Raw genomic sequence first — 57,671 nt, 5'->3', positions numbered from 1 at the left:
GGATAACTTTGGCTTCTTGGCTATAGTCCTCATTGCTACTTAACGCATCACCACCTTGAGCGATATCAGCTGCCAAAAATTGCTGTAGACGTTCAATACCATCGCGACGACTGGCGGTATTGTCCTCCAACCAATCCATCAATCCCGATGCGTCCTCTAAACCGGGCGTATCATATAACGCCACCAGTACTTCGCCGGTCTGACTATCGGTCAGTTGGGCGCGTTCGACATGGCGTGTCGTCGCGGCTTCGTTTTTGACTTCACCAAAATACACGTCACGTAATAAGGTACGCAAAATAGAGGTCTTACCCGTATTGGTATGACCGACCACCGCCAGTTTTAATGGCTCACCGCTGGCTATCGTAGTTTTCTTACTCTCGCGAGTTGTCGAATCTTCAGCCTCATCCATAGTATTAGAATTGGTATCGATGGAAGTGGCGACGCCGGTTATATTGTTAGCACTGGATTTATTAATGTTAATAGGCTGGGTAAGTGCTGTCTTTGAATTTTCTACGTTGATAGGCTCATCTTTTAAGGCCTTGTCGGCGAAGAGACCAACAGGCTCATTCTTCGTTTTATTATTATCCATCATCTGATCCCGTATTATATTTATTAGAGTCTGGTGAAAATTTGAAAAAGTTATTATCATTTTTTATTAAGCAGTATAAGTACTTACCAAGCCAATCTTTCGTGCTGATAGAGCCGTTTGCCATTGTTGATATCGCACATTGTGTTGCAAGTCGTCAGTAGTGTCAGCGTCATCATTAAGTAGCTGCACAATCAGTCCGTCTTTAGCATGAGCCGAAATTTTATCAAGCTTGCGTAGCGTGCCACGGTCAGGCAGTGCTTTGCTATGAATACCGAGCAAGACTTGTACTGGATGGGTCTTTAAATACACTGTTAATCGATCCATATCATCACGGTCATCAACGATGCCAAAATTCTCTATCTCACTACTCTCATTAGTATTGGCATCAAGACCTTTTTGCCACCAGTTATCTTGCTCTGACGGATATTCAAGTAGCGCAACCAGCTTTTTTCCAGCGCTTACAGTTGCCTTTGGAGCGATAGGCGCCGCTACCTCAGTAAAATCGTCGGCATCAACCACATGACGCTGCCAAAAATTTAGAATTTTTTGATAATAAGGCAGCTTGATATCCAAACGCATTTTTTTACGACGGAACATGAAGGCACAAAACGCCCACGCTATCGCTCGTGGTACGATACCGTACATCAGCAAACTACCAATTAACAAGCTTGCCCATTGCCGCGCCACAGACAATGGCATGGCATCTGTCACCAGTCGGCTCTGTACGATAGCGGCATTGTCAGGTACGCCAAATCCGACCATACTGGGCAGCCAGCCAAGCACTTGGGTGAGGGTAATCAGTGCCTGATCGGATAGCAGCGTCGACTCCCAACTAAAGCTATATTGGCGTACAATTAATAAGAATATAATCGCAAAGAGCATACCGGTTAAGGTAGCAAGCCATAGCTGATGGCTAAAACGACCCAAATACCAGCGCATACCACTGTGCTGTAATTGGCGCTCGTACAAGTCGACTGCCGCCTTGGTGACATCGTCCTTACCACGGATAAGATAACTGGGGCTAACAAAACTCGCAAACCAGCTGGGCGACTGACGACCTTGGTTAAGCAAGGTCATGACTAGCCAGCCAGCTAGCATAAGGGTATGAAACCCAAGTAAACAGACCAAGACATAAAAGAAATTGACGACATTGGCTTGTAGTAAGGTAAATAATCCTAAAAACCCCGAGATGCACCACACCACACTCATGATCACCATGATGCCTTTTATGCGTCCATCAATCTTGCCCAATACTCGTGCCAGCGCGCCGTTACTATCGATACGTGAGGCACGGCGATGCAGTTTTTGGACGGGTTTTCCATCCTCATTTTGCAGCTTTTCCGTGATGAGTAGCGGGTCAGTGGCAAAGACATGCTGCTGCGTCTCAAGCGTGCGTACCAGCTCAGTCAATTGATCTTGTGGTGAGAGCATAAAGTGATAATATCCGTATAAAAGCGTTCATTTAGAAGACAATTTTTGATTATTGTAGCGTATATATAATAGCGATTACTGCTGTTATTTTGCAGCGTCACAAACCAATGATAACTAAATAAGCCATTATTCAGCATTTTTGTCATGGTAAAGGTGATAAAAATCAGCCAGAATGCATGAATGAATGATAGACAGGATAGTCATAACCATAAAGATAAGCCATACACTAGGCATGTCCTCATTTTAGAAATACAAAAAAAGGAATCGTTATGAGTACCAAAACTTATCTAATCATCGGCGGTACAGGTGGCATTGGCAGAGCCATGGTGGAGCAATTGGTAGAAAGCACGGCTAATAGTGATAGCCAAGACAGTCTACGTGTCTTTGCGACTTATCATAAAAGCGTTCCTGATTTTGAAGCAGACAATCTCTATTGGCTGCCCATGAACATCTGCGACGAACAGAGTATCAAACAAGCTGCTGATGTCATTAGTCAACAAACCGACCACATTGATTGGCTCATCAACTGTGCAGGACTCCTACATACTGCGACGCAGCAACCCGAAAAATCACTACGTCAGATTGAGACGGATTTTTTCTTAATAAATATGCAGGTCAATGCCTTAGCCGGTCTGCTTATTGCTAAGCATTTTAAATCCTTATTAGCCAAATCTGAACGTAGTAATGACAGTCCTGCTGTTTTTGCCACCATTTCTGCACGAGTCGGTAGTATCAGCGACAATCAGTTGGGCGGTTGGTATAGCTATAGGATGAGCAAGGCGGCGCTCAATATGGGCATGAAAAACTTAAGTATCGAATGGGGAAGGTCGCTCAAAGATGTGTGCGTGGTCGTCATGCAGCCCGGAACCGTCAACACGCAACTGTCAGCGCCTTTTCAAGGCAATGTGGCTGATGGGCAATTATTCTCGCCAGCTTATAGTGCAGAATGCTTATTAGAAGTGCTAAGCCGCATGACGGCTGCGCAATCTGGCAGCTTTGTTGATTGGGCAGGGGAATCTATACCTTGGTAGCGCCAAACGATTGAATATTAAAATTGATTCAATTCAATAGAACAAAATAGGGCGTGTCGTTATCATAATATTAACGGCACGCCCTATTTTGTTGATAAGACAAGGATAAATTAAGCGTAAATCTCTAGGTGAGCAAATGCTTAGTTCGCCATAAACAAGTCCATAAACTCATGCACGGGTGTTTGCTCCAAGCGTTTTTGGTCGCTGCATAACGCAAAAATAGCCTCGCAGCGACTGTCAATAAAACGCGTCGCCAGACTGGCTCGAAACTTGGCTTCTAATACAGGCAAACCTTCTTCACGGCGGCGTTTGTGACCGATAGGATATTCTACAGCGACCTTATCGGTACTGGTGCCATCTTTAAAGAACACTTGAATGGCATTGGCAATCGAACGTTTGCTTGGGTCATGATAGTCTTTTGAATACCGCGGATCTTCCTCTACCACCATCTTGCTGCGCAACTCATCGATCAATATATGATGCTGCTCATGATAATCGTCTTCATAGTTTTCTGCCATCAGATCTCCTGTGAGCAACGGCACAGCCACCATGTATTGCAAGCAATGATCCCTGTCAGCAGGATTGGCAAGCTCGCCTTGTTTTGAGATGATCCGAATCGCTGAATCATGCGTCGTCAAAACGATTTTTTCGATTTCATCAATTCTATCTTCGATACGTGGGTACAAAATAACGGCCGCCTCGCATGCCGTCTGCGCATGAAACTCAGCGGGGAAGCTTATTTTAAATAAGATGTTTTCCATCACATAACTGCCAAAGTCACGCTGGAAGGTAAAGTGGCGCTCGCTTTCGGGTTTAGTGGCTAAGTCTTTATTGGTGTGGCTGAACAACACATCATAAAAACCCCATTGCGGTGCGGTTAATGCACCAGGGATACCCATCTCACCGCGTCTGGTAATATCTACCAAGCGTACGGCACGGCTGGTCGCATCACCTGCAGCCCAAGATTTACGGCTTCCGGCATTGGGAGCATGACGATAGGTGCGTAGTGCTTGGCCATCGACGAGGGCTTGTGAGATAGCCGCCATGATACGCTCGCGCGGTAGGTTATAGAGCTTGGCGACGACCGCAGTTGAGGCCAATTTTACTAAGAATACATGGTCAAGCCCAACGCGATTAAAAGAATTATCTAACGCCAATACGCCTTGAATTTCGTGCGCCATAATCATCGATTCGAGCACGTCTCTCATGGTGAGCGGTGCGCGACCTTGGCTGACGTTTTGCTGACTGAGATAATCTGCGACTGCCAAAATGCCACCGAGATTGTCTGACGGATGTCCCCATTCAGCAGCCAGCCACGTATCGTTATAGTCTAGCCAGCGTACGATGCAGCCTATGTCAAAGGCGGCTTTAATAGGGTCGAGGCGATAATTCGTGCCGGGCACACGCGCACCATTTGGGGTAATTTGATCGGGGCAATCGGGGCCCAAGTGCTTGGTGCATTCAGGGAAACGTAGCGCCAGTAAACCGCAGCCCAGTGTATCCATCAAACAATAACGAGCAGTACTCCAAGCGTCATCACTGTTTTTGGAGTCTTTATCGATAGAGTAATTTAAAACATAGTCGGCAATTTTTTGAATTTCATCGTCATATTCTGGACGGACATTGCTTTCGACATTAGACATAATCGTCACCTCTTCCTTAAGTTAGCTACTTTGTTGACCATTGAGCGTTTACCACGGCCATGGTCATGACTCAAAAGTAGCACAGTCAATATGGAACTGCCAGATTGAATTATGTTAAGAATTTAGCAAAGGTTGACGATAAGTTGTGCTATGTCATTAGATAAATTAAGCCGGCGATAAACATTAGACCTAATATCAATAGCAATAAACTCAAAAACTTAGTGACAATTCCTGAGCCTGATCCTTCAGTGTGCTGTCTTTTTACTTTGCCTTTTTTAAGCAGAGGCAAGGTCATTTTGATATGTTCAATGCCATCTTCAAGATAATGCTCGCCTTCAGGAATGAAGCCTAACGACTCGTAGAAGCTGAGCAAATACGCCTGTGCGGAGATGACGATGGTCTTCTTTGCGTATTTTTTATGACAATATTTAATCGCTTGCGTCATGATTTGACGCGCGACGCCATTGTCACGATGTTCCGCCAGTACCAGCACTCTACCGATAGCGGGCATAGAGCTGGCGGTTTTGCCCGCCGGATGGGCGACAGAAAGATTGGCTTGCAAGGTATTAAACTCAGGCGGGATAATTCTGCAATAGCCAATCAGCGCCTCATTTTGATGGGCGACTAAGTGCAAACAATCAAAATCCACTTCGTCCATGTCTTGATAGGCACAGTTTTGCTCGACGACGAACACCTGCGCGCGTGCTTTTAAAATATGATAAAGATCAACTGAGGTCAGCTCATCAAAGGTTTTTATAGAGAATTCACAAGTCATAGTTTACTGGCTTTTGGCAAATTGTTGGTTAGTAAGTAGAAGATAAAAAGTGTCGCGTATTATACCGCTTTAATCTTATTCTGCATTAACCGTTCAAGGTTTGACTGATCTTATCCAAATTTAAACTATCAGACATGGCGCTAAATATCTCGAAGTACTTGCCATGTTTCTCATACAGCGCTTCGTGAGTGCCTGTTTCGACCACGCGGCCATCTTCTATCACGACCAAGTCATCCGCATCGATAATTTGGGCGATATTGTGTGACACCATAATCACCGTACGGTCTTTTTTGATGAGATCTAGGCTTTTTTTCACTTGTTGACTGGCAATCGCATCAAGGCTGGCGGTTGGCTCATCCAAAAATACAATGGGGGGATCTTTTAAGAACATCCGTGCCAGCGCGATACGCTGCTGTTGGCCACCTGATAATGATTTAGCCGTACTTTCATAGCCCTCTGATAACGATATGATTTGCTCATGAATCGAGGCTTTCTTTGCGGCGACGATAATATCTTCATCAGTAGCATTCATATCGCCATAGCGAATATTTTCACTAATCGTACCTGAAAAGATATGATTGCTTTGCAGCACCAGACCGATATTTTGACGCAATTCATGGGTATCGCAGTCGGCCAAATCATGCCCATCTAAACATATCGTGCCAGCATCTGGCGCGTAAAACTTCACCAATAGATTGATAATGGTGCTCTTGCCAGCGCCGCTTAAGCCCACCAGTGCCGTAATGCGATTGGGTTTAATAATAAAGCTGATATCTTTTAGTGCTTGCGTGCCATTAGGATAAGTAAAATCAACGTTTTTTAGCTCAATGTGACCTTTTAGATTTTTGGTACTCATTCCTGATATGTTTTCGACTTGCTGGTCATCCTCTAATATCTCAAAGAAGCCTTCAGCATAGGTCAGGGCATTATTGATTTGATCATAAATACGATGTAATTGACGGATAGGGGCGGCGACGTTTTGAAACAGCATGACATGGAATAAAATCATCCCGATGGTCATCTGGCCTTTTAATACAAAATAGGACGTCAGCACGATAATCACCACCACGCCTATTTGTTCAATAAAAGTCTTTATCGCGTCATAAATAAAACCAATACTACGAATACGCAGCTGATTGTCAGTCATGTCTTTTTGAATGGTTAAGTGCTTCTCAGCTTCTATCTTCTCTCGCACAAAGGATTTTACTACGCTGATAGAGTTAATCAGCGAAATAACCAAACCACTTTTGGCTTCTCTATAGCCACGCATCTGCCGACGGAAGCCTTGCAGACGCCGAGCTTGTTTTTGGCTAATAAAAAAGTAAATCGGGATAATAATAAGACCGACCAAGCCGATCCAAAAATTGGTCGAAAACATAATAATGAGTGAGACAATCGCACTGGCAAACAGCGGCAGCATATCGATAAAGAAATTTTGCACTAGGCTGGTTAGACTGCTAACGCCATAATCGATACGGGTTTGTAATTTACCGCTGTCATTTTCGCTACTGGTATAAAACGCCATGCGATAGGTCAAGATACGCTCAATGATTTTTTGTGATAAATCACGCGACAGATTGATACGAATCTTTTCACCATAAAAGCGCTGACCAAACGAGATGAATATCGATAACACCTCTTTGGTCAATAGCACCGCACTAATAATACCTAGCATTCGCCAACCCGCGTCCCAAGGATCGGCAAGGGTAGCAATTTCGGTCAAAGTATCAACCGCATAGCGCAGCACAAAGGCATTGACCTGTGCGGTAAAGGAACCAAGTACCGTTAATATCAGTGTTGCAATGATTAAGATTTTATAAGGCGCGGCAAAGACAGCAAGCTTTTTGAGAATATCCCACAATAATGCCCGCCGCTCCGTTTTTTTAAGTGGCGGTTTTTTATCTAATTGCAAATGGCGTGATTGCGGAGGTGTTGGCATAAACGCTTAACTCATGGGTATTAATATTTCACTAAATCTTATTTATATTAAATAATTGAAATAAAGTTTAGTATTATTTAGTATTGTATAGAGACATTTTTTATTTCATTTTGGGGCAGTCATTTGAAAATACTTCCTTACGTCTTAATCAGCCTTTTAGGTGGTGCTATTGTTCCGCTGCAACTGGCCATCGTCAATGCTTTTCGAGAAAGTACACAAGCCTCTCAAATACAATCTACCTTTTATTTATACTTAGGAGGTGCATTAGCTTCTTTAGTGCTGTCGTATGTGATGAGTGGCGGTATCAAGCCGCCAATGATTGAAAACGCGACGTGGTGGATGTGGTTGCCAGGATTTTTGGGCAGCTTTTATATCTTATTCATGTTTATCGCTGCGCCAAAGATAGGCGCAGGTAATACACTGCTTTGGGTGTTTCTTGGACAAATGTATTTTGCCCTTATTCTAAGCCAAACGGGCTTGTTTGGCTTAGCGGTTAAAGCGATAGATATCTATAAAATCGCTGGCTTAGCCTTAGTCACTATAGGCGGGATGTTAATGATATATGGTGAGACGAGAGTTAACGGTTAAAAACAATCCGCTGGTACAAACACTTCACCGACCATGATACGGCGCGCTGAGCGGCTCATCGATACTTTTTTGGCTTGCCAGCGACCATCGACTTGTTCTGTTTTTCCGCCTACGAGTAACGTTCCTGAAGGATGACCAAAGCGCACTTCCATCAATTCGCCTGCACCTGCCGCTTGGTTAACTAGAGTCCCTCGCGTCGTCGCTGCTGCTGCTATGGCAACCGCTGCTGTGCCCATCATGGCATGATGCAATTGTCCCATACTCATCGCTCGTACGACTAAATCAATATCATTAGCATCAACGGCCTTGCCACTAGAAGCAGTATAGCTTTGCGCAGGAGCAACCCAAGCAATCTTTGGAATATGTTGACTGCTTTGTGCTTCATTGACGTTTTTAAACAATCCCATCGCCACGCCACCTTTGGCACGGATTTTCTCAAGCTTCGCCAAGGTTTCGCTATTACTGTTGATATCACCTTGCAGTTCGGTACCCGTAAACCCAAAATCTTCTGCTTTCATAAAAATAGTTGGAATACCGGCACTGATAAAAGTTGCCTTGACGCTATCAGTATTTAAACCACAGCTAGAGACATCAAAATCATCAACTAGGTTGCCAGTGGGGAACATATCGCTTGATGAGTCAACAGGATCAATAAATTCAATTTTGACCTCAGCGGCAGGGAAGGTCACACCATCTAATTCAAAATCGCCGGTTTCTTGGACTTGTACCTTGCCTTGTTCGTCCATGTAAACAGGCACATGGGCGATGATGGTTTTACCGATATTCTCTTGCCAAATGCGTACTTCGCAAATGCCACTCTCACTATCGTCATCAATACTATTAGCAATTTTATCAGCGTCAACTAAACCCATGTTAATCGCACAAGCACCAACGGCAGCGGTTAAATTGCCACAGTTACCTGCCCAATCAATCATTGGCTTGGCGATATTCACTTGCCCAAACAGATAATTGACATCGTGATCGTCACTAGATGATGGTGATAAAATAACGGTCTTAGAGGTGCTAGAGCTACCATTGCCTAAGCCGTCGATTTGCTTACCATAAGGGTCAGGACTGCCGATGACACGCAATAAAAAGTTATCACGCGACTTGCCAGCGACTTGGCAACGCTCTGGTAGGTCGGATAGTTTAAAGAAAGTGCCTTTTGACGTGCCACCGCGCATGTAGGTGGCTGGGACGGAGATTTGCGGGGCGAAAAATGAAGTTGGTTGGGTCATTGCTAGAAGTCCTTTTTGTATTGTTATAAGATTGGGTATGGCGGCGTCATCAAGTAAACACGAACGAATGGACATGCTCGTTAATAATGATAGCGACACGAAATAATCGTCAAATAGTTATCATCAACGGCGTACACCAACCGATTGGCATCATCGATGCGTCTTGACCAAAATCCGGATAAGTTTTCTTTTAAAGGTTCAGGTTTGCCAATGCCTTCAAACGGATTACGCTTACATTCGGTAATGAGCTTGTTGATGCGCTTGAGTGTTTTTTTATCTTGTGTTTGCCAGTATAGATAGTCCTTCCACGCAGCATCTGTCCATGCTAATTGTTCACTCATGATCAGATCTTTTACGTTTATGAAAGCCTTTGAGATCAAGCATTCTCAATATCACTATCTGTAAGCTCATTGTCATCGCTACTACCGTCACTTTTACCACTGCCTTCTGCTGTATCAATTAGTTCACGCGTAACAGTCTTGCCAGCTTTATATTGGGCAATAGAGTCCGCTAAGTGCGCCGCATTGGCAGGTGATTTTAATAAATAAACCGTTTCCATTAGGCTATTATAATAATCGAGAGACATCACTACCGCATCATCCGCATCACGGCGAGTCACGATAGTGGCATTGGCATCGTCATTTACCGTATCTAAAACAGACTTTAAATGCTTTCTCGCTTCTGAAAAACTGATTACTCTCATGAGAGACTCCTATACATGTACAATACATTGTACATGTTACGCTATTGATCAGTAGAACTCAACCCATCCTGATTGGGTGAAGCTATTGTGATCACGAATTTTAAAGTTTGGACTCTTTCTTAAGTTTAAACGAATCTTCGTGTGGCTCAATACTCATACGGAAGGACTGCTTTCCGGTAAAAAAAGCAACCATCCAATTCCAAGTCGTCGCCAAACGATTTTTGGCGGTGCTAAGCGACAAGATATGAATGACAACCCAAGCAAACCACGCAATAAAGCCCTTCAAATGCGATCCGTTAATATCAGCAACCGCAGTGAGACGTCCAATCATCGCCATATCACCGCTATGTTTATAATGAAATGCTTTATCAGTTTTACCGCTTAAATACTTACCGAGATAGGTGCCCTGACTGCTCGCCACTTGACCTAACTGGGGATGACCTTTCGGGTACGCTTCATCATGAGTGGCCAGTGCAATATCGCCAAGTGCGTATATGTCGTTATGATTTATCAAACTCAAATGACTGTCAACCAGTAAGCGCTTACCTTGACCATAATCCTCTGTATCGAGCCCTTGTATAAAATCACAAGTGACGCCTGCCGTCCAGATAAGGTTGTGTGTGTGCAGAGTCTGCCCACTTTGTAGGGTAACCATATGACCATCGTAACTTTTTACAGGATCACTAAAGATCAGATCAACTCTGAATTTCTCCATTTGTAGCTTGGTATACTGTTGTGATGATTCACTCATTGGCGCGAGCAACACAGGATCGGCCGTCACTAACGTTATACCGCCGATATTATCTAATAACTCTGGATACTCTTTATGAAGGGTATATCTACGAATTTCAGACATCACGCCTGCCAGCTCAACACCACTAGGACCACCACCAGCGATGACGATGGACAAGTAGGGCTCACGCTCGGCAACGGGCAATGAAGCCGCATAATTAAACTGTGACAGCATGTGGTTGCGGATACTGAGTGCGTCTTTTATGGTTTTCATTGGCAACGCATGCATGGCTAACTCTTGATTGCCAAAATAATTGGTCTCTGCACCCTTTGCAATAATCAAACGGTCGTAAGAAATCTCACCGGTGTCCAGAGTGATGGTTTTATCTTTAGGATTGATGCTTAAGAGCGTACCTTGACGATAGCGGACATTGTCATAATTTGAGATGTATCGACGTAGCGGATAACTGATATCTGATGACGCTAAAAATCCAGCAGAGACTTGATAGATCAGCGGTGGGAAAAAGTGATAGTCATTACGGTCAACTAAGGTGATACGGTCAGCGCTATATTTGGCCAATTGCTCAAGACAACGAATACCGGCAAAGCCTGCACCAATTAAGACGATATGACGGCGGTTATCTGCTTCTGTAGGTGATTTTTCAGGTAACTGCGCAGATAGCTTTGAGGATAATGATGCTTGGTGACTGCTCAATGGCTGGTTGTTTTTATTCAGCTTGATTTCATTGTCTACGATAAGAGTGCTCATTATATTTCCTTTTTGTCTTTACAGTAATTTGTGAAATAACAGAAGCTGATGGGGGTCAATAAAATAAGGTAATGATTAGGACAATACGTTGTGAACCAAACCAGTATATTATAAATCAACGGGGTTTGAAACCTATAGCAAGAGAACAAAGGCTGAATTTTGTTCATTAATTTAGCGAAAATAAAAAAAGAGCCACTTTCAAAGTAGCTCTTTTTGTACTTAACGTTTTAAAAGATGTAAATCAAAGGCAAACATCTACGCAATATCTAACGTGCCATCGATAAACTCTTTGGCAAAGCGTTGTAGCATACCGCCGGCGTTATACATTTTGACTTCATCAGCGGTATCTAAACGACAGATAATAGGGGTTTCAGTTTTGCTGCCGTCGGTACGATTAATGACTAGGGTCATCAGCCCGCCAGCGGAGACGTCACCCGTTACATCAAAGGTTTCCGTACCATCAATGTTTAGGGTATGGCGATCTGTGCCTTTTTCGAACTGTAACGGTAGCGCGCCCATGCCCACTAAGTTTTGACGATGGATACGTTCAAAGTCTTCAGCGACGACGGCTTCCACGCCAGCTAAACGCACACCTTTTGCCGCCCAGTCACGGCTTGAGCCTTGACCATAGCCATCACCTGCGATGATGATGAGCGGCTGCTCACGGTTCATATAGGTCTCAATCGCTTCCCACATGCGCATAATTTGACCTTGTGGTTCCACACGGGCCAGTGAGCCTTGAATAACATTGCCTGCTTCATCACGTACCATCTCGTTCAATAATTTTGGATTGGCAAAGGTCGCACGTTGCGCGGTCAAATGGTCACCGCGATGCGTTGCATAAGAATTATAGTCCTCGCTTGGTAAGCCCATGGTATCGAGGTACTCGCCAGCGGCCGAGTCACCCATAATGGCATTAGACGGTGACATATGGTCGGTGGTGATATTGTCACCCAATACAGCCAATGGACGCATGCCTTTTAGCTTATTCATCGCGGCCATTTTACCTTCCCAATAGGGCGGACGGCGAATATAAGTGGTCATCTCGCGCCAATCGTATAAGGGGCTTAGTGCCTTGCCTGTATCTTTTTTGGCTTCATCAAACATCGGAATATAAACGGCATTGAATTGCTCAGGCTTCACAGCTTTGGCGACGATGGCATCGACTTCTTCGTCATCAAACCAGATGTCTTTTAGATAAACGTCGTTGCCGTTTTGATCCTTACCTAATGAATCTTTTTCGATATCGAAACGAATATTACCCGCGATGGCATAAGCGATAACCAATGGTGGTGACGCTAAGAAGGCTTGCTTAGCATAAGGATGGATACGACCGTCAAAGTTACGGTTACCAGAAAGTACCGCCGTGCTGAATAGGTCGCGGTCGATGATTTCTTTTTCGATCTCAGGGTCTAATGCACCGCTCATACCATTACAAGTCGTACAAGCAAAACCAACCACATCAAAGCCGATTTTTTGTAGATCAGGCATAAGTCCCGCTTCTTCTAGGTACATTTTTACCGTTTTTGAGCCTGGAGCTAATGATGATTTTACCCAAGGTTTGCGTAGTAGGCCTTTAGCATTAGCATTACGAGCGACAAGACCAGCAGCAACCATGTTGCGAGGGTTAGAGGTATTGGTACAGCTGGTAATGGCAGCGATAATTACTGCGCCATCTGGCATGAGGCCATCTTCTGGTTGAGGGAGTTTGTCACCCTCACCGTGAGCAATACCTTTAGCAACCAAATCCGTGGTTGAAACGCGAGCATGCGGACGTGAAGGGCCTGCCATATTACGGACAACTGCTGACAAGTCAAATTCAAGCACGCGGTCGTAAACGGCATTTTCCATGCCATCTGCCCATAGACCGGTCTGCTTCGCATATTGCTCGACCAGTTTGATTTGTGCTTCACTACGACCTGTTAGGCGTAAATAGTCGATGGTTTGCTCATCGATATAGAACATCGCAGCCGTCGCGCCATATTCAGGCGTCATATTGGAGATAGACGCACGATCACCAACGGTAAGCGCGCGCGCACCTTCGCCGAAGAACTCAATATAGGTAGAGACCACGCCGGCATCACGTAAAAACTCGGTCATAGCCAGTACCAAATCGGTACCAGTAATACCTTTTTGCAATTTTCCGGTTAATTTAACACCAACGTAATCCGGCAAGCGCATATACGATGGGTTGCCTAGCATGACACTTTCGGCCTCTAATCCACCGACACCGATTGAGATAACACCCAACGCATCAACCATTGGCGTATGGCTGTCGGTACCGACCAAAGTATCGGCAAAGGCTACTTGTTCACCGGCTTTATTGTGTACGACTTGGACGACTGGCGACATTTTTTCTAAATTAATCTGATGCATGATGCCGTTACCCGGTGGTACGACGTTGACGTTATCAAAGGCATACTGACACCAGTTGATAAAGTGGAAACGGTCATCATTACGGCGCTCTTCGATAGCACGGTTTTTCTCAAAAGCGTTTTCTTCAAAGCCTGCATGCTCAACGGCTAGTGAATGGTCAACAATCAACTGCGTTGGGACGATTGGGTTCACTTTTGAAGGGTCACCGCCTTGCTCAGCGATGGCGTCACGGAGACCTGCCAAATCAACAAACGCAGTCTGACCTAGGATGTCATGACAAACGACGCGAGCAGGGTACCATGGAAAATCTAGGTCTTGCTTACCTTCGATATGTTGCTTAAGTGCAGCGGTCAAATCCTCAGGTGGGCAACGACGCACTAAATTTTCACACAATACTTTTGAGCAGAACGGTAGCTTGTCATAAGCGCCAGCTTCAATGCTCTCAATCGCTTCACGAGTGTCAAAGTAATACAGGTCGGTGCCGGGTAATGGCTTTTTAAAGGGTTCATTCATCGGTTGTACGAGGGCGTTGTCCATAAGTCACCTTTGGCTGTTGGCTGGTTGGAATGAGGGCTAAAAAAGAATAGTTCTTTTAGCAAAATCATCAAGATAAAAGCAGAGTTTGCTAAAAAAACTTTTAAAGCGTTAGAGGTAAGTATTTGTAGGGTGTGATTCATACATAGTTTTAAAACACGTAAGGAAGACACACCCTGCAAATCATCTATATCAAGAAAAATTAACGCGCACTCATCTCTGGTACTGGACGCAATTCTTCACCGGTATATTCTGCACTTGGGCGAATGATACGGTTATTGGCACGTTGCTCAAACACGTGTGCTGCCCAGCCGGTTAGACGCGAACACACAAAGATTGGCGTGAATAACTTGGTTGGAATACCCATAAAGTGATAGGCAGATGCATGGAAGAAATCGGCGTTACAGAACAGTTTCTTTTCACGCCACATGACTTCTTCACAGCGAACTGAAACAGGATAAAGCACTTCATCACCAACGTCAGCGGCTAGCTTCTCAGCCCAACCTTTAATGACGACGTTACGTGGATCTGACTCGCTATAGATCGCATGACCAAAGCCCATGATTTTGTCTTTACGCGCCAGCATACCCATCATTTCTTCTTCAGCGTCATCAGGTGAGCTAAAGCCTTCAATCATATCCATCGCTGCTTCGTTCGCGCCGCCATGGAGAGGGCCACGCAGTGAGCCAATCGCGCCGGTAATGCAAGAATGGATATCAGATAGAGTAGACGCACAGACACGCGCGGTAAAGGTCGAAGCGTTAAACTCATGCTCTGCATACAAGATAAGTGAGACGTTCATTACTTTTTCGTGTAGCTCGTTTGGCTTTTCACCTTTGAGCAGATGCAAGAAGTGACCACCAATCGTCTCATCATCGGTGTCGGTTTCGATACGCACATTGTCATGAGTAAAGCGATACCAGTAGTTGATGATTGATGGGAATGTCGCCAGCATACGATCGGTTTGATCGTTCTCTTGCGAGAAATCAGTTTCCGTCTCTAGGTTGCCGAGCATAGAGCAACCAGTACGCAGTACATCCATTGGATGGGCGTCAGCTGGAATGCGTTCGAGTACGTCTTTTAGGGCTTGCGGCAGACCACGCAGTTTTTTGAGTTTGGCTTGATAAGCCTCTAGCTCGCTCTGGGTTGGCAAATTGCCATAAAGTAGCAAGTAAGCCACTTCTTCAAAAATACATTTATCTGCCAGTTCTGACACATCATAACCGCGATAGGTCAAACCTGAGCCTGATTTACCAACAGTTGATAAAGCTGTTTTACCTGCGACTTGACCGCGTAGACCTGCGCCTGACAATACTTTTGTTGATGGGTTTTGTGCTGCCATGATGAAATTCCTTTTGTTGGTAGCTTTTTTGGGTTGGAAAGGGAGTGTTTATTACAGTTAATTTATAGTTCACTATATAGCTGAGCGCTACATAGGCTCTGAGGCATCTAAATCGACATTACAACGCTCAAATTCAGCATTAATGGGTACGTTTAATACCTCCATAGCGCTGCCTTCACCCTCAGCATTGTTGATCTTCATATACTTGACACCGAGCGGCGATTCCATAAACGTCTGAATCTTAGTCATCTCTTCTGGTGTAGGGTCAGCCATCGGCGTGGCGATTTCTTCGCCGTTCATAGCCCGCAATTGCTCATTACCAAAAGCAATTAGCTTTTTGCCCACATCTGAAGAATAAAATTCGTTTAGCTCATTTAACTCTGCAGCAGTAAACTGGCTCTTATAAAAAGCATCCATTTCAGCCTTGCCCAAGTCTTTGTCGCGCGACTCAAGACAGCTTACTTGTTCGTCATTGAGCGCACCGCTATTAATAATCGGCGTGAATAGTAGGCTGTTGACAGTATCTAGCGTAATCGTTGTCATGACCAAGTCATCTTGAGTGGCAGGTGCGGTAGCATCAACTTCAGCAGTGCTTGCACCACTGGTGGTGTCGTCGGCGGTTTCTGGTGTTTTATCACAGCCCGTCATGAATAATAGCGCCGCAAGCGTGCTACTCAGTAGTGACGTTTTAAGAGCAGTATTAGCAGTAAAAAATGGCATAAATAACCTAAAAGTAGAAGACGGATTTCGAAAAGATAACACACTCAAAGGTGAGCTATCTTTTCAGTGTTGCCAATAACTAACTCTTAACTACTTATTAGCAAATAGCTTGTCTAGCGTCTGCTCAAACTCATGATAATTTAAGAAATCATACAGCTCCATGCGGGTTTGCATGGTATCAACAACTTTTTCTTGTGTGCCATCAGTTAATAGATGCTGATAAACGTTTAATGCCGCTTTGTTCATCGCACGGAATGCTGATAGTGGGTACAACACCATCTCGACACCCACGCCATATAGCTGGTCAGTGGTGTAAAGGTCGGTCTGACCAAACTCTGTCATGTTGGCGAGTACTGGAATATCTAGTACATCTGTGAACTTACGATACATTTCGATATCGGTTAAGGCTTCAGCAAAAATCATGTCTGCGCCTGCTTCTTGGAAGGCAACAGCGCGCTCTACAGCGGCATCAAGTCCTTCAACAGAAAGTGCATCAGTACGTGCCATAATGACAAAGTCGCTATCAGTTTTGGCATCAAGCGCCGCCTTCAAGCGATCGACCATTTCTGAGATACTGACGATTTCTTTGTTAGGGCGATGACCACAACGCTTTTGGGCGATTTGATCTTCGATATGTACGGCGGCCACACCAGCTCTTTCCATCTTTTTAATCGTTTGTGCGATGTTAAAAGCACCGCCAAAACCGGTATCGATATCGACCAATAGCGGTGTTTCTACAGCGTCAGTAATACGGCGCGCATCTTCTAGGACATTATCAAGGCTCGTCATACCTAGGTCAGGTAGACCAAATGAAGCATTTGCCACGCCCGCGCCAGACAGATATAGTGCTTGGTGACCGACTTGGGTCGCCATCATCGCCGTATAAGCATTGATTGTACCTACGATCTGTAGCGGTTGATTGTTATCATTTTTTTGTTTCATGGCACTGCGGAAGCGGGCACCAGCGGATGATGAAGTCATGTCGTAGTCCTTACGTGGAGGGGTAATCTTATCGTTGTTGCCTTTGATTATACCCAATTATTCAAGCCCACAAAGCAGTGTTTTACGATAATCGTTTAATTTTTATAAATATATAAATTAGTTAAATTAAACCTATTTATTAAATGAATAGCATTATCTATTTTTATGCGGTTGAGGAAGACTATTATTCATAAACCTCAAAAATTGAATTAGGACAGCTGAGGTGTTTTACATTTAGTTACAATTAACTTTGTTTTACTATAACAACGAAAAAGCCCTAGTAGCTGAGCTAAAAGGGCTTTTTTATTAGCTAAAAGCGGCGTTTCAGCCATTCGCTAAATCTTAAAAACCAGTTAACCAAGCATACCTGCGAGGTTGGCTAAGAATAATAAGGCGACACCGCCTAAGAACAGTAAACTTATAATCGAATAAATATTCATACCTGCTGATAGTTTTTGATGGTTTTTCACTAAAGAGTAGTTCAACCAGCCAAAAATAGGCGCAGATACAAAGGCAGATATCATAGCGAACTTCAACATCGCGCCTAACTGTCCGGCGAAGAAGCTGATAATAATTAAGCCACCGCCAATGGCATAGGTCGTCCAAAAAGCAATCTGCTTCCTATTAATCTCGTGTTCACCTTTTAGCAAACGCCAGCACTCAGCATTGGCACGACCGTAACCATCCGCACAAGTAATGGTAGTCCCAAACATGCACATAAAGGCGACGAAGGCGACTAGCAGTCTTGACCATTCACCGATAGTGGCAGTATACATATTGATAAGCTGATCAATATAAGCAACGCCAGCGGTTTGAATCTCTTGACCGGAGCCATACTGAACGAAAACACCCAATGCTAAAAAGAACAACGCTAAAATAGCAGAAACCAAAAAGCCCACATTAAAATCAAGCAAACCTTGTTTATGAGTGGTGTTGTCCGCTTTTCTCTTTGCCGATGTCCACATCGAGGTGATAGCAGCGAACTCAAGCGGCGCTGGCATCCAACCCATCAATGCTACGATAAATCCTAATGTCGCTAAATTCCAAGGAGACGTCGGGATAAAATCAGGCGTCATCACCGTCGGCTTGCCAGCAGCAATCAGGACCGCTAATACGGTTGCGGAGACCAGAGCAATCATAATCCATTTGGTGACCCCATCAAGCAACTTATAATGACCGGCAATCAGAAAAAACCAGGATACCGCAACGATTATGACCGCTAAACTGATACTAGACAGTCCCACGGAAGCTGGCAGCATAAAGCCCAATATTACCGCCGCAAGTAGTGTCACAGCACCGGTACTAATCACCGCAGATAGGATAGATAAGACAAAATAAATCCATAGATAGGCTTTTGAGCGCTTAGCATAACCGGCGATTAAGCTCTCGCCAGTATCATAGACATAATCTGTACCGAAGCGAAAAAACGGATATTTGAAGACGTTGGCCAAAATAATCATAATGGCCAGCTGCCAGCCATATATGGCACCTGCTTGGGTGGATGAAATCAAATGCGAGCCGCCAATAGCCGCTGTCGCCATTAGAATACCGGGACCAAAGATGCGCCAGCTAAATCCTTCTTGCTGGGCAGCAAGGGTATCTTCAGCGCCTTTATTAGGGGTGCTAGGGTTATGGAATGGTGGTGTGGACATGAATACCTCGAGATGGTTAATACGGCAAATCATCACTTTCCTGTGTCAGTTTGCCAGTGATCATTAGAGAAGCGCTTTATACCATTTGCACAGCGCTTATGTTAAAACGCTCAATATAAAACGATTCATTTTGTATCGACTTTAGCATAACGATGCCGTACAGGAGAATGGTTATTAAAATTATTATTACTATTTGTTTGCATGTCCATTCTAGATAGTTATCATAATAAGCGATTACTATCAAGTGTCAGGACTGATTATTTTTTGCGGTTCTTTATACCATAATAACTGGCTAATATCTGATAATTTCAGGCTATTCTTATCATTTACGGCATTGAGGTAAATTTTTGCTGCCGATAAGTGATACCGCGCTGCTCATAGACCTGATAGATAGCGCTTAGCAGATCTGGGATTTTAGGATGTACAAAGTCTTTTAGCGTATGTAAATAGATAGGAGAGGTGACATTTTCGTGAATCAACCGCTGATAGCTGATTTGTTCCGTCCGCACTGTCTGTAGGCTAGCCGGCACTAAAGTAATGCCTTCACCAGCAGCAACCAAACCAAGAGCGACTTGCAAATCACTCACGGTGGTGGTCATAAAGGGAGAGATGCCATATTGAGCAAATAAATGCAGCAAAGGTTCGGTGATTGGCTCATTTATCAGTGAATGCTCGCTGTTAGGAATAGCGTGTGCTGCGCTACTTTTTGCATCAGTTGTGAACGTCGCTGCCGTCGATGTGCGTGATGTTTTGTTTGAGGTTACTAGGGTTTTGGCGACGGGCAAATGCGTTTGGTGATATAGAATCAAGCGATTATTTGCCAAATCTATCAGGCGCTGTTCACGCACATGCGCTAACGGATGCGCTTTAGGCAGCGCCACCACATAGCGCTCATGACGCAAGAGTATCTGTTGAATCCAAGGATCTTGATGCGCAAAACGACCAAACCCCACATCAATCTCACCATGCTTTAGCGCATCCATTTGCTGATACGAGCTGATATCTTTTAGATTAACCTCGATATCAGGGTTGGACTGTTTGAGGGTGGCGATTACTTCGGGTAGTAGACCATATAGCACCGAAGGTACAAAACCAATATTCAATGCTGCGCTCGGCGCTGATAAGCGCTGGGTCATACTGGTGACGGTGTCAATCTCTGTCAATATGGCACTGATTTTATCGTAAAAAAACGCACCGGCTTCGGTCAAGTGTAGTGGTCTGTGATAACGATCTACCAATACCACGCCCATGTCTGTCTCAAGTTGCTTGATGACTCGGCTCAGACTGGGTTGCGATAGTCCTGTCTTGGCGGCAGCGGCGCTAAAACTGCGCAAATCGGCGATAGCAATAAAGGCGTTGAGCTGCTTTAGATCCATGTTGTTATACCTATTACTTTTTTACTCATTGTCTTATTTCTGTATTCATCAGCTACTTAAGAGAAAATAATACGCTATTGGCTATGTTTTGTACCAATAATACGCTCACCTAGCCAAATTATGTTTGAAGCTAAGTAAATGACTAACTATATTAGTGGTTAACGATAGTGTTACAATTTAGCAAGCAATTAGTATCACCCCCTTAATTCTAGCAGTTATCCCATATCAGTAGTATAAACGGGCTTGGTATCATTCTATGAACGACAAAAATAATGACAATAGTGCTGACCTTGAAGAAAAATTGGCTAAAATTGCTAATACCAAGCCACGTAAGCACAAACGCAGCAATAATATCTACGAGCGCTTCATCAATCGTGTTGGCAGTACAGATGAATGTAGTCAGACTGAGGGTAAATCCGACCAATTAACGGCATGGGAAAAAACGCAAAAATCCTCTAGCTATGAGCCTTTAAGTGCAGAAGAGTTACAGTTATTTGCCAGCTCAGAGGCTGAGCAAGAGATAAATGTTGCAGCCTCAAATACCACAACTACAGATATCAGTTTTGATTTTAGTAACGAAGAGTATGTCTTTAACAATAACTCTCCGCTAGAACATAATCAGCAATCATCAAATACAGACTCGTTCAATAACTATCATAGCTATAATTTGAATGAAGATTTGAATGAAGACTTAAACCTCGAACTAGACAGTAATCATATTGAACATACTAATGAGGTAATTGACTTAACATCTACTGATGATACAAGTGCTAATCCAGCTCATGGCGATGACACAATCCTTGAAAATAAGGGCATCGAAAATACAGTCGCTCCCGTTATTGAAGCGATTACAAAACCGCAGGGTAAGCTGGCAAGCAATAAAAAGCCGCTCATTATTGGTGTCGCTCTCGGCACATTATTGGCCGCAATTATTGTGCTCACTTTGAATGCTAGCGGCATTTTATCTGCCTTGACAGAAACGCCTGCTACTGATGCCTCTAAAAATATGGCGAGCGATGTCGAGGACAAAATAAATAATGACATTAATAGCAATGCTCAATCAGCAGCTCAGGCTAAAACTACCTTAAACAAGGCCGCAGTGGTTGATGCTGAGCAATCAACAGCTAGCAATGGCAATCAAACCGCCGCACCGCAAACAAATGCCGCCGCTAATAAAAATAGCAGTACAGAGGAAGAGACAGAGCAGTCAATAGACGCATCTGCTGATGGCTCAAGTGGCGATCCAGCCATTACTTATGAGGACTTTAGGAAAGAGTCGCAACGTACATTATACCGTGAGGCCAATGATTGATAATTTTGAATCATTGGTTGGTTACTGTACTTACCCAAGATTTAGAATGTTCAAAACGCCCTAGCTTAAATAAAATTTTATCAGATATTAAAAAATAAACTTCCGTTTATATAAATTCAATATTTCGTACCGTTTGTCAGTCAGTTATAGCGCTCATACCAAAACAACTTGCATAGCATCAATACATTTGTATTATTGAATGTATTGATGCGGTTATATACCGTTGTTGACAAGGATTGACTTGGTATTGAGCTATGGAAAGTACAGACAAAAAACACGATTTTGATGACAGTTTTAATGAAGGTGTAGAGCTCAGCGAACACCCTGAACACCCTGATAGTGAGCTCAATATCAATACACGCTCGCGTAGTGTTTACGAACAATATTTGAAAAAAACCATGCAAGACATGGTACATGAACCAGAGTATTGCTCAGAAAACCCACCATCAAAAACAGCAGATTGTGATACTTATACTTATCATCCCAATATAACAGCTATAGAGGCCGAGTCTGAGCAAACAACGACTTTTCCACCAATTCTCAATAAAACTCAATCATCCGTAGCAAGCACTACAAAATCAAGTACTACAAAACAACCAATAGGCAAGTCTCACAGCAACGTTAAGCTGGTCATTTTGACGGCGGTATCCAGCGCGGTCATTATTGCTGTTACCGTTGTGATGCTTGATATGAATGGCAGCTTAGTGTCTGCCTTTGATCGTGTAACGTCACTCAGTAAACAAACATCAATGACGAGCGCCAATGCGCCAGTCGTTGAGGCTGAGCCAATGGTAAAGACTCAAGAAAATAAGCATGGCAATAAAAAAGAGATAGACAAACAAAGTATCAAACCGAATACAGCAGTAAAAAATGAATCTGCCAGCACTGAGCCAGCGATTACCTATGAGGACTTTAGGGAAGAGGCAAAAAATACCTTATACCGTGACAGTAAAGAGTAAATCCACTTTTCATACTTACCGTATAGATGCACTTCTATCTTAGTTTGGTATTTGAGTGATAAAGTATTGACTATCATTAGTATAAGAAAATCCCCTTCACCTCTTAGGTGTAAGGGGCTGCAGAGAGTGAGTTTTAATGACCTTTAGTGACGTTATTATTTTATATCAATGGACGCTAAACTAAAAAGGCGCAAAGTCTATCGTTAGGCCATATCAATTTCTATGGTTGTCAGGCTTGAATCTTCTGATAATTGGTAAGTTACCACCACATCATCTTCATCACGCTCTACCTGATAAGTCGCAAGCTTTACCTCTGTATCATCCAAGCATTGACCAGTCACAAGATCAAAGCGCTGCTTATAAATCGGCGAGGCGACATAAAGTATCGACTCTCTAATACCGTCGTCGCTCGTCAGCGTCGTACCGCCGATCAGTCCTCTAGATAGAACGTTTGCTCGACTAAAAGGGTCGTAGTTATCAATGGCGAATAACTTGCCTTCTTTGGTACGAAAAATGGCAATTTGCTTGCCGTCAATAAGCGCGCAAACGCCAGTCTCAGGGAGGATGTCTTGCAGTTTACAAACGGTATGCTGGGTCATGGGATTATCCTTAGCGTTTGACTATGAGTAAATAGAAATCAGACTCTAAACACAGCCAGTTCTAAAAAGTGCTAGCGCTGTGTTTAAAGAAGACAGTAGAGCGTTTAAGCCAATTCGGTCACTTGGATTTTGACTTTTTCAATATCCGTTGCGGGGCGAATCTGCGCGCGTTCATTGACAAAGACCACGTTATCATCTCCTTGTTCACTATTGACAAAATGACGGAAGCGTTTGAGCTTTTCGCTATCGGTAATGGTGGCTTGCCATTCGCAGACATAATTATCGACTAGCAGCTGCATTTGTGCTTCAAGCTCGTCCGCTATGCCTAAGCTGTCCTCAATAATGACCGCTTGTAGATACTCAAGTCCGCCTTCCAAACTTTCACGCCATTTTGAGGTGCGCTGCAGCTTATCGGCAGTTTTGATATAGAACATGATAATACGGTCGATATATTTGACTATCGTCTCGGTATCGAGGTCGGTGGCGAACAGCTCGCCATGGCGCGGGGTAATACCACCGTTACCGCAGACGAATAAGTTCCAGCCGTTTTCGGTGGCGATCATGCCAAAGTCTTTGCTTTGCGCCTCGGCACACTCGCGCATACAGCCTGACACACCCATTTTTATCTTGTGCGGCGAGCGCACGCCTTTGTAGCGATCCTCGAGCCTAATCGCCAGACCCATACTGTCATCCACCCCGTATCGGCACCAGTCATTACCGACACAAGACTTGACGGTACGTAGCGACTTACCATAGGCATGACCGGTCTCAAAGCCAGCGGCTACCAGTTGTGTCCAGATATCAGGCAACTGCTCCATACGCGCGCCAAATAAGTCCACGCGTTGACCGCCGGTGATTTTGGTATATAAGTTAAACTCTTTGGCGACTTGTCCGAGAATGATAAGCTTATCGGCGGTAATCTCGCCGCCCGGTACTCTTGGCACCACTGAATAGGTGCCGTCTTTTTGGATATTACCCAGATAATAGTCATTGCTGTCTTGTAGCGGGGTCAGCTCAGGTTTGAGTACGTAATCATTCCAGCATGACGACAAAATAGAGGCGACGGTTGGTTTGCAAATCTCGCAGCCATGACCACTGCCATGTTCGGTGAGTAGCGCATCAAAGGTTCGAATACCATGCACCCGAATTAAGCTATATAACTCCTGACGGGAGTAGGCAAAATGCTCGCACAAGTCGTTATTGACCTCAAAGCCTAAGGTAGTTAATTGGTAGCCTAAAGTGTCCTTAACCATGGGCGCACAGCCACCGCAGCCCGTGCCAGCATTAGTGACCGCTTTGACATCGCCAATCGAGTAGGCACCATTGTCGACTGCAGCGCAGATAGCGCCTTTGGTGACGTTATAACAAGAGCAAATCGTTGCCGTATCAGGCAGGTTTTCTATACCCATCGTCGGTTTTTCGACATTGGGTAGTATCAAACTCTCAGGATGAGCGGGCAAGTCGATATCATTGAGATACAGCTGCAATAGGTTATTATAATCCTCAGTATCACCAACCAATACCGCACCAAGCAGGCGTTTGTTATCAGCGGTCGTGACCAGCTTTTTGTAGATACCTGTCGCGGGGTTTTGATATAAATAGCTCAGACTATCTACAGCTTTTCCATGCGCATCGCCAATACTACCAACATCGACGCCCATGAGTTTGAGCTTGGTACTCATATCAGCGCCTATAAATACCTGCTCGCTATGACCTGCGATTTGCGCCGCGCAAATGCTCGCCATACTGTAGCCGGGCGCGACTAAGCCAAACACTTTATTGTCCCATACCGCGCATTCGCCAATGGCATAAACGTGCTCAGCATTGGTGCGACAGTGCTCATCAATTAAGATACCACCGCGTGCGCCCATCTCAATACCGCAATCAGGGTTGCTCTTTATAATATCGTCTTGCGGACGAATACCTGCGCTAAAGACAATCATATCGGTATCGAGCGAGGTATCATCGGTGAATTGCATGGTGAGATGACACGCATCAGCGCCGTCAGTATTTGGATTGGCTATTATCTCTTTGGTGTTTTTACCTGTCAAAACCGTGACACCGAGCGCTTCGATTTTACGTTTTAAAATATCACCACCAGCGGCATCAAGCTGAACACCCATCAGCTGCGGCGCAAATTCTACAACATACGTCTCTAGTCCTAAGGTAACCAAGGCTTTGGCTGCCTCTAAACCAAGTAGACCACCGCCCACAACCACGCCTTTTTTGACTGAGGGTTGCTCGGCGATGGCAAGGATGTCGTCCAAATCCGCAATAGTGCGATAAACGTGGCAGTGCGGATGATCGCGTCCTGTAATAGGCGGCACAAATGGGTAGGAGCCTGTGGCCAGTACCAGCTCGCTGTAGTCAATCTGCTCACCATCTTCTGTGGTAATAGATTGGGCGCTTGAGTCAATATTAACAATGCGTTGATTGAGATGCAGTTCGATATTTGATGACTTATAAGCGCTAAGATCAACTAAATTGAGCTTGCCAGCATCTTTGTGCTCAAAATAGCTGGATAGATAAACGCGGTCATAAGCAGGGCGATCCTCTTCAGCGAATACATGAATCTCAAAACGCTCATGTAGGCCTTGTTCTATGGCGCGTTCAACGAAATGGTGCCCGACCATACCGTTACCGATGACGACTAGCTTAGGCTTACTGGTTGTATTCATTGCTGTGTTACTCATACATTTATCCTCAATAAAGGGTTGTCTAAATATTGCGGTCTAACGGTTGTGACGAAGAGTAATATTTAGTGCCTACCTCCATTACTGATTCAATAACTGTGCCAAGCACCAAAGGTGCGCGCAGCTTCTTCCCTTTATGAGTCGCTAATAATGTGAGGATGAGTGCAGTGCACCTAGTCTGTTTATAAGTAATCAAAGCGCTAAAAGCCCTAAAAGAGATTGGGATAATAAAGAGTGGCTAAAAACGACTACGCTTTAAAAAGTGGCAACAGCGTTCAGTTATGCACCAAAATAGATGACGTGATGCACCATATTGATTACTAATGGCGCTATTAGTATTTTTTATTGATATAACCAAATCAAGACAGTTTTTATTATTAATGAAATATAGTTAATCTTTTCATTAAGGCTTGAATGTCTTTGATAGCAAGGCGTAGACCCTTTTATTGATAATTAGGATATATAACGATAATCACCACTAAGTCTTCTACTGGCACAGCCATTGCACCGCCCTAAGTGTTCTAACTGATAAGTTTTTTCACCATTACTTATTATGACAACTGTAAAGTTAGCCCCTTAAGGAACTCGTTTATGTCATCATCGCCAACCTCTAAATCTGCTGCGCCAACACAAGATAAGCTCAATATTTTCTCCTTTAAAGATAAAAATAAGATTCTACATTTAGGCTGGATCGCTTTTTTCTTAACCTTTTTTGTCTGGTTCAACCACGCGCCTTTTTTGTCTGCCATTGGTGAGACCTTGAATTTGAGCAAAGATCAAATCAAAACTTTGCTGATATTGAACGTCGCGCTCACCATACCTGCCCGCGTCATTATCGGTATGCTGACTGATCGCTTTGGGCCACGACTCATCTACACCGCCATTTTAGCTATTGGCGCGATTCCCTGTTTTACCTTTGCTTTTGCGCAAGATTACAACACCCTTGCCTTGTCTCGATTCTTGCTAGGCTTCGTTGGGGCAGGCTTTGTAGTGGGTATTCGCTTGATGAGCGATTGGTTCCCTGCCAGTGAGCTGGGGACGGCTGAAGGCATTTATGGCGGCTGGGGTAACTTTGGTTCCGCTGCGGCTGCATTGCTACTACCAACGGTTGCTATTGCTGCCGCTGCTATATTAGGCGGTGATGAAGGCTGGCGTTATGCGACGGCCACCTCGGGGGTGGTGATGATGCTGTATAGCGTGATTTTTTATAAGATGGTGCGTGATACGCCCAAGGGTGCCACCTATTTTAAACCCAAAAAATCTGGCGCGATGATGGTGACCTCAACCGGCGATTTTTGGCTGATGATGACCTTTAAGCTACCGATGTATTTGGCATTAGCACTCTTAGCGTGGAAGCTATCACCAGAGGGTGTCAGCTTACTCAGTCAGGCGACTGTGAACATAGTCTATATCGGTCTGACCCTGCTATTTATTTATGAGTTTGTCAGCAGTTACCGCTTTAATAAAGAGGTATTTACGACGCCGGTGCCAAAAGCGCAGCGTTATGATTTCAAGCAAGTGGGTATTTTAAACATTTTATACTTTGCCACCTTTGGCTCGGAGCTGGCGGTGGTGTCTATGTTGCCGCTGTTTTATCAAGAGACCTTTAATCTATCGATTGTCATGGCAGGGGTGCTCGCCTCAAGTTACGCCTTTATGAATCTGATGTCGCGTCCGGGCGGTGGCTGGCTAAGTGATAAGTTTGGGCGCAAGATTACCCTACTGATTTTGACCGCAGGACTAGCAGTCGGCTATGTACTGATGGGTATTGTCGACTCGACGTGGCCGATTGCACTGGCGCTACTCATCACCATGTTTTGCTCGTTCTTTGTACAAGCCGGCGAGGGCGCAGTCTTTGCGGTCATTCCGCTGATCAAGCGCAGTATGACCGGACAATTCGCGGGCATGACAGGGGCATATGGCAATGTCGGCTCAGTGGTTTATCTGACCGTACTCAGCCTCGTCTCCTACCAAGCGTTCTTCTTTGTCATTGCGGCAACCGCCGTGGTTGGATTCATAGCGCTATTCTTTTTAAAAGAACCTGAAGGCGTGATTGTTGAAGAAATGCCTGACGGTAGTTTTGCGCAGATTCAGGTAAGCTAACTATGCAAAAAGATACAACGCTAAACGCTCAAAGTATAGATACAACGAGCCATGACGGTGCGCATGAAGCACTGTGGTGGCTGGATTTTTATACGACAAAAGGACGCAGAGCTGAAAACCAAGACAGCTTGCTGGTGACCACTTGTCTGCCATATCGCAAGATAGCTGAGACTATTGGTATCAATAACCAGCATTATCACGCCCCTTTATTGGTATTGATAGCCGATGGCGTTAGCGCTTGTCAGTTTCCCAAACAGGCCAGTCGATTGGTGGTTAATACGGTGGCTCATCACCTGACTTTAGCGCTTGAAAACACGCTGCTTGATAAAACAGCATCGACAAGCTTTGATGATCATCAAATCGCTAGCCTAATTAAAATAGCGGTGAACAAAGCCAACGATGCGCTGTATTTCCCGCAGGTTTATCAGCGCGTACCGCCTTTGTTGTCCACTTTGTCAGGTCTGCTATGCATCGGCGATCGCATCCATTTATTCCATACGGGAGATTCGCGCATTTATCGTATCGATATCAATAGCTCGACAGTGCTGACCAAAGACCACCGTGTCCATCGTGGTCAAGATAAAGGGGCGCTGTCTGCGGCTATCGGCGCAGATATGTACATTGAGCTGCAGCAGTCGGTGTTTACCTTGCATCAAGAGGAATGTCTGGCACTAATGACCGATGGCGTCTATGAGTCTATTAACGCCGCAGAGCTTGAGTTTGAGCTGTGTACAGCAGCACGAGCGCTAGGTACATCAATGGAGACGTCAAAGCTGGCGAATGATATTTCTATCAGTCAAAACCTATGCGAGCAGGCGTTTAATGAGGGCAGTCATGACAATTTAACGATGATAATACTCGGTATAAAGACGCAATTACTCCATAAAAAAAAGACAGGCGACGGTGATCATACTAACGACAGTAGTGACAATGTAAATAATGACAATGGTAATAATGACCCGTTTGCCCTTCACGATATCTATCGTTATCAGTTATTAACGGGCTTAGACGTTGGCGCACGGATCGATGGCTTCACAGTCGTTGAGGTGATAGCGCGTACGGCTCGTAGCGAAGTGTATTTAGTCGAGGACGAGTATAAACGGACATTCGTTATCAAGTCCCCAAGCCTAAATACTGTAGCAGATGGCAATTATCTACGCGAGTTTTTAAAGGAGCGCAGCATAGGGCTTAGCCTATCCAAACATAAGCGAGCAGGCGAGAGCGCTTATAATCAAGCTGACCCTAATACCTTTACAGACACGCATAGCGCATCAAATTACAAAGCCGGTTTAAGCAAAAACCTAGCACATAGTGTGTCAGGCTTGCTTCGCTATTATCCTGTGCCTGCCAGCAGTCACTATCTGTATCACTTGACTGAATACATTGAAGGCGAGAGTCTAAGAGCTTTTATTGATCGTCACGCACCGTGTGATGTGTGGCAAACTTATGATTTACTCACCAAGATCGGTATGGCAGTGCGAGTGATGCATCGGCACTACCTGTTGCATCAAGATATCAAACCTGAAAACATCCTAATAAGCGCTGATGGTGCGATCAAACTGATTGATTTTGGTTCGGCAAGCTCCTCAATACTCAAAGACAGCACCAGACCTCCCAACGGCGATCTACATTACGCTGCACCAGAATATTACAGCGATGCACCAAAAGGAGTGCACTCTGATCTATTCTCTATAGCGGTGATTGGTTACGAGCTGCTAACTGGCACTCGTCCTTTTAGCTCGCAAGCACTCATGAATGCGACTCAAACCAACCAGACCTTAATCCTGCCGACCGAACGTTTACGCAAGTACCGTGTACCCGCTGCTAGCCAGCAAGCGTTATTGCGTGCGCTGCATCCTAATACCCAAGCTCGCTACCAAGCGATTGGCGAATTCCTACAGGATTTTAACCCTGATAATGCTAGCAATACTAGTGAGCCTGAACCGCTTATTGTCCGCCGTCCACTACTGGTATGGCATAGCATTTGCTTTATTGAGTTTGTACTCATTTTATCGCTGTTGGCTTATTTCACATAAGGTGAGCTTTAACCAAAAATGATATGACACGCTATATATTTACTACTGTACATTGCAGCTAAGGAATACTCTTATGATGTCGTCATTGGTATCAAATGATCAAGCACCACTTACAACTAAGAACTGCCAGAAGTCCAAAACCACACTACATGCTAGTGCTGACAGTACAGGCATCGTCATCATTGGTGCGGGTATGGCAGGCAGCCGTTTTGCTATTGAGCTGGCGCGCGCCCGGCTGCAAACGGCGTCGGAAAATTCAAGCTCTTTACCGATAACGCTTATCAGCAAAGAGCAACACGTAGGCTACAATCGTATTATGCTGTCCCCTGTACTAGCAGGCGATACCGTGTTTGAGGATACTTATCTTTACGACCAAGCAGAGTATGAGCAGCTTGGTATCACTGTGCTTGCAGGTGTCAGCGTCGATGCGATTGATAGCGCTCAGCAGTTAATAGAATTGGATAATGGGCAGACGCTAACTTATGCCAAGCTAGTACTAGCAACAGGTTCGAGCGCGCGTGTTATTCCTTTTCCCAATCATGATGCTATAGGCGTTCACGTCTTTCGTGAGGTCGCCGATGTTAAGGCGCTCAGCCAGTATGCGCGTCAAGCTAAGATAGGGATCGTCATTGGTGGCGGAGTCTTAGGGCTGGAGGCGGCTTGTGCATTAACCGCACAGGGGGCGTCGATGACCGTTGTACACATGGATGACTATGTACTTAACCGTCAACTTGATTTGCCTGCTGCTACCTTATTGCAAGCAGAACTGGTCTCTCGCGGTATCAGGCTAGAAGTCTCGGCTATTACCGAACGTATAGTGACGACAGCCAGCAAGGTCTGCGGGTTATTGCTACAAGACGGGCGCACCTTGCCTGCTGACTTTATCGTAATGGCAGTAGGCGTCGTGCCAAATGTAGCACTGGCAAAGGGCAGTGATCTTGAGGTCAATCGCGGCATTATCGTTGATAATTATATGCGCACTAGTTGCCCCAATGTTTATGCTATTGGCGAATGTGTGGAGCTGGACGGTGAGCTGTTTGGGATGGTCGCGCCCGTCAATCAGCAAGTCGATACTTTGGTTTCTGTATTAAAGGGCGCTTTATTAAAAGATACTGTATTAGAAAAAACCCTATCAAAAAATACTGTGCTTAAGGACTCTGTGTTAAAAGACGAAGGGATAGTAGTTAACAGCTCAGAGCCCAAAAAAAACTGGCAGCCCTTTATTAGCAAACCTTTATCATTAAAACTAAAGGTATCTGGTATCAGTGCTTTTTCAGCAGGACAAGTTGATTTTGATGAAAGTGATGCCTTAAATATAGAAACCATCACCTATCAGCAAACCAGCATCAACCACTATCACCGCCTCTACTTGCGAGACAACAAGCTCGTCGGCGCGGTACTCTACGGTGAGGTAAATGAAGGCGGTTTTTACAGTGAACTGGTTAACAGTAGCACTGATATTACAGCGATAAGAGAGCATTTAATCTATGGTGCGGCCTACTGTGATTTGAATACCCTAAATTCAAGCAATATAGCAAAGGATGCAGTAGAGGAAGTCTTATGAATGACAACCTCAGCGAAAAGACTCTAAAGGTTTCTAAAAATACCCAAAACATGACAAGCCAAGTCATTGCGACGCAAGATATAAGTGCAACCACAAACCCTACTCAAATAACGCCACTAGGCGCTTTAAACAACCATTCGGTAACGACCATTCGTACCACTTGTCCTTATTGCGGCGTCGGCTGCGGGGTTTTAGCTCAGGTTGATACAGCTGGCACTATCAGTGTAACAGGCGACCCTGAGCATCCTGCCAATTTTGGCAAACTGTGCTCAAAGGGCAGTGCGCTGGCACAAACGCTGGGAGTTGAGCGCCGATTGACTGAGCCTTATTATCAAAACAAGCTGATGTCTATGCAACGACAACAGGCTATACCAATAGCGCCATTAGATATAGCTTCTAGTAATAAAGCTATAAACGCATCTGCGACAAAAGCGCTCATAGAAAATACGGATTGGGACACGGTATTAGAAGATATTGCTCATCGCCTAAATGACACCATTGCCAAGCATGGTCGCGACAGCATTATGTTCTATGTCTCAGGGCAGCTATTGACTGAAGATTATTATGTCGCCAATAAATTTATCAAGGGCTTTATCGGTAATAACAATATCGATTCTAACTCCCGTCTATGTATGTCATCAGCGGTGGCAGGACACAAACGTGCGTTTGGCGCTGATATCGTCCCCAGTAACTACGAGGATTTGGAAGCTTGCGATTTATTGGTGCTAGTCGGCTCCAATATGGCTTGGTGTCACCCTATATTGTTCGGGCGTTTCCTTACTGCCAAAAAAGCGGATGCTCATAAAAAACTTATAGTCATTGACCCGCGCCGTACTGACTCTTGCGAGTTTGCAGATTTACATTTGCCTATCGCTGCGGGCACCGATACGCATTTATACAATGGACTACTGCATTATCTTAGCGAGCAAGAATGCGCAGATGAGGCTTATCTTGAGTATGCGAGCGGTGTTGATGACGCTTTGAGTGCGGCTAAAACATGGAGCATTGAGAAAGTGGCAAGCGCTTGCCAAGTCAGTATCCAAAGTATTCGCCAGTTCTATCAGCTAGTCGCTAGCCATGATAAGACAGTGACCGCGTTTAGTATGGGCGTCAACCAGTCCAAAAGCGGCACTGACAAGGTCAATGCCATTATCAATACCCATCTACTGACAGGGCGGGTCGGCAAAGTAGGGGCTAGTCCGTTTTCACTTACTGGTCAGCCAAACGCCATGGGCGGGCGTGAGGTCGGTGCGCTATCCAATCTATTAGCCGCGCATCTAGAGTTGAATAACAGCGTACATCGGCAATGGGTAGCTGACTTTTGGCAAACGCCGCAGCCTATAGCACCAACAGCGGGTATCCAAGCTTGCGATGCTGAAGAGGCGATTTTGGATGGACGTATCAAAGCCATTTGGATTATGGCGACCAATCCTGTGGTGAGCTTACCTGAAGCCGACAGATTTCGCCAAGCGCTCGCTCACTGCGATTTGGTTATTGTGTCTGATTGCTCGGTAGACAGTGATACGGTGCACTGCGCGGATATTGTCTTGCCAGCGCAAGGTTGGGGTGAGAAATCAGGTACAGTGAGCAACTCTGAGCGGCGTATCTCACGCCAACGCACCTTGATGCCTGCGCTCGGTCTTGCCAAGCCCGACTGGTGGATACTCTCGAAAGTCGCTACGCGTATGGGGCTGGCAGGCTTTAATTATCAGCATCCTAGCGAGATATTCAATGAGCATATAGCCCTGACTGCCTTTAAGAATGATTTTAGCCAGCCTGCATCTTCAACCAATCAACCGCGCTATCTGAATGTAGCAAAAGATTTGTCAGTGATGCATGTTAGCTCAAAGCTAGATAGTCATCATAAGAGCCAAAAGACCATCTTACCTTTCTTAAGTCATGACGACTATGAAACCATGACGCCCTTTCAATGGGGCGGTGCGCGCATCGTGCCCCTGCAAGCCAACCTTATCGCTATCACGCCAGCCGCCAAGGCCAGCTTGCCCAATCTGCATCAGTATCGCTCAAAATCAAAAGTGAATAATAAGAAAAGCGATAACAGGAGCGCTACTTCTGAGTCTGATAGTGATAAATTACTGACGGTACCTCTACGACTAATTACCGGCAGACTACGCGATCAGTGGCATACCATGACGCGTACGGGACTGGCGTCGCAGCTCAATCAGCATGAGTCAGTACCGACGCTAACCCTGCATCCCGATGATGCCAAAAAACTCAGTATCGATAAGGATGATTATGTGCAGTTGCATCCTCGCTATGAAAGTAGGGAAAAAGATAGTGAGTCGATTGATGCAAATGAGCATGCTAAGGTACTGGCACAAGTCGCCATCAGCGATAGTATGCGCATCGGTGATGGCTTTATGCCGATGCACTGGAGCGATGCTTTTGCTAGCTTTGCCCGCGTAGGTACGCTCATTCCAACCGTAGTCGATCCGCATTCAGGGCAGCCTGAGCTTAAAAACTCAGCCATTTTTATCAGTCGCGTACCGATGCAGACGCTTGGCAAGATTTTGGTGCATCCTAATCTCCAAGACGCCATGCTGGTGCACTTGCAGGCTATAAACAGTCGTCTTGCGCAACAACAGCGAGCCCAATTATCAGAGCAAGCATCGTTTTCAAATTTAAATACAGAGAATGATTCGTCCTATTTAGTATTGCCAGCGCTGACATGGAGTATCAGTCGGCAAGTAAATAGTGTCTTAATTACTTTAGCTAGTCCAATTAATAACGTTGTCGAACAATTACTCGACCCTAACTTTTGGCAACAGTTTATCGACACCTATCAACATGATCTAACAGATAAATTGTTGCTTAATAGCGCTTTTACCCTTAATCAATTGGCAGGACAACTGCGCTTTATCTCAACGCAATCGGATACGAATGGTGTAGAGATAGATGGTCACGCATCAGATATTACAAGCGCTACGAAAGATAACGTCCAACTACTGCTCGCGGTTTACTTCGCTCCAGAAGTGACTCAACTACCGAGCAGTCATTGGCTCGATAGCTGCTTTGCCAGTACCGAGGCGATACCCGTTGATCAGCGCTATAAGTGGCTGCTCGCAGGTCGTCCAGCCACAGGTTATATCGACCCAGGTCCATTGGTATGCTCGTGTATGGCAGTCGGAGAAAACATCATTATTAATGCAATTACCAATGAGCAGTGTCGTAGCGCGCAAGCGGTTGGCAACGCTTGCCGAGCGGGTACCAACTGTGGCTCATGTATCGGTCAGATTAATGAATTGATCGCACAGTACGCGCATAGTACGCGCCACTTATGCAAACTTAGAGAGGCAAATGGCACATCACTTGCAACTGATAAGTACTACTAATGGTAAGTCAGTTACCGTTTAAAAGGACTGTTATCAGGGCAACCAAGTCATTCAAGTTATTTGTTCGTCAAGTATTCACTTTGCTGTATTCATACTGTTATTAGGAGCTATCGCCATGAGTCATTCATCTGTATTTGTTCCAAACCTTGCAACCCATAATTTGGCGAATCAAAATTGTGCTCAAAATGCTAATTCATTAAATAGACAAGACTCTGTATGTACAGGCGTAGTCTATTTAGTTGGCGCAGGCTCGGGTGATCCTGAGCTATTAACGCTAAAAGCCTTGCGTGTGATGCAGCGGGCAGACGTCGTGCTCTATGATAGTTTAGTCTCGGAGGATATTTTAGATATGTGCGCGCCGAGCGCCGAAAAGATATTCGTCGGTAAACGCAGATCCAATCATGCCTTACCGCAAGAAGGCATCAACGAGCTACTCGTTAAGCATGCGCTGGCAGGCAAAACAGTCGTCAGACTCAAAGGCGGCGACCCTTTTATCTTTGGGCGCGGCGGTGAGGAGCTCCAAGAAGTCGTGCGCCACGGCATTCGCTTTGAGTCTATCCCCGGCATCACGGCCGCCAGTGCCGCTGCGAGCCGAGCAGGTATCCCATTGACCCATCGCGATCATGCGCAGTCTGTCAAGTTTGTCACTGCTTGCAAAAAGGCAGGCGCGCCTAACAACGACTATCATGAGCATCTAGATAGCACGCAAACGGTGGTGTTTTATATGGGTTTGCATCGGTTAGATGAGATGACTCAGGGATTGATGGCTGCAGGTCGCGACAGCGAGACGCCTTTTGCTATTATTAGCCATGCCAGCTTACCCACGCAGCAGTTACTTATCGGCACGCTTGGCAATATTTCTAGTCAGCAAGCGAGCGCGAATTTGCCAACCCCTGCGCTTTTAATTATGGGCGATGTGGTGACCTTATATCATGAGTTTGCCGCCTACAATCTTGGCGCTTTGGGTAAAAGTGTATTTGCTAACATTGAAAACACTGTAACGACTAAAATTACGGAGGTAACTTAATCAGCTGTCCTGCACGAAAACAGTGCGTAGACAAAAGATAATAATAGTATCGGCATTCATGATTTTTTATTAATAGTGGCTTAAGTTTTAGCAGCTTTTCTTCCCAGTCCCATCTTCACATTTGCCAATATCAGTCCGGATAAAATGAGCGTCATCGCCAGCATTTTCCACCACGTTACTATCTCTCCTGTGAACAGCACTGAAGTTGCCATACCGAATACAGGCACCAGTAGGGCAAAGGGCATAACCTTAGAGGCTATATTTTGCGCCAGTAGATGCGCCCATAGTCCAAAGCCAATCAGGGTTGAGATATAGACAATAAACCCAAGCGATAGCCAAGACTTAATCGATGCCTGCGTAAATGTCGCAAGCTGCCATGCTTCGGTCTCGAATAGTAGAGATGATAACGTCAAAATCACACAAGCGATCAGACCGCCCCATACTACCAGTGCTAGCGCAGACAGTGCCGATGTCTTATTTGAAGCTTTATTATTGCTATTAATAGGCGAGGTAGTAGAGGTGTTACTAATGCTTTGCTGCGTTGAGGCTTGTTTTGAAGCAATATTGCCAAAGCTCCAACCTATGGCCGCAATCAAGATACAGATAAAACCAATCAAAGGCATATCACCGCCGAGATTGAGTGCAATGACACCCAGTCCTAGCACACCGACCACCATACCGATGATTTGCATGCGACTCACCGCTTCACCCAGTATGACAAAAGCCAGTAATACGGTGATAAAAATCTGAACCTGTAGCAATAACGCCGTCAATCCTGCCGATGCACCCAAATGCATGGCGGTGAATACAAAGGCATATTGCATGACAAAGGTACCGATGGCATAAATAAATAGCGTACGGTTGAACTTAGGTGGCTTGAGGAACAAAACCAACGGCACGGCAGTAAAGAAAAAGCGTAGGGCAGTGAGCATTAGTGGTGGAAAGCTTTCAAGCGCCCATGCAATAAAGGTAAAATTCACACCCCATATAAAGGTAACCAATACGGCTAAGGCAATGTGGATTGGGGTCATCAGATTATCCTAAATAATGATTATTAATTGACATTAAATTGTTGAGTTTGGGCGTGATGGAATTGACCAGTACAAATACAGCCTATGCCGTTATGCTGCCGTCAAAGTTTACAGTTAAACACACTAATCCTTGTTTAGACTCTAAATCGCAATCAATCGATTATACTCAAACTAGGGCGTGTCCTTATTTTAAAAATGGTGATAAAAATGAGGTAAATTGCAGTCAAACAAGGAAAATAGTGCAGATAATATCGAGATATTACCTAGCTATTTGACGATGTTTGGCAAGATTTAACCATTTTTATCACCATTTAGATTGCTATCGGTTGAACTGAGGACACGCCCTAGAGCGACTTAAGAGCTTATCACTTCCCTTAATAGTCAATAAAAAAGCAGACATCATAATCGATATCTGCTTTTTTGTATTTCAAAGTCGCTTTTTAAGTCATTATTTTTAAGCAATGATCAGTCCTGAGGTTTGATTAAGTACTTCTCACCAGTGGCTTGTTTACCATAAGCGGCGATTGACTGTAACTGCAACGCTTCTTGTAGCGTGACTTCATGCGTATAGCTGCTGGCAAATGTGGTGGTAATTTCCTCTGCCACACGCTTGCGCATCGACATAACCGTTTCAGTGCCCAGTTTGGCGAGCGCATTGAATAATAGGAATCCATTAACACCCCACGCAAAGCCAAAGTTACGATTTAGGGTAATAGGACCACGGTTTAATGCCCCATAAATATACGCTTGTTTAAAAGTGGTAGAACCGTAAACGTTGTATTCTTCTACATCAGCAGTGATAGCGGCTTCCATACAGTTCAGAATATCGCTGGATAATTGACCGCCGCCGATAGGGTCGAATGAAATCGTGGCACCTGTTTCGACAATCGCTGCGGTTAAGTCCGCAATGAATGTATCACTGCTTGAGTTGACCACATATTTTGCACCCATATCACGTAACAGTTTTTCTTGCTCTTCCTTACGTACGATATTGATCAAATCAATACCATCAGCCATACAAATGCGGTTAAGCATTTGTCCAAGGCTAGATGCCGCTGCTGCATGAATGATGGCTTTGTGACCCTCAGCACGCATGGTTTCGACCATTGCCAGTGCGGTAAGTGGGTTCACAAAAGACGAAGCGCCTTCTTTAGCAGTCGTGCCTTCTTTTAATTCCAAGCAGCTTTTTACATTGACACAGTGATATTGACGATATGTACCGCCGCCAATCACAGCAACCATTTTGCCCATTAGTGCTTGTGCGGCTGGCGATGAACCCGCTGCGACCACCGTGCCAGCGCCTTCGTTACCCACAGGTGTGTCTTTATTCACACGTGTTTTCAGTGCTGGCATGAACTTTGCGGGAACATCAGCGGTAACGATAGGGTTTTGCTCAGTACCTGATTGTACGGCGGTTGACATGTCAGCCGCGCTAAACATCACCCCAAAGTCAGAGGGGTTTAATGGTGCCGCTTCAATACGAACGACGACTTCATCGGCACCAGGCTGCGGCATCTCAACATTTTGTAAAGATAGCGTTAATTTATTGTCGTCACTGATGGTTGAAACCAGTTGGATATTTTTATCAGTCATAATTTTTGCTCCTGCAAATGATGCGTGGCATCACTGCTTTGATTGATATGGGCTGTATTTTAGTCTTAATTGTATTCTCAGCTACATTATTTAGATTGGGCAGCTTGTATTTGAGCTTTCACGTGTTGCATAAATTTGGGCATATTTGCTAAGCGATCTGCCTCTACTTTTTGGGCAATGTCAGATTGACTCATCTTATCATTCCATTCTTTCATGCCGGGTATCTCTGCCAGCACATCCCAGTCAAGTTGGGTTGCGGCAAAGGCATTGACGATTGTGTTTACATAATGAACATAAATATCAGCCATCGTGAACTGTTCACCTGCAATCCAAGGTGAAAATTGACATAGACGATTTAAGGCAGTTATGCCTCGAGTTAATACTTGGCGTACTTCTTCTTTGACAGCGTCAGGGGCGTTGGTGCCTGAAAATACATAAGGAATCAGGCGGCGGCTTGGCAGTTCAAAATAGAGCTCCGATATTTTCATGATTTGACGGACAGCTGCACGCTCTGTCGCAGATTCAGGATAGAGCGGTATAGCAGGGTAGGTCTCTTCAATAAAATCACAAATAACACTCGATTCTGAAAGAGTAACGCCCTCATCTGTTGTGATAGCAGATACTTTGCCCACTGGGCTGACGCGTAGTAACTCATCGCTACCAGCGAATATAAGGTTTTCTTGGAATGGCAGTTCTTTATACAAAAGAGCATATTTGACTATATTGTAATAGTTGCTCGCAGCAAAACCGTGCAAAGTAAGCATAAATTATTATTCCGTTATTAACGTGAAGGTTGCTTTTAGTTGTAGTGCTCAAGCTAAACATATTATTCCTGTTTTTTAATAGGGTGATATATAGCGTAAAATGTGAATCACTATTGCTTTTAAGACAATAATAGAGTCAAAACATTCAAATATTGATGTTTATATGATAATAATTGAATATTTATTGAATGGAGACAAGGATTCGATCAACTGCGTGCGATACGATATTTTAGTAAAGTCGTCGAAACAGGTAGCTTTACTAAAGCGGCAAAGGTGTTCGATGTACCGCCATCCTCATTATCAAGACGCGTGTCGGATTTGGAAAAGAGTTTGGGTGCGACACTATTAAAGCGTTCGACTCGTTAAACTGACCGAAGTGGGTCAAGTTTATTATAACGATGTGCAGCACATATTGAATCAACTAGAGCAAAGCAAAGAGACCGTTCGTAGCTATCAGACAACGCCAATGGGGCGTTTACGCATCAGCGCAATGGTGGGTTTTGGCGAGAAGATATTGCTGCCTGTGTTGGATGATTTTAGTGCGTTATATCCTCAAATTGTGCTCGATGTCAGTTTAAGTGATGAGCGATCAACACTTGGACGCGATGATGTCGATATTGCGATTCGCGGTGGTTATGCACCAAATGAGCGGGTAATTGCAAAACGTCTTATGGATAACAGTTTTATTCCAGTCGCGTCACCACATTATTTGGAAGTACATGGCGTACCGAATCATGCACTAGAATTAAGAGAACATAAGGGTCTTTATTTTAAGACGCCATTAGGAATGACGCCATGGTTATGTCTTATGGATGATCAGTGGCATGATGTCTCAGGACCAGTGGTAGCAATTTCAAACAATGGCCCATGGCTGGCAAAAAAAGCCTGCGCGGGCGACGGTATTCTAATGTCAACGCGATGGGCGTTGGCTGAATATCTTGAATCGGGCGCATTACAAGAGCTTAAGTTTGAACATCCATTAGCAATCACTCAGAATTCTGAGATGGCCGTTTATTTGTTATATAGTCACTGCACTACAAAAGAGTTATGATTTGGATGAATATCATAAAACAATTTAGATAAGTCATTTTCCATCCAGCCTTGGCGTAAAAACTTCACTTGAGCCCATTTTTTCTCGATGGGATTTAAGTCAGGACTATAAGGTGGTAAGAATAGAAGCCTGTGACCATGCCTGTTAAGCAACTTTTGAACGCGCTTATGAAAGGTCGCATTATCCATAACGATGACACATTTTTTCTTAAGCTTTGGTATCAGCGTGAACTTGCACCAGTGATAGAAAACCTCTTTATTGATGTTGGTCTTTAAGCAATCGAGTGCAAACAGCATTTTGCCATATAGCGCACCAATCACGTTGGTTCGCTCTTTGGCTTGCCAGTTGTAACTGCCAATGCAGGGGCTACCAATGGGTGCATAACCACAAGGACGCATCGTTTCACTCTCAAAGCTACTCTCATCCATGTAGACAATAGCAAACCCTTGAGCGATGTAGTGGTTAAGTTTTTTAGGTAGTGAGCCCTCTTTAGTGGACAAGCTTTGGGGTGCTCAAGTGTCTTTTTTTTTGCTAATACCAATACGTTTTAAGGCTTTGCTGATGCCTGTTGGGCTACAATTAAAACGCTGTGCTCGCTCATAGTGATAATCGTCAGGGTGGTCTTTGACATCTTGAGCTAGGGCTCCATCCTCTATTTTGTAGGGCTTAATATATCGGGTGGTTTTACTATGAAGACGCTTTTTCCACTTCTGGATAGTCGTTGGACTGATATCATAGAAAACAGCAGCTTCGGCAAAGGTCATGCCCTCATCTAAGCTTTTTAAAACTTGTTTGCGAAAATCTAGGGAGTAAGTCATGGTTATTTATTGTGGTAGTCGTTTAGTTGATTTATTTTATAACATTTTTGTGGTCAGGTGACTATAGTGTGTTAAAAAGCATGCTAAGAAAATAGATGAAGGATGAAAACTGTGCTCGAATAAGACCACGGTGTACTTTGTCAAACACAGTTCGCAAAGCATGTGCTCAAGTTATACAAACTATTAAGACTGCTAACTGAGCCAACAGACTATCTATAGTATTAATTATTCAGTCTTACCCAGACAATCTTAATCCATAAATAAGGATGTATTATGAGTAAGTCTGATCAAAATCCTAATACTGCTGTCAATAAGCATAATACCCCTTCGATTCGTGATCCACTTGAAGAAAAAATCACCCCCGGCAACAGAGTTTGATGATCTTGCAGTAAATGAGTTCGCCGGATATCAGTTGCGCATTGATGATGGATTGGTCGAACGACCAAGCGAATACTCCCTGGATGAGTTACGGGCGATGCTGCAGCAGGAGCAAATTACAACCCATTTCATTTCTGCATTCAAGGTTGGAGCGATGTCGCTAAGTGGACTGGCATGCCAATGCGCCATATACTCGACTTGGTTCGTCCGATGCCGAAGGCGCGCTACGCCGTCTTCTACTCTCTCACTGAGGGCGCTCATGGCGGCGTCTACTACGACTGCCACAAAATGGAGAATATGCAGCACGAACTGACTATTCTGGCCCTCGATATGAATGACGATCCACTCAGTGTTCTACATGGCGCGCCACTACGACTGCGGTGTGAAAACGAGCTTGGTTTCAAGATGGTTAAGTGGATTACTGCAATTTAATTTGTCCATGATTTTTCCCATCTCGGCTCAAGTCAAGGTGGTTACAATGAGGACCATGAATTTTATGGCTACAAGATGCCGATTCGATGACGGAAGCGCTCAATGAAGCAGTTATTCCAGCCTTGTATTAGTCAACTATATTTCAATAAATGTCTTTTATAAGTTGTCTAATCTATAGTTGATGAACAGAAGTCTTAGGTGGTTTAGTGTGAATTGTAATCGGTTTAAATATGGTAGTTTAAATGCTTTCTTAAAAAATAAAACATAAATAGCAATCATGTTTAGTGAGTTACAGAACTCACATCAAACAGCACACTCCAGTCACTAGATTTTTACTGTGGCTATGGCACACTTCTTATTAAATTCAATGGCTTAGTATTAGACTTTTTTAGGTCCATATTAAAAATATATTAGAAACCGCAAAGGCTTTTGATACGCAAATTATTTCGAATGTATGGCATATTTGTCTGAAACATGACGCTACATTAAAAAGGAAGAAACGTGACTTCAGGACGAAGCCCCAGCATAAATAGGGAACCTATCTATATCTCGCCAGAAAAATTTGCTGACCATTTATTCCATCAGCAAGAGTACTGTTTGTTTCTAGATATAGATGGCACGTTAGCCGATTTCACACTTAATCCTAAAAACAGCTTCATCCCAAATGCAACCTTAATACTTTTACAAAAGATACAAAACCATGGCGTAAAAATTGCTGCCGTGACAGGACGCAGTTTGGCTGAAGCAAAGCAAATGCTGTTTCCTTTAACATTACCAATCGCAGCAACTCATGGATTAGAAATAGCGTTTGATGATGATAGTATTAGTAACGATGAAAATATCGTATCTATTGATACCATCGAGCTTGCGACAATAAGGCAGGCTATCATTCAATCTTGTAGACCCTACAATAATCTTATCATAGAAAAAAAGCCCTATTCCGTTGCGCTCCATTTCCGAAAAAATCATGCTTTGGCCGATGTGGCTTATACCATCATGACAGAAACCTTAAAAACTCATAATAATTGGTCATTGAAATCCGGTAAATATGTATGGGAAGTAGTGCCGAAAGGAGTGAGTAAAGGCACAGCCATTCTAACCTTATTAGAAAAAATACAGAGCCCTAAGCCTCTTTTTCCTATTTTTATTGGTGATGATATTACTGATGAAGCAGGATTTGTGGCTGTACAAGGTGACAGTAAATTGCTAGAAGACGACTCACAGTTAATAAAAGGGATGGGGATTAAGGTCGGTTGTGAGCCTACTCATGCCAATTACTACGTCCATGACACTCATGAGGTGACTGTTTTACTAGATAGCCTTTTAAGCCTTTGCCAACAACATAATGAGTTAGTAAAAGAAACCGTGAGAGTGAGAGGGAGACACGTGGTATGAGCCGCTTAATCGTCTTGTCTAATCGGGTCAAAATGCCTGATAACAACCCAATGGCAGGTGGACTTGCAATAGCACTGCAAGACGTATTAAACGGAAAATCAGTCGTTTGGATGGGCTGGAATGGTGAAATTGTCGAGCGCTATAATGATGATTATACTAATGAATTTAGTAGTATCAAACAAACTGCTTTATCAGGCGCTGATGCGCCGTGTGCCAATATATTCATCACTTATATGACCACTGCACTTACCACTGAGCAGTATCAGCAGTTTTACTGCGGCTTTGCCAACAATGTACTGTGGCCATTATTGCACGAGAGAACTGATTTAATTAGTCAAGCGCCAGAGGATTACGCAGGCTATCAAACGGTAAATCGCCTTTTTGCCAAACAATTAAAGAAGATTATTGAGCCTGATGATGTGATTTGGGTGCATGATTATCATTTTTTAAGTGTGGCATATCATTGTAGGCAGCTGGGTATTTGCAATCGTATCGGCTTTTTTTTCCACATCCCCTTTGTCTCATTACCTTTCTGGCAATCACTTGATAAAAGCAGTGAGCTCATTAGGCATCTTGCTCATTATGACGTGCTTGGTACACAAACTCAGCAAGGGAGAGCCAACTGCTTTGCTGTATGCAATTATTATTTAAAAGATTTGCTAATAAACGTCTTACATGCCCCGCAAGGTTTTAGTACCTCTACTCAGTCAAAAAATACGCAGGTTATGCTTAACTTAGGTCTAAATTATCCTCACTATTTGCGGATTGATGCCTATCCAATCGGCATAAATGTGACAAGAATACAGCAGCAAATTAGCCATTTATCCTTGCAATATGCTAAAGCCAATCAGAATATAAACACTATAAAATCTGCTGCCCAAAAAATTATTGCGGTGGACAGAATCGATTACTCAAAAGGGTTGTTAAAGCGTTTTTCGGCATACCGCGATTTTTTACAGCAAAATCCTTTATATCAGAATCAGCTGACGTTAGTACAAATTGCCTGTCCTAGTCGCCTAAATGTGCCTACTTATCAGCGTCTCTATGACGATGTGAAAACTGCTGTTAATGATATAAATCAACAGTTCTCACTCAGCAAGTGTAGAAATGATATTTCTGAAAATGAGAATACTATGGGTAGTTGGCAAGCGATCAACTATTGTGAGAGTGTCATAAGCCACGAGACGTTAATGACCATATTTTGGCAAAGTGATATCGGCTGGGTCAATTCGCTTAAAGATGGTATGAATCTGGTTGCCAAAGAATATATTGCCGCACAAAACCCTGACAATCCTGGCGTGTTATTGCTCTCACGTTATGCAGGAGCGGCCGAGCAAATGCAAGCCGCGATTATTATCGATCCACATAAGCCAAAAAGTATGACAGAGGGTTTAGGCATTGCTTTGACGATGCCGTTAGATGAGCGGCAGTCGCGCTATCAATCGCTGCTACAGGGACTACAACAAGATGACTTACAGGTTTGGCAGCAGAATTTTTTAAATGATTTGTATGATGTCAAAAAGCATCAAACGGATCGCTTGAACCCTATCTCAGTTCCAATATCTGACTCATAAGGATAATTAGGAGGCCTCATGTTACTGCTAAATGCAAAAAACTCTTTATTATCAGAGATTAAAGCCAGTATAGAAAATAACTTGCTGGCTGATAATCAAGCCATTAGTACACTTAGCTTAACTGATACTTTACGTCATAATATCTTAAAAACCTTAATCACCTATAGCGATAAAATCCCGCATCCGGCAAGTGGCGCTAGCCCTATAAATAGTGAAGTCTCAGGTACGTTGAGCCGTTGGCAGATTCTGGCCTATGTGGCAGGGATTGATTTAACGATTGCAAAATGGTTTGAGTCGCACTTGGATGCGCTAAGCATTTTACATGAAGTAGGCTACGATAAAGCGGATCTAGGGTGGTGGGCTGTTTGGGCAGCAGAAGGTAATCCTATAGGTTATGAGCAAGGAAAAGTCAGTGGTACCAAAGCGTGGTGTTCAGGGGCCAATATGGTAGATCATGGACTCATAACGTATCGTAATGCCAATGATCAAGCGCAATTGCTTGTCGTAGATATGAGGCAATCTGGTATTGAGATTGATAACGAGGAGTGGCAAGCGGTAGGGATGAAAGCCACTGATACAGCGACATTACAGTTCCATGAAGTATCGGCTATTCAAGTTGGGAGAGCCAATGAATACCTAGAACGGGTGGGTTTTTGGCATGGGGCGGCAGGCGTTGCGGCTTGCTGGTATGGAGCAACGTCTTACCTAGCAGACTATTTAATCAGTGCTTATCAGCAAAAGCCAAACGATTATAAAGCCATGTATTTGGGTCAAATTAGTACGGCATTGGCAGTTACTCAGAAATATTTTCATTATGTTGCTGATTTAATCGATAGTCAGCCACAGATCAGCCATGAACTTGCCATACGCCAGTTAAGGTCACAAGTTGAGCAAGTCGCTCGCCAAGTAGTGGAGGTTGTCGGACAGGCATTGGGCGCAGCGCCATTTTGTCGCAATGCTCATTTTGCAAGATTGTCAGCGGATCTGCCCGTGTTTATCCGCCAAAGCCATGGCGCTTTTGACTTACAGAAAATCGGTGAGTTAACTAGCGTTTTAGCCAATGAGTTAACAGACAGGCAGGATAATATATGGCAACTATAGTATCTATTAACACTACAAAGCTTATACCCAAAGATGATGCCGTCGCGAATGCTGCTATTTTTGAAGGTAACCATCCGATCGTGGGTGACCGTGTTATTGAAGGTGATGGCACCAGTCAAGAAGCTTGGCAAAATTGGGTAGGGCTGCAAGATTTGACTCAATTGGAGATTACAAAAAGCTTTACGCCCTATCAACGAGTCTGCATCTTCGCCCCGCATCCTGATGACGAAGTACTAGGCTGTGGGGGTCTGTTGCAACAACTGGCAGCAAATGGCAATCCTATTGTTCTTATTCACGTGACCAATGGCACACAAAGTCATCCGAACTCGCAAATTTATTCTCAAGAAAGCCTTGATACTATCCGACCACAAGAAAGTGTTAAAGCGCTGGAAGTATTGGGTGTGGCTAATCAGGTCACGACTATGGCTCTAAATTTAGCAGATGGCAATGTCTTTGCCCAACAAGATCAGTTTCACCAAGAATTATCCGCAATTATTCAACCTGAGGATATTTTAATAACCACTTTTATAAATGACGGACATCCTGATCATGAGGCAACTGGACAAGTGGTCGCTTCATTTGCCAAGCAGCAGCACCTAGCTTGTTATCAAGTATTAATTTGGGCGTGGCATTGGGCAAAACCTGGCGATAGCCGTATCCCTTGGCACTGTGCAATGAGAGTTAATTTAACCACTGAGCAATTACAGCGTAAACTCCAAGCCATCACCTGCTTTAAAAGTCAAATTACTGCAGATGACAGCACGGGAAGCCCACCAATCTTATCGGCGAAAGCGATTGCTAGAATCAGCCAACCTTGGGAAGTCTATTTATATGAGTCACACCCCTAAACCTAAGCCACCAATGGATATCAGTAACTTAGTCGATAGTTTAGAGTATTCTAAAACTGTCTCCGCTGACGGTACTGCTATTAGCAACCAATTAGCTGCTTATTCAGAATCGTATTTTGACGCGTTATATAATGACAATACCGATCCATGGCAGTATCAAACTCGTTGGTATGAAAAACGAAAACGTGATATGTGTCTAGCGATACTGCCGCAATCTCAATATAAGCATGGCATTGAATTAGGCTGTGGCAACGGCGTACTGAGTGAACTATTGGCTCAACGTTGTCATGCTTTGGTGAGTATTGATGGCAATCAGCAGGCGGTGCAACTTGCTAAAGAGCGCTTAGCAGAGTTACCTCATGTTAAGGTGATACAAGGGGTTATTCCCAATAGATTATTGACTTTAAAAGATGCCCTTTGGGATACTTATCTTTTATCGATTAGTACACCTGTTAATGAGCCGCCCTTTGATTTAATTGTCATTAGTGAGATTTTATATTATTTATCACCCAATGATATTGACACAGTAATCGCTTGGACTGAGCAAAACCTTGCTGTAGGCGGTACATTACTATGCTGTCATTGGCGGTATGCTATTGAGGGTTTCACGATGACAGGTGAGACCGTGCACCAGCGCTTGCACGATGTTTTTAATTTCACAAATAATGAGAAGCATCAGGTTACGTTCACTCATCAAAGCAAAATAATAGACAGCGATTTCTTATTAGATGTTTGGCAACGCTCCCCAAGCTCGGTAGCTATGCAAGAAAACTTGGTATGACAAAGTGTAGCATTCAGCAAAATAGGCAAAGGTAGGAGATATGAGAATCGGTATTGTAATTCCTGCTCATAACGAGGCGATGACTATCGCTAAATGCTTAGCATCAGTGCAATCTGCTATCGATCAATTACCTTCAACCATTAAGGCGTACCCGCTGGTGGTCCTCGATAGTTGTACTGATGATACGCAGAAATTGGTTAAGGCCACGGGCGTTGATTATCTATGCTGTAACTATCACTGTGTGGGACAAGTGAGAGACATTGGAATTCGTTATGCGATCGAAAATGGTGCGACATGGCTTGCCTGTACAGATGCTGATTCAGTTGTGCCTATGGATTGGTTGGTACAGCAAATTGAACATATTATCTATCAGCCGACTGATATGATTTGCGGCGTGGTAGACATTGATAGCTGGGCACATTTGACGCCGCAAACGCGCGAAGATTATATCGCTCATTATCAAGATAGGATGGGACATCGTCATATTCATGGGGCAAATTTAAGTTTTAACAGCGAGGCTTATTTAGCTGTTGACGGCTTTACGCATCTGCCATGCCATGAAGATGTGGATTTGGTTAAAAAGTTTGAAGACCAAGGCTATGCTATTACTTGGAGCAATCGCGTTCGTGTGCTGACCAGTAGCCGCTTGAAAGCTCGGGCGACAGAAGGTTTTGCAGTGTTTTTAGCTAATCTAGAAAACAATAATTTATATTAATATACTCACTATCAGATTTTACTTACTTATTACTGAATGTGGATATACTTCAAAAATATTAATTAGAAATCCTGTCAAACAAGCTTAATCGACAGCTTACAAACCTCAGACAGCTATATTCATACCAGTAAGTGCGTAAAGTTTAAGAAGGAGGGAGAGGCGTCTTACCTCAATACCTTCAAACTAAATCTTCTTCAACATCATAAAAACTAAAGCATCTTTAATCTAGATCAGGGTCTAGACATTATACACAGGGAGGTAATTAATGGATTGGGCTAGTATTTTTATCTATGACACGACTTGGTCGTTTGCCGCTGAAATCGTCATACGTGTGATAGTGATGTTTGCTATGATTATTTCGTTTCTACGATTCACGGGTAAACGAGGCATTCGCCAACTTTCTATTTTTGAGTTAACTATTATTCTATCACTGGGATCTATCGCTGGTGACCCCATGTTCACTAAAGATTTGCCGCTTATTCAAGCTGTGCTTATCATGGGTATTGTGCTGCTACTTTATAGATTGTGTACTTGGGTTACCGCAAAATATAAGGTTTTTGAGAATTTACTAGAAGGCAAAGCTACTTATATCGTTGAAAATGGCTTGTTTGTACTTGAAGATGTTAAGAAAGATAAAATGTCTCATGATGAGTTCTTTGCTGAAATGCGTCAATATGGCGTGCGTCATTTAGGACAAGTAGAGACAGGATTGCTCGAAACAGATGGTGAGTTTAGTGTACTATTGTTTCCACGCAATGAGACCCAGTATGGGCTACCTATTTTCCCCAAAGAGTTTCAGGCAGCGAAAACCATAGAGAATGGGCAGCCCTACGCTTGTATGCATTGTGGTTATGTGAAATATATATCAGATCTAAATGAAGAATGTAGCCGTTGTCAACACTCAGTAGGTTGGGCTAAGGCTCTTAGTACTAAGATCGTAAATTAAATTCGGCAGAGGCTATCCTGAATTCTGTGTAACTGCTTATTCTCCTGTTATTGGATTATAAGCAGTTACACAGTTTTTAGGAAAGGCTCTATTAGTTTTTTATTTCATTCATCTTTTTATAGACATCAAAACAGGCTTTTTACTTAGCAGTAGTAAGCCTGTTTCCGATGTAATGAGTCTCGCAAATGTGCAACGAGCAGTTTTAACTTTTGATCTGGTTGCCTGGCCTTAGGATATACTGCATACATGCCCAGTTCCTTTCGTGTAAACCGTTGCAAAATCTGAGTAAGTGTATGTTGTTGTATCTCCTCATGGACCAACGCTTGGGGCAAAAAAGCAATGCCTAAATCGCTGAGCGTGGCTTGTTTAATCGCACTAAGATGATTGCTATGAAACCTACCATGGACAGGCATTAATTGCTCTGTGCCGTCTATACATACTGGCCATATGTTGTTAGAGGTATTATCTAACTTATAGATTATGCACTCATGATTGTCTAATTCTTCAGGGGTTTGAGGCGTACCATATCGCTTTAAATAGTCTGGCGTCGCACATATCACCCATCGGCTATCTATAAGACGTCTTGCAATGAGCGATGAGTCTTCAAGCTCAGCGGTCCTTATTGCCAAATCAAAACCTTCTTCTATCAAGTCAACCAAGCGATTGGTAATTTGTAAATCCACCGATATTTCAGGATGTTGTTTACAGAATTCAGCAATAGATTCGCTCAATATCAAATTTGCAGAGACCACAGGCAGGGTTATTCGTATGGTGCCTTTCATATCCTCGCTGTAACCCGTTACTGCATCTTCAGCTTCCTGAAAGGCATGTTTAGCAATTTTAGCTTTGTCGTAAAGCGTCCTGCCGGCATCGGTTAAGCTCAACTTTCTAGTGGTTCTATAAATGAGTTGAGTATTTAAGTTCTCTTCTAATCTTGCAATGCGCTTGCTCACTACTGAATTGGTTAATGATAGCTTTTCAGCGACTTTAGAAAATGACCCTTCCTCAACAACTTGGACAAATAAAACCATATCGTCAGCTTTGACCATACTTGTGCTCCAATTGGCGTAATGCGGATTAGATTATAGCAAAAAAGGAAAATAACATTGTCCATTGATGCAATATATCAATTAATTAACAAGGCGTAGACTATTTTAGGGCTTTTTGAACATGGGCCATAGACTGTCGCAAGTCGTGCTCGGTTTTGTCTACAAGACGGCTTGGATAAATTAGCAGTCCCTGTTTGTGAATGTTTAATACAACTTAGTCATCATTGAGTCGTCAAAATAAAGGCTGCGATGACTTGGTTCAAGGAAGATCACACAATCAAAAGGATGTAATTTTGAATCAAACAATATATGGGCTGTTGGCATTACTGCCAATCGTTCTCTGTGGTATTTTTCTTATAGGCTTGCAATGGTCGGCCAAAAAAACAATGCCAATTATTTTAGCTGTTACCGCTGCGCTTGCCATTTTTATATGGGATATGACGCTTAACCGAGTGTCATCATCTATTATTCAGGGTTTGGTGATAACTGTCTCGGTGTTGTGGATTGTCTTTGGTGCTATTTTTTTGCTGAATACATTGAAAAATACTGGTGCAATCGCCGTTATCCGTGCTGGGTTTACCAATGTATCGCCAGATAGGCGTGTGCAAGCCATTATTATTGCATGGTGCTTTGGCTGCTTTCTTGAGGGTGCCTCAGGTTTTGGTACAGCTGCCGCTATTGCTGCGCCTTTGCTGGTGGCGATAGGATTTCCAGCGCTGGGTGCAGTGTTGATGGGCATGATGATACAAAGTACACCTGTATCATTTGGTGCGGTCGGTACGCCTATCGTTATTGGGGTAAATAATGGGTTAGATAAAGCGGCCATTAGCGCTCAACTGGCACAAGAAGGACTACAGTGGGGCGACTTTTTACAACTGATTACCAGTCAAGTCGCCATTATTCACGGTGTCATTGGTACGTTTATGCCACTTTTTATGGTGATGATGCTCACCCGCTTTTTTGGTAAGAATAAAAGCTGGAAAGAAGGCTTCGCTATTTGGCCGTTTGCGATTTTTGCAGGCTTGGCATTTACAATCCCTTATATGATAACCGGTGTTTTTTTAGGGCCAGAGTTTCCTTCACTGGTCGGAGGTTTAGTTAGTATAGCCATTGTTGTAAACGCTGCTAAAAGAGGGTTTTTAGTCCCAAAAACAACTTGGGATTTTGCGCCTCAGAAAAACTGGCCAAGCGAATGGATGGGTAAACTGGTGGTCAGTAAAGAAGATGTGACGCTTGATTTAACCAGTAAAAAGATGTCTGCGGTTATGGCGTGGTTCCCTTATTTACTCGTTGCAGTCTTACTGGTGTGCTCAAGAGTATTCGCTGGATTTGAATCCTTATTAACCAGTGCAACGTTAGATTTTACGACGGTTTTAGGAGAGGCAGATGTAAGCGCTAGTTTTAGTCCTCTGTACTTACCTGGAGGCTTGTTAGTAATAAGCGCCTTGGTTGCCGCTGCTCTGCAAACTAAAAAACCAGGTAGTGCACTAAATAATGCCTTTAAAGAATCAACTAAAACGGTCTTAGGAGCTGGTTTTGTACTGGTTTTTACGATTCCAATGGTCAGAATCTTTATCAATTCAGGGGTAAACTTATCAGATGTGGCGAGTATGCCAGTCGCCAGTGCCGAGTTGTTTGCGGGTACTTTTGGCAACGCTTTTCCGTTAATTAGTTCTACCATCGGTGCACTAGGGGCCTTTATCGCGGGTTCTAATACCGTTTCTAACATGATGTTTAGTCAATTTCAGTATGAAGCGGCGGTGAGCCTACGTATTTCACCTTCTTTAATCATAGCGTCTCAAGCTGTTGGTGCCGCAGCCGGTAATATGGTTGCCATACATAACGTGGTGGCTGCATCAGCAACGGTGGGTTTACTTGGTATGGAGGGCGCCACACTTAGGCGTACTATTTTACCTACCATCTATTATGTGTTGTTCTGCGGGATTATCGTCATGGCTGCCATTTACCTCTTTGGTTTTCAAGGGCCTTTAGCATTATGAGTGACACACAATCACCAAATAAAGAGCGTCATATGCCGTCATTAAATAGAGCTTCATCAAACCTTTTCTCATCGAATATAGCGCATCAAGACCAAGACATACTCCGTCCTGAGCAAGTATTAGACAAGCTAACTCATTTACTGGGAGCCAGTAATGTACAGGCTGATCCAGAGAAAAACGAACACTATAGAATGGGGTGGCGCTCTGGTGGCGGCAGCGCTTTGGCTGTTTTGTTTCCGCAAACCTTGCTGGAAATTTGGCGTTGCCTAGAAGTGTGCGTTGAGGGTAACTGCATTATTATCATGCAAGCGGCAAAAACAGGCCTAACCGAGGGCTCAACGCCAAGCGGTAATGACTACGATAGACCAGTTGTGGTGATTAATACGCTGGCAATAGACCAATTGTATTTGATAAATGATAATGAGCAAGTAATCAGTTTGGCTGGGGCGACTCTACACCAACTACAAAGTCAGCTGAAAGCGGTGAATAGAGCGCCGCATTCGGTGATTGGTTCCTCGACTTTAGGGGCGTCTATTATTGGTGGGATTTCGAATAACTCGGGAGGGTCCTTGGTAAAAAGAGGCCCTGCTTACACTGAGTTGGCTTTGTTTGCGCAGATTAACACACAAGGTCAGTTGGTATTGGTTAATCATCTAGACGTAGAGCTAGGTGATACGCCAGAAGAAATACTGACTAATTTGCAAAATGGTAATTTTGATAAAAGAGAATTACCTGATAGTGGCAAGATGGCATCAGACAAAGAATATATCGCCAGAGTAAAAGATATTGATGCAAGTACGCCAAGCCGCTTTAATGCTGATAAGCGCCGACTGTATGAAGCCAGTGGCTGTGCAGGCAAGTTGGCGGTATTTGCAGTACGCCTAGATACTTATCCAACCGCTACAAAAGAGAAAGCTTTCTATATAGGCAGTAATAGTGTCAGTGAGCTTGCCCAGTTAAGAAGGCAGATATTATCAACTTTCAAAAATACCCCCGAAGTTGGCGAATATATGCATCGCGATATATTTGATGTATCCGCTAAATACGGTAAAGACACTTTTTTAAGTATCAAGCATCTCGGCACAGATGCCTTACCAAGGTTATTCTCTATCAAAGGCGCTATTGACGCTAAATTTCATAAGTGGTCGTGGATGCCAAAGCATTTCACCGATAAAGTCATGCAGTTTATAGCTAACTTATTTCCAAAACATTTACCTGAGCGCATGCTAGCGTACCGTGATAAGTACGAGCATCATCTCATAATAAAAATGAGTGATGACGGGATAGTGGAAGCTCAAGAATTTTTGCAGTCGTTTTTTGCGGCATCAAAAACCGGTAGCTATTTTGAATGTAGTAAAGAAGAGTCAGAAAGCGCGCTTTTAAATCGTTTTGCGGCAGCCGGTGCCGCATTACGCTATGAAATCATACATGAAAAAGAAGTTGGTGAGATATTGGCATTAGATATTGCCATACCGCGTAATGAATTAGAATGGCTTGAAACCCTACCTGAAGAAATTGAAAAACACTTAGAGATGAAGCTGTATTACGGACACTTCTTTTGCTATGTGTTTCATCAAGATTATATTTTGAAAAAGGGTAGTGATGCTCAATATGTGAAAACGATGATGCTAGAGCTGTTGAATCAACGCGGCGCAAAATATCCTGCTGAACATAATGTCGGACACTTATATGAAGCAGAACCTGATTTGCAGAACTTCTATAAAAGTTTAGACCCAACCAATACCTTTAATCCTGGCATTGGTAAAACATCAAAAAATAAACGCAACTGCTCGTGCTGTGTGTAATAGTTAGTGTAGGCTGAGCTTTATGCTTCAAAAGCAAGTCAGTTCTATTCATTATGATTAAGCATTCTATCGCTGATCTTTATGCTGAAGCACGAGTACAAAGCTAGAATAAAAAAAGATATGTCATTTGGCACTAATCAACACACCATTAGAGATTCAAAAATATTACATAGATATCTAACAGCATAAAAAGGGTAAGCGTATGATTATTTCATCTCCAAACGACTACAGGGCTGCTGCCAAGCGCCGACTGCCACCATTTCTATTTCATTATATAGATGGCGGTGCTTATGAGGAATATACCTTAAAGCGTAATGTTGAAGATTTATCAAAAATTGCTCTTAGGCAACGTGTACTGAATGATATGTCACAGCTCAGTCTCGAGACGCAATTATTTAACGAAACCCTATCCATGCCTGTCGCATTGTCACCAGTCGGTCTCACAGGTATGTATGCACGTCGTGGGGAGGTACAAGCCGCTATGGCAGCCGATCAAAAAGGCATTCCGTTTACCATGTCGACGGTTTCGGTTTGTCCGATTGAAGAAGTGGCGCCTAAAATCATCCGTCCAATGTGGTTTCAGCTTTATGTATTAAAAGACCGAGGCTTTATGAAAAACGCCTTAGAGCGTGCCAAAGCTGCGGGGTGCTCGACCTTGGTTTTTACGGTGGATATGCCGGTACCAGGCGCACGCTACCGAGATATGCACTCTGGCATGAGCGGTAAAAATGCCACTATGCGCCGTTACTTACAGTCTGTGACGCATCCGCAATGGGCATGGGATGTAGGACTAAATGGCCGTCCGCACGATCTGGGCAATATCTCTACTTATTTAGGCAAGCCAACAGGGCTAGAAGATTATATAGGCTGGCTAGGTAATAACTTCGATCCCTCTATTTCTTGGAAAGATTTAGATTGGATTCGTGAGTACTGGGATGGACCTATGGTCATCAAAGGTATTTTGGACCCAGAAGATGCCAAAGATGCGGTGCGTTTTGGGGCAGACGGTATAGTCGTATCCAATCATGGTGGACGACAACTAGACGGTGTTTTATCCAGTGCACGGGCGCTGCCTCCTATTGCTGATGCGGTGAAAGGAGAGATTAAAATCTTAGCCGACTCTGGAATACGCAATGGCTTAGATATTGTGCGCATGTTAGCTTTAGGCGCTGATATTTGCATGCTAGGGCGCGCCTTTATCTATGCTTTAGCAGCGGATGGCGGTGCAGGGGTAAGTAATTTGCTAGAATTGCTAGATAAAGAAATGCGCGTCGCGATGACCTTGACTGGCGCCAAAACGATTGCTGATATTAATTCTGACTGTTTGGCAAAACTGGATAATTAAACTTGAAGCCGTCAGTTTAGTCATCAAGCATAAGAGTGAAACTCATAATATTGTTGACTTACTAGGGATAGACGGATATACCTTAGAGAATTGGCTGACCCAGTATCACCAAAAAATAAATGATTAATACCTAAAGCTAGCAACGTCTTGGCTGATGAGAAGCGAGAGCTTCAAGATCCACATAAACAGGTTAAGTGGCTTACACCATAGAAAACCTACATTTAAGACGGCACGACTATTTTTAATGAATTTGATCAGGAGATCAAGGATGACTATTGATAACCACGTACTACGCGAACGCATCCGCTTATTAAGCTCATTTCTAGGAGAGGCGATTTCTCGGCAAACGGGTGAACAAACGCTTAATACGATTGAAACCCTGCGCAAAGGCTTTATCCAACAACGACGCGCGCCTAACGAAGCGAACCAGCAACAACTCATCGACTTCATAGCCTCATTAGATAACCAAACCTTAAAAAATGTCATCCGCAGCTTTTCTATCTATTTTTTCTTAGCCAATCTAAGTGAAGAGAATTACTTACGAGAACAACGTCAAGCCTTGCGTATGCAATCGGAACATAGCTGGGAAGGCTCGTTTCGGCGTACGCTGCTTGAATGTCGTGAGCGCAATATTGAACCCGCCCAAATGCAAGAGCTGATTGAGCAACTAAAATTTATCCCAGTATTCACCGCCCATCCGACTGAAGCGCGTCGCCGTACGACGATGAATCTATTGCAGAGTTTATTCAAGCATAGCGATGCTTTGAATAATCTTCCTGAAAACAGTTTCGCCTATGAGCAAGCGAAAGAACAAACGGCGCAAACCATTGATTTATTATGGTCATCTGATGAAGTACGGACGCGTAAACCTTTAGTCTATGACGAGATCAATAATGGCCTGCATTATTTCAATGCCAGTTTATTCAGCGCCATTCCCAAAGTTTACCGTAATATTAAAGACGCCATTGTTGATATCTATCCTGAGCTAACAGACTATCCCTTACCGGCGTTCATGAGCTTTGGTTCTTGGATCGGTGGTGACAGAGATGGCAATCCCTTTGTCACTCATGACACCACAGAAATGGCCGTATTGATGCATGCCAATACCGTCTTGCGTCACTATCAAGTGTTGATCAAAAAATTGCGTCGTGAACTGATTCACAGCGATACAATTGTCGCTATCGAACCTGACGTGTATACAAAAATTGAAAGTTATCGTGAGCTCGACAGACGAGTCTTTGATTACAATACTGACGATTACAACAATGAGCCGTACCGAAGACTGTTATCGATTATTCTTGCCAAAATAAAATCGACTAATAGCCATATTCAAAGCAAAGGTAGTGATAGCGAGGCTGAAAAAGATGCTTACACCAATCCGCAAGAATTGTTAGAAGATTTACGCATCATTCGGAAAAGTGTCAATACTCATGACAAGGCACATAGTGACGGCTTATTACTTGATACGATTCGTCTGGTCAAAACCTGTGGTTTTCATTTGGCAGCGCTCGATATTCGTCAAGAGTCCTCTTATCATAGCGAGGTGATAGCTGATATTTTTGCCAATGCCTCTAATCTGCCAGATTATCAAATGCTCACTGAAACTGAGCGCCAAGAATGGCTAACGCGCTTACTTGAAAAGCCCGGTACACCGCTCATTTATACCGATAACTTGAGTGATAAAACACGCGAACAATTGGCTTTGATGAACTCTGTGGCAACCTTACGTAAACTGGTCGGGCAAGATACTTTCGGCAGTTACGTCATATCAATGACCAATAACGCCAGTCAATTATTAGAAGTGTTACTACTCATGCGCTTTGCAGGCTTATGTACAGTGAATGACGAAGGGCAACTGTCCGCTGACTTACCCGTCGCACCCTTGTTTGAAACCATCGAAGACCTTAAAAATATCGATAAGATTTTACCTGCCGTCTTGGATAATCCGCTTTATCGAGGGTTGCTGCAACACTTAGATAA

The 57,671-nt window shown here is 43.8% G+C and carries 45 protein-coding genes and 1 pseudogene (1 of these 46 running past the window's edge); 23 read left to right on the top strand and 23 right to left on the bottom strand.

The window, feature by feature from the left end:
• Together AAEY79_RS09495 and AAEY79_RS09490 are read right to left on the bottom strand one after the other, a co-directional pair.
• Nucleotides 1-589 carry the 5' portion of a DUF3482 domain-containing protein gene (locus AAEY79_RS09495; protein WP_350587983.1) on the bottom strand. It extends 1,085 nt beyond the left edge of the window, so the window shows 589 of its 1,674 coding nt (coding positions 1-589); it begins with the start codon at nucleotides 587-589; the stop codon falls past the left edge of the window.
• A gap of 66 nt (nucleotides 590-655) precedes the next feature.
• Entirely contained in the window at nucleotides 656-2,020 is a 1,365-nt protein-coding gene (locus AAEY79_RS09490; protein WP_350587984.1) for a DUF2868 domain-containing protein, read from the bottom strand.
• 269 nt (nucleotides 2,021-2,289) lie between these two features.
• Between AAEY79_RS09490 and AAEY79_RS09485 the strand changes: the two genes are divergently transcribed.
• On the top strand, nucleotides 2,290-3,051 hold the full coding sequence (locus tag AAEY79_RS09485) for an SDR family oxidoreductase (RefSeq protein WP_201566801.1): 762 nt from the start codon (nucleotides 2,290-2,292) through the stop codon (nucleotides 3,049-3,051).
• 140 nt (nucleotides 3,052-3,191) lie between these two features.
• Here the strand turns inward: AAEY79_RS09485 and AAEY79_RS09480 are convergent, their stop codons facing one another.
• From AAEY79_RS09480 to AAEY79_RS09470, 3 genes are all read right to left on the bottom strand, one after another.
• Complete coding sequence (locus AAEY79_RS09480) at nucleotides 3,192-4,694, bottom strand: bifunctional 2-methylcitrate dehydratase/aconitate hydratase (RefSeq protein WP_201566803.1); 1,503 nt, start codon at nucleotides 4,692-4,694, stop codon at nucleotides 3,192-3,194.
• A 148-nt stretch (nucleotides 4,695-4,842) separates the two neighbouring features.
• Nucleotides 4,843-5,469 (bottom strand): GNAT family N-acetyltransferase, encoded by a 627-nt coding sequence (locus AAEY79_RS09475; RefSeq protein ID WP_101211096.1) that lies wholly within the window; start codon nucleotides 5,467-5,469, stop codon nucleotides 4,843-4,845.
• An 85-nt stretch (nucleotides 5,470-5,554) separates the two neighbouring features.
• Nucleotides 5,555-7,408 carry an ABC transporter ATP-binding protein gene (locus AAEY79_RS09470; RefSeq protein WP_350587985.1) on the bottom strand — a complete coding sequence of 618 codons (1,854 nt, stop codon included), beginning with the start codon at nucleotides 7,406-7,408 and terminating at the stop codon, nucleotides 5,555-5,557.
• 123 nt (nucleotides 7,409-7,531) lie between these two features.
• On the opposite strand from AAEY79_RS09470, the gene AAEY79_RS09465 reads away from it, so the two are divergent.
• The gene (locus AAEY79_RS09465; RefSeq protein ID WP_101211098.1) at nucleotides 7,532-7,996 is read left to right on the top strand and encodes a DMT family transporter; all 465 of its coding nucleotides are present in this window, start codon (nucleotides 7,532-7,534) and stop codon (nucleotides 7,994-7,996) included.
• Here the strand turns inward: AAEY79_RS09465 and prpF are convergent.
• From prpF to AAEY79_RS09415, 10 genes and pseudogenes are all read right to left on the bottom strand, one after another.
• Nucleotides 7,993-9,234, bottom strand: coding sequence for a 2-methylaconitate cis-trans isomerase PrpF (gene prpF / locus AAEY79_RS09460; RefSeq protein ID WP_350587986.1), 1,242 nt, complete (start codon nucleotides 9,232-9,234; stop codon nucleotides 7,993-7,995). The two genes, AAEY79_RS09465 and prpF, sit on opposite strands and share 4 nt — an antisense overlap.
• Nucleotides 9,235-9,314: 80 nt before the next feature.
• Nucleotides 9,315-9,575 carry a Txe/YoeB family addiction module toxin gene (locus tag AAEY79_RS09455; RefSeq protein ID WP_037025847.1) on the bottom strand — a complete coding sequence of 87 codons (261 nt, stop codon included), beginning with the start codon at nucleotides 9,573-9,575 and terminating at the stop codon, nucleotides 9,315-9,317.
• A gap of 113 nt (nucleotides 9,576-9,688) precedes the next feature.
• Nucleotides 9,689-9,937: pseudogene (locus tag AAEY79_RS09450) on the bottom strand (type II toxin-antitoxin system Phd/YefM family antitoxin); the annotation flags it as partial.
• Between the two features lie 100 nt (nucleotides 9,938-10,037).
• Nucleotides 10,038-11,438, bottom strand: a complete 1,401-nt coding sequence (locus tag AAEY79_RS09445) for an NAD(P)/FAD-dependent oxidoreductase (protein ID WP_101211342.1) — start codon at nucleotides 11,436-11,438, stop codon at nucleotides 10,038-10,040.
• Nucleotides 11,439-11,693: 255 nt separating this feature from the next.
• Nucleotides 11,694-14,351 carry a Fe/S-dependent 2-methylisocitrate dehydratase AcnD gene (gene acnD / locus AAEY79_RS09440; protein ID WP_350587987.1) on the bottom strand — a complete coding sequence of 886 codons (2,658 nt, stop codon included), beginning with the start codon at nucleotides 14,349-14,351 and terminating at the stop codon, nucleotides 11,694-11,696.
• A gap of 199 nt (nucleotides 14,352-14,550) precedes the next feature.
• Nucleotides 14,551-15,690 (bottom strand): 2-methylcitrate synthase, encoded by a 1,140-nt coding sequence (prpC, locus tag AAEY79_RS09435; RefSeq protein ID WP_025652712.1) that lies wholly within the window; start codon nucleotides 15,688-15,690, stop codon nucleotides 14,551-14,553.
• 87 nt (nucleotides 15,691-15,777) lie between these two features.
• The gene (locus AAEY79_RS09430; protein ID WP_025652713.1) at nucleotides 15,778-16,410 is read right to left on the bottom strand and encodes a DUF2059 domain-containing protein; all 633 of its coding nucleotides are present in this window, start codon (nucleotides 16,408-16,410) and stop codon (nucleotides 15,778-15,780) included.
• Between the two features lie 90 nt (nucleotides 16,411-16,500).
• On the bottom strand, nucleotides 16,501-17,391 hold the full coding sequence (gene prpB / locus AAEY79_RS09425) for a methylisocitrate lyase (RefSeq protein ID WP_025652714.1): 891 nt from the start codon (nucleotides 17,389-17,391) through the stop codon (nucleotides 16,501-16,503).
• Between the two features lie 353 nt (nucleotides 17,392-17,744).
• On the bottom strand, nucleotides 17,745-19,043 hold the full coding sequence (locus AAEY79_RS09420; protein ID WP_025652715.1) for an NRAMP family divalent metal transporter: 1,299 nt from the start codon (nucleotides 19,041-19,043) through the stop codon (nucleotides 17,745-17,747).
• Nucleotides 19,044-19,369: 326 nt separating this feature from the next.
• Nucleotides 19,370-20,419, bottom strand: a complete 1,050-nt coding sequence (locus AAEY79_RS09415; protein WP_025652716.1) for a LysR family transcriptional regulator — start codon at nucleotides 20,417-20,419, stop codon at nucleotides 19,370-19,372.
• A gap of 256 nt (nucleotides 20,420-20,675) precedes the next feature.
• Here AAEY79_RS09415 and AAEY79_RS09410 point away from each other — a divergent pair, with 256 nt between their 5' ends.
• Complete coding sequence (locus AAEY79_RS09410) at nucleotides 20,676-21,731, top strand: hypothetical protein (RefSeq protein ID WP_025652717.1); 1,056 nt, start codon at nucleotides 20,676-20,678, stop codon at nucleotides 21,729-21,731.
• Between the two features lie 254 nt (nucleotides 21,732-21,985).
• A complete protein-coding gene (locus AAEY79_RS09405; RefSeq protein WP_201577198.1) occupies nucleotides 21,986-22,690 on the top strand; it encodes a hypothetical protein in 705 nt (234 codons plus the stop codon).
• Between the two features lie 203 nt (nucleotides 22,691-22,893).
• On the opposite strand, the gene nirD is transcribed toward AAEY79_RS09405, so the two are convergent.
• Complete coding sequence (gene nirD, locus AAEY79_RS09400; RefSeq protein ID WP_025652719.1) at nucleotides 22,894-23,289, bottom strand: nitrite reductase small subunit NirD; 396 nt, start codon at nucleotides 23,287-23,289, stop codon at nucleotides 22,894-22,896.
• A gap of 104 nt (nucleotides 23,290-23,393) precedes the next feature.
• A complete protein-coding gene (gene nirB / locus AAEY79_RS09395) occupies nucleotides 23,394-25,982 on the bottom strand; it encodes a nitrite reductase large subunit NirB (RefSeq protein WP_025652720.1) in 2,589 nt (862 codons plus the stop codon).
• Between the two features lie 591 nt (nucleotides 25,983-26,573).
• On the opposite strand from nirB, the gene AAEY79_RS09390 reads away from it, so the two are divergent.
• From AAEY79_RS09390 to cobA, 5 genes are all read left to right on the top strand, one after another.
• Nucleotides 26,574-28,085: a NarK family nitrate/nitrite MFS transporter gene (locus AAEY79_RS09390; RefSeq protein WP_025652721.1), complete on the top strand. Its 1,512-nt coding sequence runs from the start codon at nucleotides 26,574-26,576 to the stop codon at nucleotides 28,083-28,085.
• 2 nt (nucleotides 28,086-28,087) lie between these two features.
• Nucleotides 28,088-30,121, top strand: coding sequence for a bifunctional protein-serine/threonine kinase/phosphatase (locus AAEY79_RS09385; protein ID WP_025652722.1), 2,034 nt, complete (start codon nucleotides 28,088-28,090; stop codon nucleotides 30,119-30,121).
• 73 nt (nucleotides 30,122-30,194) lie between these two features.
• Nucleotides 30,195-31,685, top strand: a complete 1,491-nt coding sequence (locus AAEY79_RS09380) for an NAD(P)/FAD-dependent oxidoreductase (protein ID WP_025652723.1) — start codon at nucleotides 30,195-30,197, stop codon at nucleotides 31,683-31,685.
• The gene (locus AAEY79_RS09375; protein WP_350587989.1) at nucleotides 31,682-35,038 is read left to right on the top strand and encodes a molybdopterin-dependent oxidoreductase; all 3,357 of its coding nucleotides are present in this window, start codon (nucleotides 31,682-31,684) and stop codon (nucleotides 35,036-35,038) included. The genes AAEY79_RS09380 and AAEY79_RS09375 overlap by 4 nt, the downstream gene beginning before the upstream one ends.
• A gap of 115 nt (nucleotides 35,039-35,153) precedes the next feature.
• A complete protein-coding gene (cobA, locus tag AAEY79_RS09370) occupies nucleotides 35,154-36,065 on the top strand; it encodes a uroporphyrinogen-III C-methyltransferase (protein WP_025652725.1) in 912 nt (303 codons plus the stop codon).
• A gap of 80 nt (nucleotides 36,066-36,145) precedes the next feature.
• Here cobA and AAEY79_RS09365 read toward each other — a convergent pair whose 3' ends face one another.
• The 3 genes from AAEY79_RS09365 to AAEY79_RS09355 form a co-directional block, all read right to left on the bottom strand.
• On the bottom strand, nucleotides 36,146-37,096 hold the full coding sequence (locus AAEY79_RS09365; protein WP_025652726.1) for an EamA family transporter: 951 nt from the start codon (nucleotides 37,094-37,096) through the stop codon (nucleotides 36,146-36,148).
• 465 nt (nucleotides 37,097-37,561) lie between these two features.
• The gene (locus tag AAEY79_RS09360; protein ID WP_025652727.1) at nucleotides 37,562-38,689 is read right to left on the bottom strand and encodes a zinc-binding dehydrogenase; all 1,128 of its coding nucleotides are present in this window, start codon (nucleotides 38,687-38,689) and stop codon (nucleotides 37,562-37,564) included.
• A gap of 86 nt (nucleotides 38,690-38,775) precedes the next feature.
• Entirely contained in the window at nucleotides 38,776-39,453 is a 678-nt protein-coding gene (locus AAEY79_RS09355; protein WP_025652728.1) for a glutathione S-transferase family protein, read from the bottom strand.
• Nucleotides 39,454-39,630: 177 nt separating this feature from the next.
• On the opposite strand from AAEY79_RS09355, the gene AAEY79_RS09350 reads away from it, so the two are divergent.
• Both AAEY79_RS09350 and AAEY79_RS09345 read left to right on the top strand, forming a co-directional pair.
• Nucleotides 39,631-39,819, top strand: a complete 189-nt coding sequence (locus AAEY79_RS09350) for a LysR family transcriptional regulator (protein ID WP_198015451.1) — start codon at nucleotides 39,631-39,633, stop codon at nucleotides 39,817-39,819.
• Between the two features lie 46 nt (nucleotides 39,820-39,865).
• Nucleotides 39,866-40,504: a substrate binding domain-containing protein gene (locus AAEY79_RS09345; protein ID WP_350587992.1), complete on the top strand. Its 639-nt coding sequence runs from the start codon at nucleotides 39,866-39,868 to the stop codon at nucleotides 40,502-40,504.
• Here AAEY79_RS09345 and AAEY79_RS09340 read toward each other — a convergent pair.
• The gene (locus AAEY79_RS09340; protein WP_201583697.1) at nucleotides 40,480-41,004 is read right to left on the bottom strand and encodes a transposase; all 525 of its coding nucleotides are present in this window, start codon (nucleotides 41,002-41,004) and stop codon (nucleotides 40,480-40,482) included. The two genes, AAEY79_RS09345 and AAEY79_RS09340, sit on opposite strands and share 25 nt — an antisense overlap.
• 12 nt (nucleotides 41,005-41,016) lie before the next feature.
• Nucleotides 41,017-41,322: an IS630 transposase-related protein gene (locus AAEY79_RS09335; RefSeq protein WP_350587993.1), complete on the bottom strand. Its 306-nt coding sequence runs from the start codon at nucleotides 41,320-41,322 to the stop codon at nucleotides 41,017-41,019.
• Nucleotides 41,323-41,838: 516 nt separating this feature from the next.
• Here AAEY79_RS09335 and AAEY79_RS09330 point away from each other — a divergent pair.
• The 8 genes from AAEY79_RS09330 to AAEY79_RS09295 all read left to right on the top strand — a co-directional run bounded on the left by AAEY79_RS09330 (nucleotide 41,839) and on the right by AAEY79_RS09295 (nucleotide 49,492).
• The gene (locus tag AAEY79_RS09330) at nucleotides 41,839-42,132 is read left to right on the top strand and encodes a molybdopterin-dependent oxidoreductase (protein ID WP_264673011.1); all 294 of its coding nucleotides are present in this window, start codon (nucleotides 41,839-41,841) and stop codon (nucleotides 42,130-42,132) included.
• A gap of 501 nt (nucleotides 42,133-42,633) precedes the next feature.
• Nucleotides 42,634-43,527, top strand: coding sequence for a trehalose-phosphatase (otsB, locus tag AAEY79_RS09325; RefSeq protein WP_201578501.1), 894 nt, complete (start codon nucleotides 42,634-42,636; stop codon nucleotides 43,525-43,527).
• The gene (locus AAEY79_RS09320) at nucleotides 43,524-45,101 is read left to right on the top strand and encodes a trehalose-6-phosphate synthase (RefSeq protein ID WP_350587994.1); all 1,578 of its coding nucleotides are present in this window, start codon (nucleotides 43,524-43,526) and stop codon (nucleotides 45,099-45,101) included. The genes otsB and AAEY79_RS09320 overlap by 4 nt, the downstream gene beginning before the upstream one ends.
• An 18-nt stretch (nucleotides 45,102-45,119) precedes the next feature.
• Complete coding sequence (locus AAEY79_RS09315; RefSeq protein WP_350587995.1) at nucleotides 45,120-46,202, top strand: acyl-CoA dehydrogenase; 1,083 nt, start codon at nucleotides 45,120-45,122, stop codon at nucleotides 46,200-46,202.
• Nucleotides 46,190-47,050, top strand: a complete 861-nt coding sequence (locus AAEY79_RS09310) for a PIG-L deacetylase family protein (protein ID WP_025652012.1) — start codon at nucleotides 46,190-46,192, stop codon at nucleotides 47,048-47,050. Before AAEY79_RS09315 ends, AAEY79_RS09310 begins: the two co-directional genes overlap by 13 nt.
• Nucleotides 47,034-47,831 (top strand): class I SAM-dependent methyltransferase, encoded by a 798-nt coding sequence (locus AAEY79_RS09305; protein WP_025652013.1) that lies wholly within the window; start codon nucleotides 47,034-47,036, stop codon nucleotides 47,829-47,831. The genes AAEY79_RS09310 and AAEY79_RS09305 overlap by 17 nt, the downstream gene beginning before the upstream one ends.
• A 40-nt stretch (nucleotides 47,832-47,871) precedes the next feature.
• Nucleotides 47,872-48,546, top strand: a complete 675-nt coding sequence (locus AAEY79_RS09300) for a glycosyltransferase family 2 protein (protein WP_101211586.1) — start codon at nucleotides 47,872-47,874, stop codon at nucleotides 48,544-48,546.
• A 265-nt stretch (nucleotides 48,547-48,811) separates the two neighbouring features.
• Nucleotides 48,812-49,492: a YetF domain-containing protein gene (locus AAEY79_RS09295; protein ID WP_350587996.1), complete on the top strand. Its 681-nt coding sequence runs from the start codon at nucleotides 48,812-48,814 to the stop codon at nucleotides 49,490-49,492.
• Nucleotides 49,493-49,635: 143 nt separating this feature from the next.
• Here the strand turns inward: AAEY79_RS09295 and AAEY79_RS09290 are convergent, their stop codons facing one another.
• Nucleotides 49,636-50,541, bottom strand: coding sequence for a LysR family transcriptional regulator (locus AAEY79_RS09290; RefSeq protein WP_025652016.1), 906 nt, complete (start codon nucleotides 50,539-50,541; stop codon nucleotides 49,636-49,638).
• A gap of 293 nt (nucleotides 50,542-50,834) precedes the next feature.
• On the opposite strand from AAEY79_RS09290, the gene AAEY79_RS09285 reads away from it, so the two are divergent.
• From AAEY79_RS09285 to AAEY79_RS09270, 4 genes are all read left to right on the top strand, one after another.
• Complete coding sequence (locus AAEY79_RS09285; RefSeq protein ID WP_352288122.1) at nucleotides 50,835-52,541, top strand: L-lactate permease; 1,707 nt, start codon at nucleotides 50,835-50,837, stop codon at nucleotides 52,539-52,541.
• Complete coding sequence (dld, locus tag AAEY79_RS09280) at nucleotides 52,538-54,346, top strand: D-lactate dehydrogenase (RefSeq protein WP_352288119.1); 1,809 nt, start codon at nucleotides 52,538-52,540, stop codon at nucleotides 54,344-54,346. Before AAEY79_RS09285 ends, dld begins: the two co-directional genes overlap by 4 nt.
• Nucleotides 54,347-54,548: 202 nt before the next feature.
• The gene (lldD, locus tag AAEY79_RS09275) at nucleotides 54,549-55,691 is read left to right on the top strand and encodes an FMN-dependent L-lactate dehydrogenase LldD (RefSeq protein WP_352288116.1); all 1,143 of its coding nucleotides are present in this window, start codon (nucleotides 54,549-54,551) and stop codon (nucleotides 55,689-55,691) included.
• A gap of 268 nt (nucleotides 55,692-55,959) precedes the next feature.
• Nucleotides 55,960-57,671: phosphoenolpyruvate carboxylase (locus tag AAEY79_RS09270; protein WP_352288113.1), on the top strand; the 1,712-nt coding region annotated here is incomplete at its 3' end.

Origin of the sequence: Psychrobacter sp. GW64-MNA-CIBAN-0177 (assembly GCF_040309585.1) — a bacterium.
Lineage (GTDB): Bacteria > Pseudomonadota > Gammaproteobacteria > Pseudomonadales > Moraxellaceae > Psychrobacter > Psychrobacter okhotskensis.
The sequence above is the reverse complement of the archived record's forward strand: the minus strand, read 5'-3'. Positions and strand labels throughout refer to the sequence as shown.

Coding starts and splice junctions, on each gene's coding strand:
- AAEY79_RS09490 (WP_350587984.1), bottom strand. CDS start 2,020: ATGCTCTCACCACAAGATCAATTGACTGAGCTGGTACGCACGCTTGAG.
- AAEY79_RS09485 (WP_201566801.1), top strand. CDS start 2,290: ATGAGTACCAAAACTTATCTAATCATCGGCGGTACAGGTGGCATTGGC.
- AAEY79_RS09480 (WP_201566803.1), bottom strand. CDS start 4,694: ATGTCTAATGTCGAAAGCAATGTCCGTCCAGAATATGACGATGAAATT.
- AAEY79_RS09475 (WP_101211096.1), bottom strand. CDS start 5,469: ATGACTTGTGAATTCTCTATAAAAACCTTTGATGAGCTGACCTCAGTT.
- AAEY79_RS09470 (WP_350587985.1), bottom strand. CDS start 7,408: ATGCCAACACCTCCGCAATCACGCCATTTGCAATTAGATAAAAAACCG.
- prpF (WP_350587986.1), bottom strand. CDS start 9,234: ATGACCCAACCAACTTCATTTTTCGCCCCGCAAATCTCCGTCCCAGCC.
- AAEY79_RS09455 (WP_037025847.1), bottom strand. CDS start 9,575: ATGAGTGAACAATTAGCATGGACAGATGCTGCGTGGAAGGACTATCTA.
- AAEY79_RS09445 (WP_101211342.1), bottom strand. CDS start 11,438: ATGAGCACTCTTATCGTAGACAATGAAATCAAGCTGAATAAAAACAAC.
- acnD (WP_350587987.1), bottom strand. CDS start 14,351: ATGGACAACGCCCTCGTACAACCGATGAATGAACCCTTTAAAAAGCCA.
- prpC (WP_025652712.1), bottom strand. CDS start 15,690: ATGGCAGCACAAAACCCATCAACAAAAGTATTGTCAGGCGCAGGTCTA.
- AAEY79_RS09430 (WP_025652713.1), bottom strand. CDS start 16,410: ATGCCATTTTTTACTGCTAATACTGCTCTTAAAACGTCACTACTGAGT.
- prpB (WP_025652714.1), bottom strand. CDS start 17,391: ATGACTTCATCATCCGCTGGTGCCCGCTTCCGCAGTGCCATGAAACAA.
- AAEY79_RS09420 (WP_025652715.1), bottom strand. CDS start 19,043: ATGTCCACACCACCATTCCATAACCCTAGCACCCCTAATAAAGGCGCT.
- AAEY79_RS09415 (WP_025652716.1), bottom strand. CDS start 20,419: ATGGATCTAAAGCAGCTCAACGCCTTTATTGCTATCGCCGATTTGCGC.
- AAEY79_RS09410 (WP_025652717.1), top strand. CDS start 20,676: ATGAACGACAAAAATAATGACAATAGTGCTGACCTTGAAGAAAAATTG.
- AAEY79_RS09405 (WP_201577198.1), top strand. CDS start 21,986: ATGGAAAGTACAGACAAAAAACACGATTTTGATGACAGTTTTAATGAA.
- nirD (WP_025652719.1), bottom strand. CDS start 23,289: ATGACCCAGCATACCGTTTGTAAACTGCAAGACATCCTCCCTGAGACT.
- nirB (WP_025652720.1), bottom strand. CDS start 25,982: ATGAGTAACACAGCAATGAATACAACCAGTAAGCCTAAGCTAGTCGTC.
- AAEY79_RS09390 (WP_025652721.1), top strand. CDS start 26,574: ATGTCATCATCGCCAACCTCTAAATCTGCTGCGCCAACACAAGATAAG.
- AAEY79_RS09385 (WP_025652722.1), top strand. CDS start 28,088: ATGCAAAAAGATACAACGCTAAACGCTCAAAGTATAGATACAACGAGC.
- AAEY79_RS09380 (WP_025652723.1), top strand. CDS start 30,195: ATGATGTCGTCATTGGTATCAAATGATCAAGCACCACTTACAACTAAG.
- AAEY79_RS09375 (WP_350587989.1), top strand. CDS start 31,682: ATGAATGACAACCTCAGCGAAAAGACTCTAAAGGTTTCTAAAAATACC.
- cobA (WP_025652725.1), top strand. CDS start 35,154: ATGAGTCATTCATCTGTATTTGTTCCAAACCTTGCAACCCATAATTTG.
- AAEY79_RS09365 (WP_025652726.1), bottom strand. CDS start 37,096: ATGACCCCAATCCACATTGCCTTAGCCGTATTGGTTACCTTTATATGG.
- AAEY79_RS09360 (WP_025652727.1), bottom strand. CDS start 38,689: ATGACTGATAAAAATATCCAACTGGTTTCAACCATCAGTGACGACAAT.
- AAEY79_RS09355 (WP_025652728.1), bottom strand. CDS start 39,453: ATGCTTACTTTGCACGGTTTTGCTGCGAGCAACTATTACAATATAGTC.
- AAEY79_RS09335 (WP_350587993.1), bottom strand. CDS start 41,322: ATGACTTACTCCCTAGATTTTCGCAAACAAGTTTTAAAAAGCTTAGAT.
- AAEY79_RS09320 (WP_350587994.1), top strand. CDS start 43,524: ATGAGCCGCTTAATCGTCTTGTCTAATCGGGTCAAAATGCCTGATAAC.
- AAEY79_RS09315 (WP_350587995.1), top strand. CDS start 45,120: ATGTTACTGCTAAATGCAAAAAACTCTTTATTATCAGAGATTAAAGCC.
- AAEY79_RS09310 (WP_025652012.1), top strand. CDS start 46,190: ATGGCAACTATAGTATCTATTAACACTACAAAGCTTATACCCAAAGAT.
- AAEY79_RS09305 (WP_025652013.1), top strand. CDS start 47,034: ATGAGTCACACCCCTAAACCTAAGCCACCAATGGATATCAGTAACTTA.
- AAEY79_RS09300 (WP_101211586.1), top strand. CDS start 47,872: ATGAGAATCGGTATTGTAATTCCTGCTCATAACGAGGCGATGACTATC.
- AAEY79_RS09295 (WP_350587996.1), top strand. CDS start 48,812: ATGGATTGGGCTAGTATTTTTATCTATGACACGACTTGGTCGTTTGCC.
- AAEY79_RS09290 (WP_025652016.1), bottom strand. CDS start 50,541: ATGGTCAAAGCTGACGATATGGTTTTATTTGTCCAAGTTGTTGAGGAA.
- dld (WP_352288119.1), top strand. CDS start 52,538: ATGAGTGACACACAATCACCAAATAAAGAGCGTCATATGCCGTCATTA.
- lldD (WP_352288116.1), top strand. CDS start 54,549: ATGATTATTTCATCTCCAAACGACTACAGGGCTGCTGCCAAGCGCCGA.